Source organism: Pseudomonas sp. NFACC43 (assembly GCF_900119645.1).
Lineage (GTDB): Bacteria > Pseudomonadota > Gammaproteobacteria > Pseudomonadales > Pseudomonadaceae > Aquipseudomonas.
In genome coordinates this window covers 56,638-114,308 of sequence record NZ_FPKK01000002.1, presented here as the reverse complement: position 1 = coordinate 114,308, position 57,671 = coordinate 56,638, and the positions used below count along the sequence as shown (strand labels likewise).

Annotated in this window: 55 protein-coding genes (2 of these 55 only partly in view); 15 read left to right on the top strand and 40 right to left on the bottom strand. The window is 58.9% G+C overall.

The genetic code is table 11. The features are described 5' to 3' along the window. Together BT179_RS04470 and BT179_RS04465 are read right to left on the bottom strand one after the other, a co-directional pair. Positions 1-125: the 5' portion of a HalD/BesD family halogenase gene (locus BT179_RS04470; protein ID WP_072431327.1), read on the bottom strand. It extends 670 nt beyond the left edge of the window; only the first 125 of its 795 coding nucleotides appear in the window; its start codon is at positions 123-125; its stop codon lies beyond the left edge, outside the window. A 58-nt stretch (positions 126-183) separates the two neighbouring features. After that, entirely contained in the window at positions 184-1,410 is a 1,227-nt protein-coding gene (locus tag BT179_RS04465) for a cation:proton antiporter domain-containing protein (protein ID WP_072431326.1), read from the bottom strand. Positions 1,411-1,738: 328 nt separating this feature from the next. Here BT179_RS04465 and ftrA point away from each other — a divergent pair, with 328 nt between their 5' ends. Then, entirely contained in the window at positions 1,739-2,734 is a 996-nt protein-coding gene (ftrA, locus tag BT179_RS04460) for a transcriptional regulator FtrA (protein ID WP_072431325.1), read from the top strand. 24 nt (positions 2,735-2,758) lie between these two features. On the opposite strand, the gene nudK is transcribed toward ftrA, so the two are convergent. Continuing rightward, positions 2,759-3,355 (bottom strand): GDP-mannose pyrophosphatase NudK, encoded by a 597-nt coding sequence (gene nudK, locus BT179_RS04455; protein ID WP_072397475.1) that lies wholly within the window; start codon positions 3,353-3,355, stop codon positions 2,759-2,761. A 163-nt stretch (positions 3,356-3,518) separates the two neighbouring features. On the opposite strand from nudK, the gene BT179_RS04450 reads away from it, so the two are divergent. Beyond that, on the top strand, positions 3,519-3,944 hold the full coding sequence (locus BT179_RS04450) for a VOC family protein (protein WP_072431324.1): 426 nt from the start codon (positions 3,519-3,521) through the stop codon (positions 3,942-3,944). Between the two features lie 85 nt (positions 3,945-4,029). Here BT179_RS04450 and glmS read toward each other — a convergent pair whose 3' ends face one another. From glmS to rpmH, 21 genes are all read right to left on the bottom strand, one after another. Then, positions 4,030-5,862 carry a glutamine--fructose-6-phosphate transaminase (isomerizing) gene (glmS, locus tag BT179_RS04445; RefSeq protein WP_072431323.1) on the bottom strand — a complete coding sequence of 611 codons (1,833 nt, stop codon included), beginning with the start codon at positions 5,860-5,862 and terminating at the stop codon, positions 4,030-4,032. Between the two features lies 1 nt (position 5,863). Next, entirely contained in the window at positions 5,864-6,640 is a 777-nt protein-coding gene (locus tag BT179_RS04440) for a DeoR/GlpR family DNA-binding transcription regulator (RefSeq protein WP_072431322.1), read from the bottom strand. A 201-nt stretch (positions 6,641-6,841) separates the two neighbouring features. Further along, on the bottom strand, positions 6,842-8,209 hold the full coding sequence (glmU, locus tag BT179_RS04435) for a bifunctional UDP-N-acetylglucosamine diphosphorylase/glucosamine-1-phosphate N-acetyltransferase GlmU (RefSeq protein WP_072431321.1): 1,368 nt from the start codon (positions 8,207-8,209) through the stop codon (positions 6,842-6,844). 114 nt (positions 8,210-8,323) lie between these two features. After that, complete coding sequence (locus BT179_RS04430; RefSeq protein WP_072397485.1) at positions 8,324-8,749, bottom strand: F0F1 ATP synthase subunit epsilon; 426 nt, start codon at positions 8,747-8,749, stop codon at positions 8,324-8,326. 45 nt (positions 8,750-8,794) lie between these two features. Then, a complete protein-coding gene (atpD, locus tag BT179_RS04425; protein ID WP_053149215.1) occupies positions 8,795-10,171 on the bottom strand; it encodes a F0F1 ATP synthase subunit beta in 1,377 nt (458 codons plus the stop codon). A gap of 27 nt (positions 10,172-10,198) precedes the next feature. Continuing rightward, positions 10,199-11,059 carry a F0F1 ATP synthase subunit gamma gene (atpG, locus tag BT179_RS04420; RefSeq protein ID WP_072397487.1) on the bottom strand — a complete coding sequence of 287 codons (861 nt, stop codon included), beginning with the start codon at positions 11,057-11,059 and terminating at the stop codon, positions 10,199-10,201. A gap of 50 nt (positions 11,060-11,109) precedes the next feature. After that, positions 11,110-12,654 carry a F0F1 ATP synthase subunit alpha gene (gene atpA, locus BT179_RS04415; RefSeq protein ID WP_072397489.1) on the bottom strand — a complete coding sequence of 515 codons (1,545 nt, stop codon included), beginning with the start codon at positions 12,652-12,654 and terminating at the stop codon, positions 11,110-11,112. A 21-nt stretch (positions 12,655-12,675) separates the two neighbouring features. Beyond that, positions 12,676-13,212 carry a F0F1 ATP synthase subunit delta gene (locus BT179_RS04410; RefSeq protein ID WP_072397491.1) on the bottom strand — a complete coding sequence of 179 codons (537 nt, stop codon included), beginning with the start codon at positions 13,210-13,212 and terminating at the stop codon, positions 12,676-12,678. 12 nt (positions 13,213-13,224) lie between these two features. Then, positions 13,225-13,695, bottom strand: a complete 471-nt coding sequence (locus BT179_RS04405) for a F0F1 ATP synthase subunit B (RefSeq protein ID WP_072397493.1) — start codon at positions 13,693-13,695, stop codon at positions 13,225-13,227. A 58-nt stretch (positions 13,696-13,753) separates the two neighbouring features. Further along, the gene (gene atpE, locus BT179_RS04400; protein WP_003097235.1) at positions 13,754-14,011 is read right to left on the bottom strand and encodes a F0F1 ATP synthase subunit C; all 258 of its coding nucleotides are present in this window, start codon (positions 14,009-14,011) and stop codon (positions 13,754-13,756) included. Positions 14,012-14,145: 134 nt separating this feature from the next. Further along, a complete protein-coding gene (atpB, locus tag BT179_RS04395; RefSeq protein WP_072397495.1) occupies positions 14,146-15,015 on the bottom strand; it encodes a F0F1 ATP synthase subunit A in 870 nt (289 codons plus the stop codon). A 16-nt stretch (positions 15,016-15,031) separates the two neighbouring features. Beyond that, the gene (locus BT179_RS04390; RefSeq protein ID WP_072431320.1) at positions 15,032-15,439 is read right to left on the bottom strand and encodes a F0F1 ATP synthase subunit I; all 408 of its coding nucleotides are present in this window, start codon (positions 15,437-15,439) and stop codon (positions 15,032-15,034) included. Between the two features lie 148 nt (positions 15,440-15,587). Continuing rightward, positions 15,588-16,460 carry a ParB/RepB/Spo0J family partition protein gene (locus BT179_RS04385; protein ID WP_072397508.1) on the bottom strand — a complete coding sequence of 291 codons (873 nt, stop codon included), beginning with the start codon at positions 16,458-16,460 and terminating at the stop codon, positions 15,588-15,590. A gap of 9 nt (positions 16,461-16,469) precedes the next feature. Continuing rightward, on the bottom strand, positions 16,470-17,267 hold the full coding sequence (locus tag BT179_RS04380) for a ParA family protein (protein ID WP_072397510.1): 798 nt from the start codon (positions 17,265-17,267) through the stop codon (positions 16,470-16,472). Between the two features lie 18 nt (positions 17,268-17,285). Next, a complete protein-coding gene (gene rsmG / locus BT179_RS04375) occupies positions 17,286-17,930 on the bottom strand; it encodes a 16S rRNA (guanine(527)-N(7))-methyltransferase RsmG (RefSeq protein ID WP_072397511.1) in 645 nt (214 codons plus the stop codon). Beyond that, complete coding sequence (gene mnmG / locus BT179_RS04370; RefSeq protein ID WP_072431319.1) at positions 17,927-19,819, bottom strand: tRNA uridine-5-carboxymethylaminomethyl(34) synthesis enzyme MnmG; 1,893 nt, start codon at positions 19,817-19,819, stop codon at positions 17,927-17,929. The genes rsmG and mnmG overlap by 4 nt, the downstream gene beginning before the upstream one ends. Positions 19,820-20,498: 679 nt before the next feature. After that, positions 20,499-21,869: a tRNA uridine-5-carboxymethylaminomethyl(34) synthesis GTPase MnmE gene (gene mnmE, locus BT179_RS04365; protein WP_072397533.1), complete on the bottom strand. Its 1,371-nt coding sequence runs from the start codon at positions 21,867-21,869 to the stop codon at positions 20,499-20,501. Positions 21,870-21,947: 78 nt separating this feature from the next. After that, positions 21,948-23,630 (bottom strand): membrane protein insertase YidC, encoded by a 1,683-nt coding sequence (gene yidC / locus BT179_RS04360; protein ID WP_072397543.1) that lies wholly within the window; start codon positions 23,628-23,630, stop codon positions 21,948-21,950. Positions 23,631-23,632: 2 nt separating this feature from the next. After that, positions 23,633-23,878 (bottom strand): membrane protein insertion efficiency factor YidD, encoded by a 246-nt coding sequence (gene yidD, locus BT179_RS04355; RefSeq protein ID WP_072397545.1) that lies wholly within the window; start codon positions 23,876-23,878, stop codon positions 23,633-23,635. Continuing rightward, positions 23,871-24,272, bottom strand: a complete 402-nt coding sequence (rnpA, locus tag BT179_RS04350; RefSeq protein ID WP_197685723.1) for a ribonuclease P protein component — start codon at positions 24,270-24,272, stop codon at positions 23,871-23,873. Before rnpA ends, yidD begins: the two co-directional genes overlap by 8 nt. A gap of 16 nt (positions 24,273-24,288) precedes the next feature. Next, positions 24,289-24,423 carry a 50S ribosomal protein L34 gene (gene rpmH / locus BT179_RS04345; RefSeq protein ID WP_003213577.1) on the bottom strand — a complete coding sequence of 45 codons (135 nt, stop codon included), beginning with the start codon at positions 24,421-24,423 and terminating at the stop codon, positions 24,289-24,291. Positions 24,424-24,987: 564 nt separating this feature from the next. Here rpmH and dnaA point away from each other — a divergent pair. The 5 genes from dnaA (at position 24,988) to gabP (ending at position 32,934) form a co-directional block, all read left to right on the top strand. Beyond that, complete coding sequence (dnaA, locus tag BT179_RS04340) at positions 24,988-26,511, top strand: chromosomal replication initiator protein DnaA (RefSeq protein WP_072431317.1); 1,524 nt, start codon at positions 24,988-24,990, stop codon at positions 26,509-26,511. Positions 26,512-26,550: 39 nt separating this feature from the next. Then, positions 26,551-27,654: a DNA polymerase III subunit beta gene (dnaN, locus tag BT179_RS04335; RefSeq protein WP_072397551.1), complete on the top strand. Its 1,104-nt coding sequence runs from the start codon at positions 26,551-26,553 to the stop codon at positions 27,652-27,654. Between the two features lie 51 nt (positions 27,655-27,705). Next, positions 27,706-28,809 carry a DNA replication/repair protein RecF gene (gene recF / locus BT179_RS04330; RefSeq protein ID WP_072397553.1) on the top strand — a complete coding sequence of 368 codons (1,104 nt, stop codon included), beginning with the start codon at positions 27,706-27,708 and terminating at the stop codon, positions 28,807-28,809. A gap of 5 nt (positions 28,810-28,814) precedes the next feature. Continuing rightward, entirely contained in the window at positions 28,815-31,232 is a 2,418-nt protein-coding gene (gene gyrB, locus BT179_RS04325) for a DNA topoisomerase (ATP-hydrolyzing) subunit B (protein ID WP_072397589.1), read from the top strand. 307 nt (positions 31,233-31,539) lie between these two features. Continuing rightward, complete coding sequence (gabP, locus tag BT179_RS04320) at positions 31,540-32,934, top strand: GABA permease (RefSeq protein WP_072397554.1); 1,395 nt, start codon at positions 31,540-31,542, stop codon at positions 32,932-32,934. Positions 32,935-33,011: 77 nt separating this feature from the next. On the opposite strand, the gene BT179_RS04315 is transcribed toward gabP, so the two are convergent. After that, positions 33,012-33,746 (bottom strand): response regulator transcription factor, encoded by a 735-nt coding sequence (locus BT179_RS04315; RefSeq protein ID WP_072397591.1) that lies wholly within the window; start codon positions 33,744-33,746, stop codon positions 33,012-33,014. Between the two features lie 246 nt (positions 33,747-33,992). Between BT179_RS04315 and BT179_RS04310 the strand changes: the two genes are divergently transcribed. Continuing rightward, the gene (locus BT179_RS04310) at positions 33,993-35,534 is read left to right on the top strand and encodes a sensor histidine kinase (RefSeq protein ID WP_072431316.1); all 1,542 of its coding nucleotides are present in this window, start codon (positions 33,993-33,995) and stop codon (positions 35,532-35,534) included. A gap of 118 nt (positions 35,535-35,652) precedes the next feature. Here the strand turns inward: BT179_RS04310 and BT179_RS04305 are convergent, their stop codons facing one another. The 4 genes from BT179_RS04305 to glyQ form a co-directional block, all read right to left on the bottom strand. Next, positions 35,653-36,432 (bottom strand): lysophospholipid acyltransferase family protein, encoded by a 780-nt coding sequence (locus BT179_RS04305; RefSeq protein WP_072397558.1) that lies wholly within the window; start codon positions 36,430-36,432, stop codon positions 35,653-35,655. 81 nt (positions 36,433-36,513) lie between these two features. Next, entirely contained in the window at positions 36,514-37,047 is a 534-nt protein-coding gene (gmhB, locus tag BT179_RS04300) for a D-glycero-beta-D-manno-heptose 1,7-bisphosphate 7-phosphatase (protein ID WP_072397560.1), read from the bottom strand. Between the two features lie 10 nt (positions 37,048-37,057). Beyond that, on the bottom strand, positions 37,058-39,109 hold the full coding sequence (gene glyS / locus BT179_RS04295) for a glycine--tRNA ligase subunit beta (protein WP_072431315.1): 2,052 nt from the start codon (positions 39,107-39,109) through the stop codon (positions 37,058-37,060). Beyond that, complete coding sequence (glyQ, locus tag BT179_RS04290; RefSeq protein WP_053253611.1) at positions 39,106-40,059, bottom strand: glycine--tRNA ligase subunit alpha; 954 nt, start codon at positions 40,057-40,059, stop codon at positions 39,106-39,108. The genes glyS and glyQ overlap by 4 nt, the downstream gene beginning before the upstream one ends. A gap of 81 nt (positions 40,060-40,140) precedes the next feature. On the opposite strand from glyQ, the gene tag reads away from it, so the two are divergent. The 4 genes from tag (at position 40,141) to BT179_RS04270 (ending at position 43,733) form a co-directional block, all read left to right on the top strand. Then, positions 40,141-40,698, top strand: a complete 558-nt coding sequence (gene tag, locus BT179_RS04285) for a DNA-3-methyladenine glycosylase I (RefSeq protein WP_072397573.1) — start codon at positions 40,141-40,143, stop codon at positions 40,696-40,698. Positions 40,699-40,741: 43 nt separating this feature from the next. Beyond that, complete coding sequence (locus tag BT179_RS04280) at positions 40,742-41,629, top strand: lysophospholipid acyltransferase (protein ID WP_072397575.1); 888 nt, start codon at positions 40,742-40,744, stop codon at positions 41,627-41,629. Positions 41,630-41,970: 341 nt separating this feature from the next. Beyond that, positions 41,971-42,696, top strand: a complete 726-nt coding sequence (locus BT179_RS04275; protein WP_072431314.1) for a hypothetical protein — start codon at positions 41,971-41,973, stop codon at positions 42,694-42,696. Positions 42,697-42,944: 248 nt separating this feature from the next. Further along, positions 42,945-43,733, top strand: coding sequence for an SDR family NAD(P)-dependent oxidoreductase (locus BT179_RS04270; RefSeq protein WP_072431313.1), 789 nt, complete (start codon positions 42,945-42,947; stop codon positions 43,731-43,733). A 116-nt stretch (positions 43,734-43,849) separates the two neighbouring features. Here the strand turns inward: BT179_RS04270 and BT179_RS04265 are convergent, their stop codons facing one another. The 4 genes from BT179_RS04265 to BT179_RS04250 form a co-directional block, all read right to left on the bottom strand. After that, a complete protein-coding gene (locus BT179_RS04265; RefSeq protein WP_072449226.1) occupies positions 43,850-44,257 on the bottom strand; it encodes a hypothetical protein in 408 nt (135 codons plus the stop codon). A gap of 33 nt (positions 44,258-44,290) precedes the next feature. After that, positions 44,291-44,710, bottom strand: coding sequence for an organic hydroperoxide resistance protein (locus BT179_RS04260; RefSeq protein WP_072398308.1), 420 nt, complete (start codon positions 44,708-44,710; stop codon positions 44,291-44,293). A gap of 395 nt (positions 44,711-45,105) precedes the next feature. Beyond that, positions 45,106-46,233 carry a GGDEF domain-containing protein gene (locus tag BT179_RS04255; RefSeq protein WP_072431311.1) on the bottom strand — a complete coding sequence of 376 codons (1,128 nt, stop codon included), beginning with the start codon at positions 46,231-46,233 and terminating at the stop codon, positions 45,106-45,108. Positions 46,234-46,369: 136 nt separating this feature from the next. Continuing rightward, positions 46,370-46,933, bottom strand: coding sequence for a TetR/AcrR family transcriptional regulator (locus BT179_RS04250; RefSeq protein WP_072431310.1), 564 nt, complete (start codon positions 46,931-46,933; stop codon positions 46,370-46,372). A gap of 148 nt (positions 46,934-47,081) precedes the next feature. Here BT179_RS04250 and BT179_RS04245 point away from each other — a divergent pair, with 148 nt between their 5' ends. After that, entirely contained in the window at positions 47,082-47,792 is a 711-nt protein-coding gene (locus tag BT179_RS04245) for a glutathione S-transferase (RefSeq protein ID WP_072431309.1), read from the top strand. 154 nt (positions 47,793-47,946) lie between these two features. On the opposite strand, the gene BT179_RS04240 is transcribed toward BT179_RS04245, so the two are convergent. From BT179_RS04240 to BT179_RS04225, 4 genes are all read right to left on the bottom strand, one after another. After that, a complete protein-coding gene (locus tag BT179_RS04240) occupies positions 47,947-48,321 on the bottom strand; it encodes a lysozyme inhibitor LprI family protein (RefSeq protein WP_083526393.1) in 375 nt (124 codons plus the stop codon). Positions 48,322-48,495: 174 nt separating this feature from the next. After that, positions 48,496-49,269 carry a MetQ/NlpA family ABC transporter substrate-binding protein gene (locus BT179_RS04235; RefSeq protein ID WP_072431308.1) on the bottom strand — a complete coding sequence of 258 codons (774 nt, stop codon included), beginning with the start codon at positions 49,267-49,269 and terminating at the stop codon, positions 48,496-48,498. Between the two features lie 78 nt (positions 49,270-49,347). Then, positions 49,348-50,022 carry a methionine ABC transporter permease gene (locus tag BT179_RS04230; protein WP_072398303.1) on the bottom strand — a complete coding sequence of 225 codons (675 nt, stop codon included), beginning with the start codon at positions 50,020-50,022 and terminating at the stop codon, positions 49,348-49,350. Continuing rightward, a complete protein-coding gene (locus tag BT179_RS04225) occupies positions 50,022-51,029 on the bottom strand; it encodes a methionine ABC transporter ATP-binding protein (RefSeq protein ID WP_072398302.1) in 1,008 nt (335 codons plus the stop codon). The genes BT179_RS04230 and BT179_RS04225 overlap by 1 nt, the downstream gene beginning before the upstream one ends. 432 nt (positions 51,030-51,461) lie before the next feature. On the opposite strand from BT179_RS04225, the gene BT179_RS04220 reads away from it, so the two are divergent. Both BT179_RS04220 and katE read left to right on the top strand, forming a co-directional pair. Continuing rightward, the gene (locus BT179_RS04220; RefSeq protein WP_143148682.1) at positions 51,462-53,318 is read left to right on the top strand and encodes an RICIN domain-containing protein; all 1,857 of its coding nucleotides are present in this window, start codon (positions 51,462-51,464) and stop codon (positions 53,316-53,318) included. A 220-nt stretch (positions 53,319-53,538) separates the two neighbouring features. Further along, entirely contained in the window at positions 53,539-55,677 is a 2,139-nt protein-coding gene (gene katE / locus BT179_RS04215; protein WP_072431306.1) for a catalase HPII, read from the top strand. Positions 55,678-55,764: 87 nt separating this feature from the next. On the opposite strand, the gene BT179_RS04210 is transcribed toward katE, so the two are convergent. The 3 genes in view from BT179_RS04210 to znuC are tightly spaced (at most 37 nt apart) and all read right to left on the bottom strand, a layout consistent with a single transcriptional unit that may run on beyond the window. Beyond that, positions 55,765-56,478, bottom strand: coding sequence for a PA5502 family lipoprotein (locus BT179_RS04210; RefSeq protein WP_072431305.1), 714 nt, complete (start codon positions 56,476-56,478; stop codon positions 55,765-55,767). Between the two features lie 37 nt (positions 56,479-56,515). After that, on the bottom strand, positions 56,516-57,304 hold the full coding sequence (gene znuB, locus BT179_RS04205) for a zinc ABC transporter permease subunit ZnuB (RefSeq protein WP_072431304.1): 789 nt from the start codon (positions 57,302-57,304) through the stop codon (positions 56,516-56,518). Continuing rightward, on the bottom strand, positions 57,297-57,671 hold the 3' end of the coding sequence (znuC, locus tag BT179_RS04200; RefSeq protein ID WP_072398297.1) for a zinc ABC transporter ATP-binding protein ZnuC. The gene runs 408 nt beyond the window's last position; 375 of the gene's 783 nt are visible here — the last part of the coding sequence; the start codon falls outside the window, past its right edge; its stop codon occupies positions 57,297-57,299. Before znuC ends, znuB begins: the two co-directional genes overlap by 8 nt.

Sequence of the window (57,671 nt, the reverse complement as noted above, 5' to 3'; positions counted from 1 at the left end):
CCATCGCGGCGAAATTCATTACGAATCTGCTTCATGCGGTTTTCGTCTTGCAAGAGGGCCTGGAAGTGTTTGGAAAGTTGCTGCTCCATTACCTCGACTACCAGGCTGGATTTTTGTTCGCTCATTTATCGCTCCATTCCATTGTTATCGGTCGGTTGTACAAATCCATGTGGGCACCGTGCATCACGGTTTGCTCAGGGCCCACGAAGAAAACACTTTCCTGTTTTGCAGACTCATCAGCGGACCGGTCATCAGCGTCGTGATGATGGTCATGATCACCAGGGCCGTGAACAGCCCGTTCCCGATGATGCCCATGTCCAGTCCGATCTTGAGCACCACCAGTTCCATCAGCCCGCGGGTGTTCATCAGGGCGCCGACGGTCAACGATGTCGACCAGGAGCACCCCACCAGCCGAGCGCCCAGCCCACTGCCGGCGACCTTGCCGACCACTGCCACCAGGAGGATTACCAGCAATCCCAGGAGGCCCAGGCCGGAGAACGCCGAAGCGGTGGTGCTCAATCCCGCGAGCGTGAAGAAACAAGGCATCAGGATGATCAGCGAGACGTGCTCCAGACGTTCGATGATCATGTCCAGCAACCGCTGCTCCCGTGGCAGGCATAGCCCGAACAGGAAGGCGCCGAACACCGCGTGCACCTGAAGTGCATGGGTCAGGCTGCCGTAGATCAGCACACCGGCCAGCAACGCCACCAGCACCATGGGCTGTGCGAGACGTCCTTCGGCGGCGAGCCAGCGGGCCAGCAGTGGCTTGAGCACCAGGAAAGAGAACGCCACCAGCAGCAACAGACAGGCGCCACGGGCTGCCAGCGCCATCCAGTTACTGTCCTGGCCGTTCACCATCGCCACGGCGGCAATCAGCATCCAGGCCACCACATCGCTCATGGCGGCGGCCAACAAGGCAATCGCACCGGTTTGCGTGCCGAGCATCCCGCGCTCCTTGAGGATCCGCGCCAGCACCGGAAAGGCAGTGACCGAGAACACCGTGCCGATGAAAAGGACGAAGCTCAGCCTGGAGGCCTGGGGCGTGGCGAAATGCTCGAATAACCAGGGGGCAATCGCGGCGCCCAGGGAGAAGGGAATGACAATGCTGAAGCAACCGATGATGATCGCCTTTAAACCAGTCCGGCTCTGGGTCAATGGGAAACGGAACTCGGCACCGATGACGAACATGAACAATAGAATGCCCAGTTCACTCAGTACCTTCAGTTGGGTAATGGCCTGACTATCGAATAGTTGTTGATGGAATACCGGAAACAACTGCCCCAGTACGACGGGCCCCAATACGAAACCGGCAATCATCTCCCCAACCACTTGAGGTTGCCCCAAGCGATTGAATACCGCGCCCAGAAGCTTTGCCGACAACATCACAAACAGTATCTGGATCAGCAACATAGTCCATTCCTTCACAACGTCCAGGTTAATCCGGATACAACCGTCAAACTTCCGCAACGCCATCGCCAGCCAGACAACATCCTTGAGAAACCTCAATGGGGCGCGCGCGCATCAACCACTCGTTCAATCGATTTTTTGTATAAAGCAGGAATAATTCTGGAAGGTGACAATCCCTACCGGTGTGTTGGGGTGGACACCGGTCATGCGACTGTCACCTTTGTAAGGTGCAACCGTCTTGTTTTTTCCTGATTGCCTGTCAGCGATTGTAGGGACATGGGCCAGTCCGCTACAGTGCAGCAGACGACAATAAACGGTGATTTTACGCCAAATGCACGCTCAACCCGGAACCGTGGCCATCCTTGTTTATGAAGGCCTGTGCGTCTTCGAATTCGGTATCGCCCTGGAAATATTCGGCCTGCCTCGTCCAGAGCTGGATGTCCCCTGGTACAGCCATCGGATCGTCGCAGTCGATCCGGGGCCGATGCATGCCTTGGGCGGCCTGCAGATCTCCGTCGATGCGGGGCTGGAAGAGCTTGAAACGGCACAGACCATCGTCGTCCCCGGCTGGCGCAATCGTCGTGATCCGCCCCCAGAAGCCTTGCTGCAAGCCATCAGGAGGGCCCATGCCCGGGGCGCCCGCCTGCTGTCGATCTGCTCGGGGGTGTTCGTGCTCGCCGCTACCGGATTGCTCGACGGCGAGACGGTGACGACCCATTGGCAATTTTCCCGCGAACTGGCCGAACGCTTCCCGCTCATCAAGGTGGACCCGAACGTGCTGTATGTCGACTCCGGGCAAATCATCACCTCCGCCGGCAGCGCAGCGGGCATCGATGCCTGCCTGCACCTGATCGCCCGGGACTTCGGCACCCATATCGCCAACTCCGTGGCTCGCCGCCTGGTCATGGCCCCGCAGAGAACGGGGGGCCAGTCGCAATTCATCGTCGCGCCCGTATGCAAGTCGCCTCGCAACGAGCTGAGTCGCGTGCTGCAGTGGATCCGCGAAAACCTGGATAAGCCCCTGAGCGTGTGCGAGATGGCGGCCCGCGTTGCCATGAGCGAGCGCACCTTCCTGCGTCGCTTCATTGAAACCACGGGCCTTTCACCCAAGGCCTGGCTGCAACAGGAACGACTCAACCGGGCCAGGGAACTGCTGGAAACCACCGACCAGAGCACAGCCGGTATCGCCCAGGCCTGTGGCTATCGGTCGGTGGAAAGTTTCCGGGCGGCGTTCAGGAACGCTGTCGGTTTGCCGCCCTCGGCCTATCGGGAAAGGTTCGGCGGCGGCGAGGTCAGCGCTCAGGCGGCCTGGGTGGCCAACTATTGAAGCCATCCAGGCGCCCTGCCGGATCTAATCCAACAGCCGATGCAATTTGGCGTACTGCAGCAGCATGATGGTCTTGCCGTCGCAGATTTCTCCGGTCTCGATCATGCCGAGGGCCTGATCGAGCGGGAGTTCCAGCACTTCGATCTCTTCGCCCTCGGCCTCAAGCCCACCGCCCTCGTGTTGCTTGTCTTCGTCGAAATATTCGCCGACGAAAAAATGCACCCGTTCGGTCACCGACCCCGGGCTCATGAATGCGTCGAACACCTTGCGCACATGCTGGACGACGTAACCGGTTTCCTCCTGGGTTTCCTTGCGGATGCAGGTGTGCGGATCGTCATTGTCCAGCAGGCCGGCGCAGGTCTCGATCAACAGGCCATCGTGCCCGTTGACGAAAGCGGGGAAGCGAAACTGCCGGGTCAGCACCACGGTCTGCTTGGCCTTGCTATACAGGAGGATAGTGGCGCCATTGCCGCGGTCATACGTCTCGCGCGTCAGCTCGCGCCACTGGCCATTGCGGCCGAGGTAGTCATAGGTAGTCTTGCGCAGCACATACCAATTGTCCGAGAGGACCTCGACCTGCTTGATACGGACACGATCCCGGGTATTGCTTGCCTGTGTCATTGAGCCGCTCCATCAGGATGAAAAACCAAAGGCACGATAGCGCACCTGCCAGCCTGTCGACTTGAACAGACAACAAATCGTGCCGGACGACTTCCTGATAGTCTTGTCCATGCCTCACCGGCCCAGGCAACTGGAGAAGACCCCGCCCCCTGGAGATAGGAAAATGACTCCCTTCAAAGTCAGTCATATCGACCATGTCGTACTGCGTATTCTCGACATGGACCGCAGCCTGGAGTTCTATACGGAAAAACTCGGATGCCCCATCCAGAAGCGTCGCGATGACCTGGGCATGATTCACCTCGCCGCAGGTTCTTCGCTGATCGACCTGGTGGACCTGAACGGTCCCCTCGGCCGGGAAGGCGGCGGATTCGCCGATCATCAGCATTCGAACGTGGACCACGTCTGCCTGCGCATCGAACCGTTCGTCGAGGAAGATATCCTTCATTACCTGGCGTCGGTAGGCGTACCGGCGGAGAAAGCCGCCACGCGTTACGGGGCTGAAGGCAACGGTCCGTCCATCTATTGCCATGATCCGGATGGCAACAAGGTGGAGCTGAAAGGGCCTCCTGTTTCAGGCCCTCGGGGATGAGGTGCGCCGGATAGATCCGTTTGCGTAAGCACGTTAACGGCAGGGCGGCTTAAGCGTGTGTGTACAGCCACCCGGCGCAACCCACTCACTCCACCGTCACAGACTTCGCCAGGTTGCGCGGCTGGTCCACGTCGGTGCCCTTGAGCACCGCGACGTAGTACGACAGCAACTGCAGCGGGATGGTGTAGAGGATCGGCGACAGGATGTCGTGGATGTGCGGCATATGCACCACGTGGGTGCCTTCGCCATTGGTCATCCCGGCCTTTTCGTCGGCGAAGACGATCAACTGGCCCCCACGGGCACGCACTTCCTGCAGGTTTGACTTGAGCTTTTCCAGCAGTTCATTGTTCGGTGCCACGGTGACCACCGGCATGTCGTTGTCCACCAGCGCCAGCGGACCATGCTTGAGCTCGCCGGCCGGATAGGCCTCGGCGTGGATATAGGAAATCTCCTTGAGCTTGAGCGCTCCTTCCATCGCCACAGGAAACTGCGCACCACGCCCGAGGAACAGGGTGTGGTTCTTCTCGGCGAACAGCTCGGCGATTTTTTCCACGGTGCTGTCCATCGCCAGCGCCTCGCCCAGGCGAGCCGGAAGACGACGCAACTCTTGCACCAGCCTTGCCTCGACGCCCGCCGCCAGCGTGCCACGTACCTGGCCCAGGGACAGGGTCAGCAACAGCAAGCCCACCAGTTGGGTGGTAAACGCCTTGGTGGACGCCACGCCGATTTCCCGGCCGGCCTGGGTCAGCAGGGTCAGGTCGGACTCACGCACCAGTGAACTGATGCCGACGTTGCAGATCGCCAGGCTGGCGAGGAAGCCCAGTTCCTTGGCGTTGCGCAGCGCCGCCAGGGTATCGGCGGTTTCGCCGGACTGGGAAATGGTGACGAACAAGGTGTCCGGCTGTACCACCACCTTGCGATAGCGGAATTCGCTGGCCACTTCGACCTGGCACGCAATACCCGCCAGCTCTTCCAGCCAGTAACGGGCAACCATGCCGGCGTGATAACTGGTGCCGCAGGCGACGATCTGCACATTGCGAACCCTGGCGAACAACTCGGCCGCTTGTGGACCGAACGCCTGGACCAGCACCTGGCTCTGGCTCATGCGGCCTTCGAGTGTGCGTTGCACCACGGCCGGTTGCTCGTGGATTTCCTTGAGCATGAAATGGCGGAACTCGCCCTTGTCGGCAGCCTCGGCGCCGTCACGGTACTGGACGGTCTCGCGCTCGACGGCTTTGCCATCGAGGTCCCAGATCTGCACGCTGTCCCGGCGGATGTCGGCGATGTCACCCTCTTCCAGGTACATGAAACGGTCGGTGACCTGACGCAGCGCCAACTGATCGGACGCCAGGAAGTTTTCCCCCAGGCCCAGGCCGATCACCAGCGGGCTGCCGCTGCGGGCCGCCACCACGCGATCTGGCTGACTGGTGCTGATAACCGCCAGGCCATAGGCACCGTGCAGTTCCTTGACAGTCGCCTTGAGCGCCACGGTCAGGTCAGCCAGTTCCTTGAGCTTGTGGTTGAGCAGGTGAGCGATGACTTCGGTATCGGTGTCCGACGTGAAGACATAGCCCTGGGCCTTGAGCTGTTCGCGCAGGGCTTCGTGGTTTTCGATGATGCCGTTGTGCACCACCGCCAGATCACCGGAGAAATGCGGGTGGGCATTACGCTCGCAAGGCGCTCCGTGAGTGGCCCAGCGGGTGTGGGCGATGCCCAGGCGACCGATCAGTGGCTCGGCGTCCAGCGCTTGCTCCAGCTCGCTGACCTTGCCCGGACGACGCATGCGCATCAATTGTTCATCGTTGGTGAAAACCGCCACGCCGGCGCTGTCATAGCCGCGGTATTCCAGGCGCTTGAGGCCTTCGAGCAGGATGGCCGTGATGTTGCGTTCAGCGACGGCGCCGACGATTCCACACATGTTATTTCTCCTGGCTGACAGACGCGCAGATCACATGGATGCCGCGGGCCTGAATCTGATCGCGTGCCTCCACGGGCAGGCGATCATCGGTAATGAGGGTATGGACGCTGCTCCACGGCAGTTCCAGGTTGGGGATCTTTCGACCGATCTTGTCGGCCTCCACCATCACGATCACTTCGCGAGCGACCTCAGCCATCACGCGGCTCAGGCCCAGCAGTTCGTTGAAGGTGGTCGTACCGCGAACCAGATCGATGCCGTCGGCACCGATGAACAGCTGGTCGAAGTCATAGGAACGCAAAACTTGCTCGGCAACCTGGCCCTGGAACGATTCGGAATGAGGGTCCCAGGTGCCACCGGTCATCAGTAGCACCGGTTCGTGTTCCAGTTCGCTCAAGGCATTGGCGACGTGCAGGGAATTGGTCATCACTACCAACCCAGGCTGCAAGCCGAGTTCAGGGATCATGGCGGCGGTGGTGCTGCCACTGTCGATGATGATCCGCGCGTGTTCGCGGATCCGCTTCACGGCGGCCCGGGCAATGGCCTGTTTGTATTTGGAAACGGTTTGACCGTTTTCCGCCACCAGCTCCTGCGGCATCGGTACAGCACCACCGTAACGGCGCAGCAGCAGGCCATTGGCCTCCAGGGCGGCCAGATCCTTGCGAATCGTAACTTCCGAGGTTTCGAAACGCTTGGCCAACTCATCCACACTCACCTCGCCCTGCTCTTGAAGCAGCGCCAGAATATTGTGGCGACGTTGTGGTGTGTTGCGCTTGGACATGGCGGCCTAAGTTTCGATTCGAAAGATAACGTAACTAATCAAAACCCATTGCGGAGTTTCCGTCAAGACGGAGGAAGAAAAATTCAGAAATTCGATGCAAAAACGGGCTCGCTCGCGAAGGGGCATGTCAGGCACCGGAGCAGTGAAATGACACATCATTTCGCAGGCAAGCCCGCTTTCAAATGGGACTGTGGATAACTTTCAGGGCTTCTTGATCTTTTCCGGTCGTTTCCAGCCATCGATGTTCCGTTGACGAGCCCGTCCCACCGCCAATTGGGCGTTATCCACATTCTGGGTGATGGTGGAACCGGCCGCCGTGGTCGCACCACTGGAGATATCCACAGGCGCTACCAAGGAATTGTTCGAGCCAATGAACACATCCTCGCCCAACACGGTTTTCCATTTGTTGGCCCCGTCGTAGTTGCAGGTGATGGTACCGGCCCCAATGTTGGTGCGAGCGCCAACCTCCGCGTCTCCCAGATAGGTCAGGTGCCCGGCCTTGGCGCCTTCCCCCAGATGAGCATTCTTCAGCTCGACGAAGTTACCCACATGGGCGCGGGCTTCCAGCACGCTGCCAGGGCGCAGGCGGGCAAACGGGCCTGCGTCGCTGCCTTCTCCCATCACCGCGCCTTCAAGGTGGCTGTTGGCCTTGATCACCGCGCCTTTGCGCAAGGTACTGTCCTTGATGACACAGTTCGGGCCGATGACCACGTCGTCTTCGATGACAACCTTGCCTTCGAGGATGACATTGATGTCGATGACCACATCGCGGCCCACGCTGACCTCTCCACGTACATCGAAACGGGCGGGATCTCGCAGGGTCACGCCTTGGGCCATCAGGCGACGGGCCGCGCGCAATTGGTAGTGGCGCTCCAGCTCGGCCAACTGCCGGCGATCGTTGGCCCCCTGCACTTCCATGGCGTCCAGGGGTTGTTCGGTGGCCACCACCAGGCCGTCAGCGACAGCCATGGCAATCACATCGGTCAGGTAGTACTCACCTTGTGCGTTATTGTTCGACAGGCGACTCAGCCAGCCATCCAGGCGCTTGGCCGGTACGGCCAGGATCCCGGTGTTGCCCTCGATGATAGCCCGCTGGGCTTCATTGGCGTCTTTCTGTTCGACGATAGCCGTAACCTGGCCAGCGGCATTGCGCACGATGCGGCCATAACCGGTCGGGTCGTCCAGCTCGACGGTCAGCAGACCCAGTTGGTCCGGGGTGACATGCTCGAGCAGGCGCTGCAAGGTATCGACTTCGATCAACGGCACGTCGCCGTAGAGAATCAGTACGGTATCGGCGCTGATGAACGGCACGGCCTGGGCCACCGCGTGGCCGGTGCCCAGTTGCCTGTCCTGCAGGACAAAATTCAGGTCATCAGCCGCCAGGCGTTCGCGAACCGCATCGGCACCGTGGCCGATCACCACATGGATTCGCTGTGGATCGAGTTGGCGGGCGCTGTGGATAACGTGGCCAAGCATGGAATTACCGGCAACCGGGTGCAGGACCTTGGGCAGCGCCGAACGCATGCGAGTGCCTTGACCGGCCGCGAGGATAACGATTTCGAGAGACATGACTGGCTACCAATCCTGGGTGGTCAGCGGCTGCGACCAGATAATGAGTGTCAGAAAAGAAAAAAGGGTAGCCGAGGCTACCCTTTTTAATCAATCGCACAGAAAGCTGACGGCTTAACCGCCGAACTTCTTGCGGATCTGCTGGACGGTGCGCAGCTGGGCTGCAGCCTCGGCCAGACGTGCAGCAGCAGAACCGTAGTCGAAGTCTGCACCTTTTTCGCTCAGCGCCTTTTCGGCAGCCTTGACGGCTTCCTGAGCGGAGGCTTCGTCCAGGTCGGCAGCACGTTGCACGGTGTCGGCAAGGACCTTGACCATGTTCGGCTGAACCTCGAGGAAACCACCGGAGATGTAATACACCTCGACTTCCCCGCCCTGCTTGATCAAGCGGATCGGACCTGGTTTCAGATTCGTGATCAGCGGTGCGTGACCCAGGGCGATACCAAGATCCCCCAGCTCACCATGCGCAACCACCATCTCGACCAGACCGGAGAAAATTTCTCCTTCCGCACTGACGATATCGCAATGGACTGTCATAGCCATCTGATTGCCTCAACCTAAATTAGCGCCCGTTGCCGGGCGCCGGGATTACAGTTTCTTGGCTTTCTCGATCGCTTCTTCGATGCCGCCGACCATGTAGAACGCTTGTTCTGGCAGGTGGTCGTAGTCACCGTTGAGGATGCCTTTGAAGCCAGCAATGGTGTCTTTCAGGGAAACGTATTTACCCGAAGCACCGGTGAAGACTTCAGCCACGAAGAACGGCTGCGACAAGAAGCGCTGGATCTTACGAGCACGGGCAACCAACTGCTTGTCGGTTTCCGACAGCTCGTCCATACCCAGGATCGCAATGATGTCCTTCAGCTCTTTGTAGCGCTGCAGTACGTATTGAACGCCGCGAGCGGTTTCGTAGTGCTCGTTGCCGATCACGTTCGGGTCCAGCTGACGCGAAGTCGAGTCCAGTGGGTCTACCGCTGGGTAGATACCCAGGGAAGCGATGTCACGAGACAGTACGACGGTGGCGTCGAGGTGGGCGAAGGTGGTCGCCGGCGACGGGTCGGTCAAGTCGTCCGCAGGAACGTATACGGCCTGGATCGAAGTAATCGAACCTTGCTTGGTCGAAGTGATGCGCTCTTGCAGCACGCCCATCTCTTCAGCCAGGGTCGGCTGGTAGCCTACTGCCGAAGGCATACGGCCCAGCAGTGCGGATACTTCGGTACCGGCCAGGGTGTAACGGTAGATGTTGTCGACGAACAGCAGAACGTCGTTACCTTCGTCACGGAACTTCTCGGCCATGGTCAGGCCGGTCAGGGCTACGCGCAGACGGTTTCCCGGCGGCTCGTTCATCTGGCCGTAGACCAGTGCCACTTTGTCCAGAACGTTGGAATCCTTCATCTCGTGGTAGAAGTCGTTACCCTCACGAGTACGCTCACCCACACCGGCGAACACGGAATAACCGCTGTGCTCGATGGCGATGTTACGGATCAGTTCCATCATGTTCACGGTCTTGCCTACACCGGCACCACCGAACAGACCGACTTTACCGCCCTTGGCGAACGGGCAGACCAGGTCGATAACCTTGATGCCGGTTTCCAGGAGGTCGTTGCCGCCAGCCTGTTCAGCGAAGGACGGCGCAGGACGGTGAATGCCCCAACGCTCTTCTTCGCCGATCGGACCAGCTTCGTCGATCGGGTTGCCCAGTACGTCCATGATCCGGCCCAGGGTCGCTTTACCGACCGGTACGGAGATGGCTGCGCCAGTGTTGTTGACGTCCAGACCGCGCTTCAAGCCCTCGGTGGAGCCCATCGCAATGGTACGAACCACGCCGTCGCCCAGCTGCTGCTGAACTTCCAGGGTGGTTTCGGCGCCTTGAACCTTCAAGGCGTCGTAGATGCTCGGTACGCTGTCGCGTGGAAATTCCACGTCGATAACGGCGCCGATGATTTGAACGATACGTCCGCTACTCATAGCTGGATCCTCTGAATATTTGAACCGTTAAACCGCGGCAGCGCCGCCGACGATTTCCGAGATCTCTTGGGTGATCGCAGCCTGACGCGCCTTGTTGTAGATCAGCTGCAAATCGCTGATCAGATCACCGGCGTTGTCAGTAGCGTTCTTCATCGCGATCATCCGCGCGGCCTGTTCGGCTGCGTTGTTCTCGACCACCGCCTGGTACACCTGCGACTCCACGTAGCGGACCATCAAGCCGTCAAGCAGCTCCTTGGCATCGGGTTCGTAGAGATAGTCCCAGTGGTGCTTGAGTTCCTGTTCCGGGGTCGCCACCAGTGGAATCAACTGCTCCACGGTTGGCTGTTGCGTCATGGTGTTGATGAACTTGTTGGATACCACGGACAGGCGGTCGATCCGGCCTTCCAGATAAGCATCCAGCATCACCTTGACGCTGCCGATCAAGTCATTGATCGACGGCTCTTCACCCAGGTGGCTGATAGCGGCGACGACGTTACCGCCGAAGTTGCGGAAGAAAGCCGCACCCTTGCTACCGACCACGCACAGATCGATCTCGACGCCTTGTTCGCGGTTTACCGCCATGTCCTTGACCAGGGCCTTGAACAGGTTGGTGTTCAAGCCACCGCACAGACCACGGTCACTGCTCACCACAACGTAACCAACGCGCTTGATGGCGCGCTCGATCATGAACGGGTGGCGATATTCCGGGTTGGCGTTGGCCAGATGACCAATCACCTGGCGGATGCGCTCCGCATAAGGACGGCTAGCAGCCATGCGCATTTGTGCCTTGCGCATTTTGCTGACCGCCACTTTTTCCATGGCGCTGGTAATTTTTTGCGTGCTTTTGATGCTCGCAATCTTACTGCGAATCTCTTTTGCGCCTGCCATGTAACACCTATCAGGTTAGCAAGCGGGAGCCTTGCGGCTCCCGCTGCGGCTTACCAGGTTTGGGTGGCCTTGAACTTCTCGATACCGGCTTTGAGGCCAGCGTCGATTTCGTCATTGAAGTCACCCTTCACGTTGATCTTGGCCATCAAATCGGCGTGATCGCGGTTGAAGAAAGCAATCAGCGCTTGTTCGAAGCTGCCGATCTTGGCGATTTCAATGTCAGTCAGGAACCCACGCTCAGCGGCATACAGCGACAGCGCCATGTCAGCGATCGACATAGGTGCGTATTGCTTCTGCTTCATCAGCTCGGTAACGCGCTGACCATGCTCAAGTTGCTTACGGGTCGCTTCGTCCAGGTCAGAAGCGAACTGGGCAAATGCCGCCAGTTCACGGTACTGGGCCAGGGCGGTACGGATACCACCGGACAGCTTCTTGATGATCTTGGTCTGAGCGGCACCACCCACACGGGATACCGAAACACCGGCGTTCACAGCAGGACGGATGCCCGAGTTGAACATGGCCGATTCCAGGAAGATCTGACCGTCGGTGATGGAGATCACGTTGGTCGGAACGAACGCGGAAACGTCGCCAGCCTGGGTTTCGATGATCGGCAAGGCGGTCAGGGAGCCGGTCTTGCCGGTGACGGCGCCATTGGTGAACTTCTCTACGTACTCTTCCGAAACGCGGGATGCGCGCTCCAGCAGACGGGAGTGGAGATAGAACACGTCACCTGGGTAGGCTTCACGTCCTGGCGGACGGCGCAGCAGCAGGGAAATCTGGCGGTAGGCCACTGCTTGCTTGGACAGATCGTCATAGACGATCAGCGCGTCTTCACCGCGATCGCGGAAGAACTCGCCCATGGTGCAGCCGGAGTATGGTGCCAGGAATTGCAGTGCGGCCGATTCGGAGGCGCTGGCGGCAACGATGATGGTGTTAGCCAGTGCACCGTTCTCTTCCAGCTTGCGAACCACGTTGGCGATGGTCGATTGCTTCTGACCGATTGCCACGTATACGCAATAGATACCGCTGTTCTTCTGGTTGATGATCGCGTCGATCGCCAGAGCGGTCTTACCGATCTGACGGTCACCGATGATCAGCTCACGCTGGCCACGGCCGACAGGGATCATGGCATCGACTGCCTTGTAGCCAGTCTGTACAGGCTGGTCTACCGACTTACGCCAGATCACGCCTGGAGCAACTTTCTCGACCGCATCGGTCTCGGTGTTGTTCAGCGGACCTTTGCCGTCAACAGGGTTACCCAGCGCATCGACGACGCGACCCAGCAGTTCCTTACCTACCGGAACTTCAAGGATGCGGCCGGTGCACTTGGCGCTCATGCCTTCAGCCAGAGTCGTGTAGGCACCCAGTACAACGGCACCTACGGAGTCTTGCTCCAGGTTGAGGGCCATACCGTAGACGCCGCCCGGAAACTCGATCATCTCGCCGTACATGACGTCGGCCAGACCGTGAATCCGCACGATGCCGTCAGATACGCTGACGACAGTGCCTTCGTTACGGGCTTGGGAGGTCACATCGAGCTTTTCGATGCGGCCCTTGATAATTTCACTTATTTCGGAAGGATTGAGTTGCTGCATTGCTCTGCTGCCCCTTCAAACTCAAGATTTCAATGCTTCGGCAAGTTTCGCGAGTTTGCCGCGAATCGAGCCATCGATAACCAGGTCACCGGCGCGGATAACGACACCACCAATCAAGGCAGGGTCTTCCGTAACGTCCAGACGCACTTCCCGGTTGAGTCGTGCACTGAGAACCTTGGCGAGTTTGTCTTGCTGTTCTTGGTTCAATGCAAAAGCACTGGTCACTTCCACGTCTACCGACTTCTCCTGCTCGGCCTTGTACAGGTCGAACAGGGCGGCGATCTCCGGCAGAAGCGGGAGACGGTCGTTTTCGGCAACGACGTGAATGAAATTCTGTGCCTTGGCATCGAACTTGTCGCCGCACACGTCAATGAACGTGGCGGCCTTTTCTGCGCTCGTCAGTCGCGGGGCCTTGAGCACGCGCTGCATGGTGTCATCTTTCGACACCGCTGCCGCCAGGCCGAGCATGGCTGACCAATTGGCCAGTTGCTGGTGGGCCTGAGCGTGCTCGAAGGCCGCCTTAGCGTAAGGTCGGGCCAACGTGGTCAGTTCTGCCATGATCGCCCTCGCTTAGATTTCAGCAGCCAGTTTGTTTACCAGCTCTGCGTGCGCGTTTTGATCGATTGTGGCACCCAGGATCTTCGAAGCACCGCCAACGGCCAGGCTACCCACTTGGGCACGCAGCGCGTCTTTGACACTGTTGAGTTCCTGTTCGATCTCGGCTTGAGCCTGGGCCTTCACACGTTCAGCTTCGACGCGAGCCTGTTCACGGGCTTCGTCGACAATCTGAGTACCGCGTTTCTTGGCTTGCTCGATGATTTCAGCTGCCTGGGCTTTCGCTTCGCGCAGTTGCTGACCCACTTTCTCTTGGGCCAACTCCAGGTCGCGAGCTGCACGGCTGGCAGCGTCCAGACCATCTGCGATCTTCTTTTGACGTTCGTGCAGAGCCGCGATGACCGGAGGCCATACGAACTTCATGCAGAACAATACAAAAATCAGGAACGCAACGGACTGGCCAATCAGGGTCGCATTAATGTTCACGCCAACACCTCGCAGTTACGTTGTCCATCACACCAATCTACTCGGAGAATCCGAGTAATCAGCCAGCGATCTGACCAACGAACGGGTTCGCAAAGGTGAAGAACAGAGCGATACCAACACCGATCATGGTTACGGCGTCGAGCAGACCGGCAACGATGAACATCTTGACTTGCAGCATTGGAACCATTTCTGGCTGACGAGCAGCGCCTTCCAGGAACTTGCCGCCCAACAGGCCGAAACCAATTGCGGTACCCAGTGCGCCCAGGCCGATCAACAGTGCAACAGCGATAGCGGTTAGACCAACTACAGTTTCCATCTTTCCTCCCGACTTTTACGTCGTATGGTTTAGGTTTTTTTAATTTAAAGCGGTAAAACAAATCGTTTCATCGTGGCCTGTTCCGGCCCCCTCCCGTTTGACCGGGAAGGACATCAGACTAGTCGAGACTGGCCTTAATGGTTTTCTTCGTGCGCCATCGACAGGTAGACGATGGTCAGCATCATGAAGATGAACGCCTGCAGGGTGATGATCAGGATGTGGAACACAGCCCACGCCCACTGCAGTGCAACGCCCAGGCCGCTGAGCCAGAGCAGGCCGCTGCCGAACATCACGGCGATCAGGATGAACACCAGCTCGCCGGCATACATGTTGCCGAACAGACGCAGAGCCAGAGAGATCGGCTTGGCGATCAGGGTCACGAATTCCAGCAGGAAGTTCACCGGGATCAGCAGGGCTTGAACGAGGATGTTCTTGCTGCCGAACGGATGCAGGGTCAGTTCGCCGATGAAGCCGCCGATACCCTTGACCTTGATGCTATAGAAAATGATCAGTGCGAAGACCGAGAACGCCATGCCCAGGGTCGCGTTCGGGTCGGTGGTCGACACGGCGCGGAACGGGATATGCGAATCACCGGAAATCAGGATGGCCAGTTGAGGAATCCAGTCGACCGGGATGAGGTCGATGGCGTTCATCAGAAACACCCAGACGAAGATGGTCAATGCCAATGGCGCGATGACCGGGCTACGGCCATGGAAGCTGTCTTTCACGCTGCCATCGACGAACTCGACCAGGACTTCGACGAAGTTCTGCAACGCACCTGGCTGACCCGAAGTGGCCTTCTTCGCTGCCATGCGGAAGAGGAAGACGAAGATCAGACCCAGCGCGACCGACCAGCCGAGGGTATCGACGTGGAAAGCCCAGAAGCCCATTTCCTTGGCTTCTGCTGCGGTGTGGGCAAAGCCCCAGCCGCCGTTGGGTAGCTGACCGAAGGTCAGGTTCTGCAAGTGGTGCTGGATATAGCCCGAAGCGGTTGTCTCTGCCATGTGTGCCTCAAACGCCCTAAGGTCTCGAAAGTCTTGTTCTCATCAGCAGGGGAGCGAACCAGCTGACCAGTTGGGTCAGCACGAAGACGCCGAATACAGCCAGCGGCGCCAATGGCTTCACACCTGCGAACGTCAATGCAAACAGCATTGCCGTCAAAATCAGTTTCCCCGCCTCGCCGGCATAAAAAGACCGGACGATAGCCTGGGCTGCTCGGGCGCCGGAAAACCGAAATGCCTTGTGAGCGAAGTAAATATTGGGAAGCAAGGCTATCAGGCCTCCGCAAAGACCCGAGTATCCGGCGACGACTCCTTTCCATTGCCAGAGCGCCAACGTGGCGATCAGTACAACGGCGAACTGTGTCATCAAGACCGGAAAAACTGCCAGACGATGGAACGGCAAGCGGTTTGGCGTGCGGGTTTCCATCGCTTTTGCTCTCCAGTGGTCGGCTGCCTGAAATCAATAACTTGGCATAATTTGTGCCGACAAAATGCGCGCAGAGTATAGGGGCGGTTCTGCCCCTATTCAACTGCCGGGTAGTGATTTCCGACTGGGCGCTACAAGAGCAATTGTTTCAGCGGATGTGCGCAAGAACGCCTTGCAACTCGTCGAGGGAGTTATAGCCAATCACCAATTGGCCTTTTCCCTTCTTGCCGTGGCGAATCTGCACCGCAGAGCCCAGGCGCTCGGCCAGGCGCTGTTCCAGGCGAGCGATATCCGGGTCGGGTTTGGGGGCTTCGACAGGGGCCGGTTTACCACTGAGCCACTGGCGAACCAGTGCCTCGGTTTGGCGCACGGTGAGGCCTCGTGCGACAACATGTCGCGCCCCTTCAACCTGTTGATTTTCCGGCAAACCGAGCAGAGCCCGTGCATGACCCATTTCCAGGTCGCCATGGGACAGCATGGTCTTGATAACTTCCGGCAAGGCGATCAGCCGCAACAGGTTGGCCACGGTCACGCGGGACTTGCCCACCGCTTCGGCGACCTGTTGCTGGGTCAGCTGGAATTCCTGTTGCAAACGTTGCAGGGCAACTGCCTCTTCGATCGGATTGAGGTCTTCACGCTGGATGTTTTCGATCAACGCCATGGCAATGGCGGTTTCATCCGGCACGTCGCGTACCATCGCCGGAATGGTTTCCTGACCAGCCTGCTGGCTCGCACGCCAGCGGCGTTCGCCTGCGATGATCTCATAGCGGCCGCCGTCTATCGGGCGCACTACGATGGGTTGCATCACGCCCTGGCTCTTGATCGATTGAGCCAGTTCCTCCAGCGCCTGCGGGTCCATGTCCCGGCGCGGCTGGTATTTGCCACGCTGGATCAGGTCCAGCGGCAGGTGCTGCAATTCGCGCTGGTCGGCCTGCACGGCCTGTTCTTCCAGCGTACTGACGGTGGGACCGCTGAGCAGCGCATCCAGTCCACGTCCGAGCCCACGTTTCTTGATGGCCATGGGGTTTCCTTAAGTTGGCTGGGCGGCGGCGGTGCGTGGATTACGGCGCTGACGGCGAACCATTTCGCCCGCCAGGGCCAGGTAAGCCAGCGCACCACGGGATTGTTTGTCATAGGCCAGGGCCGGCATCCCGTAGCTCGGCGCTTCGGCCAGGCGGATGTTACGCGGAATGACCGTATCGTAGAGCTGCTCGCCGAAATGTTCCTTGAGCTGGACAGAAACATCGTTCATCAGGCTCAGGCGCGGGTCGTACATGGTCCGCAGCAAGCCTTCGACTTTCAGCTCCGGGTTCAGCAATTCGGAGATGCGCTTGATGTTATCCACAAGGTCGCTCAACCCTTCCAATGCAAAATATTCGCACTGCATCGGGATAATGACCCCATCGGCGGCCACCAGGGCGTTCAGTGTCAGCATCGACAACGATGGTGGGCAGTCGATCAGGATGTAGTCGTAGTTTTCCCGGATGGGCGCCAGGGCGCTGCGCAGGCGGCTTTCCTTCATCTGCATTTCCAGCAGCACCACCTCGGCCGCCGTCAGGTCACGGTTCGCCGGGAGCAGTTGATAACCGCCGTGTTCGGAGAAATGCATGGCCTGGCCCAGATCGCATTCACCGATCAGAACGTCGTAGATGGAATTTTCCAGGCCATGTTTATCCACACCGCTGCCCATGGTGGCGTTGCCCTGTGGATCGAGATCGATCAGCAACACCCGGCGCTTGGTCGCGACCAGGGATGCTGCGAGGTTGATGCAGGTGGTGGTCTTGCCCACACCACCTTTCTGGTTCGCTATCGCGAATACCTTAGCCATTCTTGCTTGTGTTCCCAATCATGCCGTGCGGCGCAGTATCAGCAGATGGCGTTGGCCTTGGCAACCAGGTACGGCCAAGGCGTGTTCGCTATCGAGGTGGAAGTCTGCCGGCAATGCTACCAGCTCATCGGCCGGATGAACGCCCTTCATTGCCAGCCAGCGCGTATTCCCACCGCCGAGGTGGCGAGTCCAGTTGGTGAAGTTTTCCATGCTGCTGAATGCCCGGGAAATGATCCCGTCGAACGGCAGAGCAGGCTGGAACGCTTCCACGCGACTGTGGATAACTTGGAGGTTATCCAACTTGAGCTCGAGTTTGACCTGCGTGAGGAAACGGGTTTTCTTGCCGTTACTGTCCAGGCACGTCACTTGCGCCTCTGGAAACAGGATCGCCAAGGGGATCCCGGGCATGCCTCCACCGCTGCCGACATCAAGCCACCGGCCATTTTCGATGAAAGACATCACACTGAGACTGTCGAGCAGATGCCGAGACACCATTTCATCCGGATCGCGCACGGCAGTCAGGTTGTAAGCCTTGTTCCATTTGATCAACAGCGCCAGATAATCCAGTAGTTGCGCATGCTGAGTTTCGCTCAGGCATACCCCAAGTTGGCGAGCACCTGTGGATAACTCTTCGGCGTGTTGCGAGGTGACCAACGAACTCAAGCGCTTTGCTCCAACTGACGGCCCGCGCCGCGTTTTTTCAAATGAATCATCAACAGGGAAATCGCTGCCGGAGTCACCCCAGGGATACGCGAAGCCTGGCCCAACGTCTCCGGACGAGTCGCACCGAGCTTGCTCTGGATTTCCTTCGACAGCCCGGATATGACTGTGTAATCGATATCCACAGGCAATTTCGTGTTCTCACTGGCGCGCAGACGAGCAATCTCGTCCTGCTGGCGGTCAATGTAGCCGGCGTATTTGGTCTTGATCTCGACCTGCTCGGCAACCTGTGGGTCCTGGGCGCCCTCGCCCGTGACCTCCACCAACCCGGCGTAATCGATTTCCGGGCGGCTCAAGAGGTTGAGCAAGTTGTATTCATGGGTCAGCGGCGTACCGAACCTGGCCGCGATGGCATCACCCTGTTCGGTACCGGGACGAACCCAGGTACTTTTCAGGCGCTGCTCTTCCAGCGCGATACTTTCGCGTTTCTTGCAGAACGCCGCCCAACGTACATCGTCTACCAACCCCAATTCGCGTCCCTTCTCGGTCAGGCGCAAGTCGGCGTTGTCTTCACGCAGGATCAGGCGATATTCCGCACGGGAAGTGAACATCCGATACGGTTCCTGGGTACCCAGGGTAATCAGGTCGTCCACCAATACACCGATGTACGCTTCATCGCGTCGTGGGCACCAGCTGTCCTGGCCGCGGGCCCGCAGTGCGGCGTTGGTCCCCGCCAGCAGGCCTTGGGCCCCGGCTTCTTCGTAGCCGGTGGTGCCGTTGATCTGCCCAGCGAAGAACAGACCACCAATGACCTTGGTTTCCAGGCTGTACTTCAGGTCACGTGGATCGAAATAGTCATACTCGATGGCATAACCTGGGCGAACGATGTGGGCGTTTTCCATGCCCCGGATCGATTGCACGATCTGCAGCTGCACATCGAACGGCAGGGAAGTGGAAATCCCGTTCGGGTAAAGCTCATGGGTAGTCAGGCCTTCCGGCTCGATGAAGACCTGATGGCTTTCCTTGTCTGCAAAACGATGGATCTTGTCTTCGATGGACGGGCAGTAACGGGGGCCCACCCCCTCGATCACACCGGAATACATCGGCGAGCGATCCAGGTTGGCAGCAATGATTTCATGGGTACGGGCATTGGTATGGGTGATCCAGCAGCTCACCTGTTTCGGGTGCTGCTCCTTCGAACCCATGAACGACATGACCGGTATTGGGGTATCGCCCGGCTGTTCGGTCATGACCGAGAAATCCACAGACCGCCCATCGATACGCGGCGGGGTGCCTGTCTTCAGGCGTCCGACACGCAATGGCAACTCCCGCAGACGCTGGGCCAGTGCGATGGACGGCGGATCACCCGCGCGACCACCAGAATAATTCTGCAAGCCAATGTGGATAAGTCCGCCAAGGAAAGTCCCTGTGGTCAATACCACGGATTCGGCGAAGAAACGCAGACCCATCTGGGTCACGACACCTCGGACCTGATCCTGTTCAACGATCAGGTCGTCTGCCGCTTGTTGAAATATCCACAGGTTCGGCTGGTTTTCCAGGATTTCACGGACAGCCGCCTTGTACAGGACCCGATCGGCCTGGGCGCGAGTCGCCCGTACCGCCGGGCCCTTGCGGCTGTTCAATACGCGGAACTGAATGCCGCCTTTATCGGTGGCCATGGCCATCGCGCCGCCAAGGGCATCGATTTCCTTGACCAGATGGCTCTTGCCTATACCACCAATGGCCGGGTTGCAGCTCATGGCCCCAAGGGTTTCCACGTTATGCGTCAACAGCAGGGTTTTGACGCCCATGCGTGCTGAGGCGAGTGCTGCCTCGGTACCGGCATGACCGCCGCCGATGACGATCACTTCAAAACGGGAAGGGAAATCCACCACGCACCTCGTGCCTGCTTAATTCAGGTAATTCGGAAAAGGTTATGAGTCTGGCCTGGGTGTTTTCTGAACCAGGTCGGCAAGTATAGGGACTTCGCCCTTCCTAAAGAACCCTTTGCACAAAATTTAACCAGCTGTGGAGAACTCGCGGTTAAAAAATTAAAAAAGAGAGAAATTTATAAAACCTTTGTTTTTATGTTTATTCTTATGCAGCCACCAGCCTGTGGATAAATCTCTGTAGGCTACGATTTTCAAGGTGTACAGAGTTTCAAAAGTCTGTGGTCATGTAGCTGGGAGGGGGTTGGATAACTGCCGTAAGCCTGTGGATTAATAGATAGATTATCCACAGAGGCGATTATCCTCGGCTTTTCAGGGGGGTTATCAACGGATCTCAGGCGCGGTTATTCACAGGGCTTGATCCTGTCATCGAATAGGCCTGGAGAGGGAATGCAGACTATTTGGCGGGTAACAGCATCGAAGGATCGAAGGATCGATGTGCTGCGTAACCACACCCGCCAAGAAAGATGGGCGAGGGCGTGCCGCCCGGGTTGCCAGGACCGGCTAGAGAAGATTGGGATAACGATCCAGGGCGTTATGACGGCCAGCGAGCTGGCCGGTGGGATTCCTACGGGCAATTATTCAAACCAGGACTGTGGATAGACTGCCCACAGCCCTGGTGCTATTTGCCGATGCAGAAGCTGGAAAAGATCCTTCCCAGGAGGTCATCGGAGCTGAAGGCGCCCGTGATCTCACCCAATGAGTGCTGGGCCTGACGAAGATCCTCGGCCAACAGCTCACCGGCGCCAGCCAATGTAAGCTGAGCACGACCGTGTTCCAACGCCGCGCTGGCATGGCGCAACGCCTCGAGGTGCCGGCGTCGGGCGCTGAAGCTGCTCTCCGAGGTTTGCTCATAGCCCATGCAAGCCTTGAGGTGTTCACGCAGCAACTCCAGGCCCTCTCCTGCGGCTTTCGCGCTCAGGCTGATGGTCACGTGGCCGTCGTCGCTGACCTCGAGTGCTATCGCTTCTCCCGTAAGGTCGGCTTTATTGCGGATCAGCGTAACCTTCGCGGGATCCGGGCGCACTTCGAGAAATTCAGGCCACAAGGCAAAAGGATCGTCTGCTTCCGGGGCGGTCGCGTCGACTACCAGCAGTACTCGATCAGCTTCACCGATGGCTTTCAACGCCCGTTCGACGCCAATTTTCTCCACCTGGTCGTCGGTATCGCGCAAACCTGCGGTGTCCACAACGTGCAGAGGCATGCCGTCGATGTGGATATGTTCGCGCAGGATATCCCGGGTAGTACCGGCGATCTCGGTGACAATCGCCGCCTCACGACCGGCCAGGGCATTGAGCAAGCTCGATTTGCCGGCATTGGGCCGTCCGGCGATCACCACGGTCATGCCGTCTCGCAATAAGGCACCTTGTCCGGCTTCCCGCAGGACTGTGGATAATTCATCGCGTACTTTGTCGAGCATGCTCAGCACATGGCCATCGGCAAGGAAGTCGATTTCTTCCTCGGGAAAATCGATCGCCGCTTCGACATAGATCCTCAGGCCAATCAACTGTTCGGTGAGGTTATGCACACGCTGGGAAAAAGCGCCCTGCAGGGAACGCAGTGCGTTGCGCGCAGCCTGCGCTGAACTGGCTTCGATCAGGTCGGCGATCGCCTCAGCCTGGGCCAGGTCGAGTTTGTCGTTGAGGAAAGCTCGCTCGCTGAATTCACCCGGCCGCGCCAGGCGGCAGCCCAACTCAAGGCATCTGTGGAGCAACATATCCAGCACTACTGGGCCGCCATGGCCCTGCAGTTCCAGCACGTCTTCCCCAGTGAAAGAGTTTGGCCCTGGAAAATAGAGCGCGAGTCCTTCATCGAGCACTTGCCGGTCATCGCTGAAAAAAGGGCCATAGTGAGCGAACCGTGGCTTGAGCTCGCGCCCACTGATGGCCTTGGCCACGACGCTGGCCAGGGGACCGGAAATTCGGACGATGCCGACGCCGCCTCGCCCCTGGGCAGTGGCAACGGCGGCGATGGTTTCACGAGGTGCGCTCATAACCGATATCCAGACAAAAGTGGCAGATAGCAGAACGCCCCACTAGGGGGCGTTTTGTGTGGTTATCCACAGTGCAAGTTACGCCTCGGCTTTTTTCGTAGCCGCTTCGATCTTACGCGTGATGTACCACTGCTGAGTAATGGACAGCACGTTGTTCACAACCCAGTACAGCACCAGACCGGCCGGGAACCACAAGAAGAAGAAGGTGAAGATGATCGGCATCATTTTCATGACCTTCGCCTGCATTGGATCCGGAGGCGTCGGGTTCAACTGCTGCTGGATGAACATGGTCGCGCCCATGATGATCGGCAGGATGAAGAACGGATCCTTGATCGACAGGTCGGTTATCCACAGCATGAACGGTGCCTGACGCATCTCCACGCTTTCCAGCAGAACCCAGTAGAGCGCCAGGAATACGGGCATTTGTACGAGAATCGGCAAGCAACCACCCAGGGGGTTGATCTTCTCTTTCTTGTACAACTCCATCATGGCCTGGGACATTTTCTGCCGGTCATCGCCATGTTGTTCTTTCAAGGCAGCGAGCTTCGGTGCCACGGCGCGCATGCGGGCCATGGATTTATAGCTGGCTGCCGACAATGGGAAGAAGATGCCCTTGATCAGCATGGTCAGGAAAATGATCGACCAACCCCAGTTACCAACAATGCTGTGGATATGTTGCAGCAGCCAGAAGATCGGTTGCGCAATGAACCACAGGAAACCGTAGTCGACAGTGAGTTCCAGACCTGGGGACAACTCTTTCAACACAGCCTGGCTTTTCGGGCCGGCATACAGAATGGCGCTGGTCTCGGCCTTGGCGCCTGGGGCCACGGTCAACGCCGGGCCGGTGTAGCCGACGATGTAGTTGCCTTTGCTGTCCTTACGAGTCTGGACGACATTGGTTTCGCCCTTCTGCGGAATCCAGGCCGTCACGAAGTAGTGCTGCAGCCAGGCCACCCAGCCACCTTGAACGGTTTCCTTGAGCTGAGCCTTGTCCATGTCTTTCATGGACACTTTCTTGTAGGGCTCGGAACTTGTCCACAGGGCGGCGCCCAGATAAGTCGCGGTGCCGGTGGCCGTGCTGGAGGAAGGATCGTCACTGGCGTCGCGTTTCAGCTGGGCGAACATAGCGCCGGACCAGGGCTGCGCGCTCTGGTTATCGATCACATAGGACACGACCACGTCATACAGGCCACGTTTGAGTGTGAAGCGCTTGATGTAGTTGACGCCGTCCTTGCTGAACTTCAGGTCGACGACCAGTTGATCCTGCCCATCGGCCAGTTGGTAAGTCTTCTTCTCGGCCGAGTAGACCGGGCGACCCGCCGGGTTGGCATCGGGGCCATTGCTACCAATCAGCCCGCTCTGGGCCAGGTAGGTCCGCTCGTTGCCGTTGTCGAACAGCTGGAACGGGATATCCGGATGATCCTGGCGGCGTGGATAGAGCGGCAGCTTCAATTGGGCAACGTCACCGCCCTGTGGATCGATTGCCAGTTCCAGCACGTCGGTCTTGATCTGGATGAGATCCTTGCTCGCAGCCACAGGGGCTTCAGCAGGAGCACTGGTATCGTTTGTCGCGCGCGGAATGTCATCACTGCTGGCAGCGTTGTTGCCAGAAACGGTGTCTGGCAGGCTCGGTGCGGTATTGCTGGCTGCAACATTCTGAGTCGGCAGGGCAGCCTGGCCATAGTCCTGGTTCCATTTAAGAACCATGACGTAAGACACGATTGCCAGGGCGACGATCAGGATCGTGCGTTTGATATCCATGATTACTCGGCCATCGAAGAAGAACGGGAGGTAGGGATAGGCGGAACCGGGTCATAGCCACCGGGATTCCACGGATGACAGCGACCTAAACGACGAAAGGTCAGCCAGCCACCGCGCAAAAGGCCATGTTTTTCTATGGCTTCGTACGCGTAGCAGGAACAACTGGGGTAGAAACGACAGTGACTGGCCATCAGGGGACTAATGGCGTAGCGATAAAACTGGATCGGAACGAGTGCCAGTTTACGCATCGGGACTGTCTACCCCTACAGTTTCGGTGTTGACCGCCGGAGCTGGCTTGTTGCGCGCCAGGCGTTTCCAGAGCTTGCCGAAATGCTGAATCAATTCGGGGTTTTCTACGTCACCCAAACCTTTGCGCGCGACGATAACGATGTCCCAGCCGACCAGAGAATCCTGGTTCAGGCGAAACGATTCGCGCATCAGACGTTTGAGGCGATTGCGCTGCACGGAGAGCTTTACGCTCTTTTTCCCGATAACCAGCCCTAAACGGGGGTGATCGAGATCGTTGCTGCGCGCAAGGAGCAGGAGATTTTTCCCCGGAACCTTGCCGGTAGGGGAGTCAAAGACTGCCTTGAAATGCCGGGGTGTAAGCAGACGCTTTTCCCGACTGAAGTCCTGACTCACCTCCAGTGCCGGATTATCAAACTGCCAGACGTGCACGACCTTTGGCGCGACGACGCGACAGGACGGCACGACCGTTCTTGGTAGCCATGCGAGCACGGAAACCGTGGGTACGAGCGCGTTTGATAGTGCTTGGTTGGAAAGTACGTTTCATGTCGTGTTACCTGGTTCGTCCACAACGGGCCGGAATGGCCCCTGTTTTAAGAGACCGGGGATTCTAGAGAAAGCAAGACCCTAGGTCAATTTCCAACCAGCGTTTCCTTTAAATAGATACGCGTCGACGAATCGGTTCGCAAAGCGCCCGCTCATAGATATAAAAAGAAGGGAATTATTTAAAGCTTTTCTGTAGAGCTTATAAAAGCAACGCTGGCAGCCATCTGTGGATAACTGCCCTGAGCCCTTATGAATCAATATGTACAGAGAAGGACAACTAGGCGGGAAAGCGGTGGTAAGGCTGTGCTGCGCTATCGGATAAGCTGTGCGCGGAATGGCGGGTTATCCACAGGCAGGTTATCCACTGGGTTTCGGTAGCACTTGTCCCATGCTCTCAACGGTGGTTATCCACAGAGCTTATCCACCGACCGCCTGTCACCTTTTTTGTGCTTAAGGCTTTGATAAATCATGGTCGATGATCAACCTGCGTGTGGATAAGTGAACGTCTGCTCGCTACAATGGCCGCTTGTTTTTGCCTCACCGGCTTTCAACTTAGGGGATATCCGTGTCAGTGGAACTTTGGCAGCAGTGCGTGGAGCTTTTGCGCGATGAGCTGCCTGCCCAACAATTCAACACTTGGATCCGTCCACTACAGGTCGAAGCCGAAGGCGACGAGTTGCGTGTCTATGCACCGAATCGTTTCGTCCTCGACTGGGTCAACGAAAAGTACCTGGGCCGGGTCCTGGAACTGCTCGACGAGCATGGCAATGGCATGGCACCAGCGCTGTCCTTATTAATAGGTAGCAAACGCAGTTCTGCACCCCGCGCCGCGCCGAACGCCCCGTTGGCGGCTGCCGCGGCTTCCCAGGTCCAGGCTGCTCCGACGCCGGTCCACGCTGCCCCTGCGGCTTCAACGCCGGCTCCGAGCAAGCGAAGCGCACAGAAAGTCGCCGAAACCAGCGAAGAGCCTTCCCGAGACAGCTTCGATCCAATGGCCGGCGCCAGCTCACAACAGGCACCGGTACGCGCAGAGCAGCGCACCGTCCAGGTCGAAGGCGCGCTCAAGCACACCAGCTACCTGAACCGCACCTTCACCTTCGAGAACTTCGTCGAGGGTAAGTCCAACCAACTGGCTCGTGCCGCGGCCTGGCAGGTTGCCGACAATCCCAAGCATGGCTACAACCCCCTGTTCCTTTATGGTGGCGTGGGCCTGGGTAAAACCCACTTGATGCATGCGGTGGGCAACCATCTGTTGAAGAAGAATCCGAATGCAAAGGTCGTGTACCTGCATTCCGAGCGTTTCGTGGCGGACATGGTCAAGGCCCTGCAACTGAATGCGATCAACGAGTTCAAGCGCTTCTACCGTTCGGTGGACGCCTTGCTGATCGACGACATTCAGTTCTTCGCACGCAAGGAACGCTCCCAAGAGGAGTTTTTCCACACCTTCAATGCCCTGCTCGAAGGCGGGCAACAGGTAATTCTCACCAGCGACCGATATCCGAAGGAAATCGAAGGCCTGGAAGAACGCCTGAAGTCGCGTTTCGGCTGGGGCCTGACGGTGGCTGTCGAGCCGCCTGAGCTGGAAACCCGGGTTGCGATCCTGATGAAAAAGGCCGATCAGGCCAAGGTCGAGCTGCCTCACGATGCGGCGTTCTTCATCGCCCAGCGTATTCGCTCAAACGTGCGTGAGCTCGAGGGTGCGCTCAAGCGTGTTATCGCTCACTCTCACTTCATGGGGCGCGATATCACCATCGAATTGATTCGCGAGTCCTTGAAGGATCTGTTGGCACTCCAGGACAAGCTGGTCTCTGTGGATAACATTCAGCGAACCGTTGCTGAGTATTACAAGATCAAGATTTCCGACCTGCTCTCCAAACGCCGTTCGCGTTCGGTAGCCCGGCCACGGCAAGTGGCCATGGCCTTGTCCAAGGAACTGACCAACCACAGCCTGCCGGAAATCGGCGATGTGTTTGGCGGGCGCGACCACACGACCGTGTTGCACGCCTGCCGCAAGATCAACGAACTGAAGGAATCCGACGCGGACATCCGCGAGGACTACAAGAACCTGCTGCGTACATTGACCACTTGATGACCACCAGCGCAGCTTATTAAGGCAAGGGACTAGACCATGCATTTCACCATTCAACGCGAAGCCCTGTTGAAACCCCTGCAACTGGTCGCAGGCGTCGTCGAACGCCGCCAGACCTTGCCGGTACTTTCCAACGTGCTGCTGGTTGTCGAAGGCCAGCAACTGTCGCTGACCGGTACCGACCTGGAAGTCGAGCTGGTGGGTCGTGTGCAACTTGAAGAGCCGGCCGATCCGGGCTCCATCACGGTGCCGGCGCGCAAGCTGATGGATATCTGCAAGAGCCTGCCCAACGATGCGCTGATCGACATCAAGGTCGACGACCAGAAACTCGTGGTCAAGGCAGGTCGCAGCCGTTTCACTCTCTCGACCCTTCCGGCCAACGACTTCCCAACCGTGGAAGAAGGCCCAGGCTCGCTGACCTGCAGTCTCGAGCAGAGCCGTCTGCGCCGTTTGATCGAGCGCACCAGCTTCGCGATGGCTCAGCAGGACGTGCGTTATTACCTCAACGGCATGCTGCTCGAAGTCTCTGCCGGCATTATCCGCGCCGTTGCCACCGACGGGCATCGCCTGGCCATGTGTTCGATGCAGGCCGATATCGGTCAGCCGGATCGCCACCAGGTGATCGTGCCGCGCAAGGGTATCCTGGAACTGGCGCGTCTGCTGACCGAGCCGGATGGCAACGTCAGCATCGTCCTGGGCCAGCACCACATCCGTGCCACTACCGGCGAGTTCACCTTCACGTCGAAACTGGTAGACGGCAAATTCCCAGACTATGAGCGCGTACTGCCCAAGGGGGGCGACAAGCTGGTCCTGGGCGACCGTCAGGCGCTGCGTGAAGCGTTCAGCCGTACTGCCATTCTCTCCAACGAAAAGTACCGTGGTATCCGTCTGCAACTGGCCAACGGTCAACTGAAGATCCAGGCGAACAACCCGGAACAGGAAGAGGCGGAAGAAGAAGTCGGCGTTGAATACAACGGCGGTTCCCTGGAAATCGGCTTCAACGTCAGCTATCTGCTCGACGTGCTGGGTGTAATGACCACCGAACAGGTTCGCCTGATCCTGTCTGACTCCAACAGCAGTGCCTTGCTGCAGGAGTCCGACAACGACGATTCGGCCTACGTTGTCATGCCGATGCGTCTGTAATTAGTGGCCTGTGGCTAATTCGAGTACTCAATTAACCGTACAGGCCACTGGATGTCCTTAAGTCGCGTCTCGGTCACCGCGGTGCGCAATCTGCACCCGGTGACCTTCGCCCCCTCCCCCCGTATCAATATCCTTTACGGCGCCAACGGCAGCGGCAAGACCAGTGTCCTGGAGGCTGTCCACCTGCTGGGGCTTGCCCGGTCGTTTCGCAGCACCCGCCTGTCACCCGTTATCCAATACGATCAGTTGGCTTGCACCGTGTTCGGGCAGGTGGAGCTGGCGGAAGGGGGGCATAGCGCGCTGGGCATTTCAAGGGACCGTCAAGGCGAGTTCCAGATTCGCATCGACGGACAGAACGCCCGCAGTGCCGCGCAACTGGCTGAAATCCTGCCGTTGCAATTGATCAACCCCGACAGCTTCCGTCTGCTGGAAGGGGCACCCAAGATTCGCCGGCAATTCCTCGACTGGGGGGTGTTCCATGTCGAGCCTCGTTTCATGGCAACCTGGCAGCGCTTGCAGAAGGCGCTGCGCCAGCGAAACTCTTGGCTGCGACATGGTACACTTGACGCCGTTTCGCAAGCGGTTTGGGACAGGGAACTGTGCCAGGCCAGCGCTGAAATCGATGAATACCGCCGCGCTTACATCAAAGCCCTGAAACCGGTCTTCGAGCAGACCTTGAGCGAACTGGTTGAGCTTGAGGGCCTGACGCTCAGCTATTACCGAGGCTGGGACAAGGACCGGGAACTGAGCGCCGTACTGGCCGGCTCGCTGCAACGGGACCAGCAAATGGGACACACCCAGGCTGGCCCTCAACGCGCTGACTTGCGCCTTCGCTTGGGCGCGCATAACGCCGCGGATATCTTGTCCCGGGGGCAGCAGAAGTTGGTGGTGTGTGCCTTGCGTATCGCCCAGGGGCACCTGGTAAGCCAGGCCCGTCGCGGTCAGTGTATTTATCTGGTGGATGACTTGCCGTCCGAACTGGACGAGGCCCACCGTCGAGCGCTTTGCCGTTTGCTGGAAGACTTACGCTGCCAGGTTTTCATCACCTGTGTAGACCACGAATTATTGAGGGAAGGCTGGCAGACGGAAACGCCAGTCGCCCTGTTCCACGTGGAACAGGGCCGTATCACCCAGACCCACGACCATCGGGAGTGAAGGCATTGAGCGAAGAAAATACGTACGACTCAACGAGCATTAAAGTGCTGAAAGGCCTGGATGCCGTACGCAAACGTCCCGGTATGTACATTGGTGACACCGACGATGGCAGCGGTCTGCACCATATGGTGTTCGAGGTGGTCGACAACTCCATCGACGAAGCGCTGGCCGGCCATTGTGACGACATCAGCGTCATCATCCATCCGGACGAGTCCATCACCGTACGCGACAACGGCCGTGGCATCCCGGTCGATGTGCACAAGGAAGAAGGCGTTTCCGCTGCCGAAGTCATCATGACCGTGCTGCACGCCGGCGGTAAGTTCGACGACAACTCCTACAAGGTCTCCGGCGGTCTGCACGGGGTAGGTGTTTCGGTCGTGAACGCGCTGTCCGAAGAGCTGGTACTGACCGTTCGCCGTAGCGGCAAGATCTGGGAACAGACCTATGTCCACGGCGTTCCGCAGGAGCCGATGAAAATCGTTGGCGACAGCGAAACCACCGGTACCCAGATCCATTTCAAGCCGTCGGCCGAAACCTTCAAGAACATCCATTTCAGCTGGGACATCCTGGCCAAGCGGATTCGTGAACTGTCTTTCCTCAACTCCGGTGTCGGCATCGTCCTCAAGGACGAGCGCAGCGGCAAGGAAGAGCTGTTCAAGTACGAAGGTGGCCTGCGTGCGTTCGTTGAATACCTGAACACCAACAAGACCGCGGTCAACCAGGTGTTCCACTTCAATGTCCAGCGTGAAGATGGCATCGGCGTGGAAATCGCCCTGCAGTGGAACGACAGCTTCAACGAGAACCTGTTGTGCTTCACCAACAACATTCCGCAACGCGACGGCGGTACTCACCTGGTGGGCTTCCGTTCGGCGCTGACCCGTAACCTGAACAACTACATCGAGCAGGAAGGCCTGGCTAAGAAGCACAAGGTCGCCACCACGGGTGACGATGCCCGCGAAGGCCTTACGGCGATCATTTCGGTGAAGGTGCCGGATCCGAAGTTCAGCTCCCAGACCAAAGACAAGCTGGTGTCTTCCGAAGTGAAGACCGCTGTCGAACAGGAGATGGGCAAGTATTTTTCCGACTTCCTGTTGGAGAACCCGAACGAAGCCAAGCTGGTGGTCGGCAAGATGATCGACGCCGCCCGTGCCCGTGAGGCCGCGCGCAAGGCCCGCGAGATGACCCGCCGCAAAGGCGCGCTGGACATCGCTGGCCTGCCAGGCAAGCTGGCTGACTGCCAGGAAAAGGACCCTGCCCTGTCCGAGCTGTACCTCGTGGAAGGTGACTCCGCCGGTGGTTCTGCCAAGCAAGGCCGTAACCGCCGGACCCAGGCCATCCTGCCGCTCAAGGGCAAGATCCTGAACGTCGAGAAGGCACGTTTCGACAAGATGATCTCGTCCCAGGAAGTCGGCACCCTCATCACCGCCCTGGGCTGCGGCATCGGTCGTGAAGAGTACAACATCGACAAGCTGCGGTATCACAACATCATCATCATGACCGATGCTGACGTCGACGGTTCGCACATCCGTACACTGCTGCTGACGTTCTTCTTCCGTCAGTTGCCCGAGCTGATCGAGCGCGGCTACATCTACATCGCCCAGCCGCCGCTGTACAAGGTCAAGAAAGGCAAGCAGGAGCAGTACATCAAGGACGACGACGCCATGGAAGAATACATGACGCAGTCGGCCCTGGAAGATGCCAGCCTGCACCTGAACGAAGACGCCCCAGGCATTTCCGGGGAAGCTCTCGAGCGCCTGGTCAACGACTTCCGCCTGGTGATGAAGACGCTCAAGCGCCTGTCGCGACTTTACCCACAGGAGTTGACCGAGCACTTCATCTACCTGCCGGCCGTCAGCATGGAGCAACTGTCCGACCACGCAGCGATGCAGGATTGGCTGGCCCAGTATGAAGTCCGCCTGCGCACTGTCGAGAAGTCTGGCCTGGTCTACAAGGCCAGCCTGCGCGAAGACCGTGAACGTAACGTCTGGCTGCCGGAAGTCGAGTTGATTTCCCATGGCCTGTCGAACTACGTCACCTTCAACCGCGACTTCTTCAGCAGCAACGACTACAAGACTGTGGTCTCTCTCGGTGCACAGTTGAGCACGCTACTGGATGAAGGTGCCTATATCCAGCGCGGCGAGCGCAAGAAGTCCGTGACCGAGTTCAAGGAAGCCCTTGAGTGGTTGATGGCAGAAAGCACCAAACGCCACACCATCCAGCGATACAAGGGGCTGGGGGAAATGAACCCGGATCAGCTGTGGGAAACCACCATGGACCCGGGCTCGCGTCGGATGCTGAAGGTCACCATCGAAGACGCCATTGGTGCGGACCAGATCTTCAACACCCTGATGGGTGATGCGGTTGAACCTCGTCGTGACTTCATCGAGAGCAACGCCCTGGCGGTGTCCAACCTGGACTTCTGATACCAAGCAGAACACCCCTCCAAAAAAAAGGCCAACGCGCAAGCGTTGGCCTTTTTTTACACCCCCAGTTCAGCCTGTTTCCTACCAGACCTATGGGTCAGAAAGCGTGTAACCCAGTAACACCTCAGGCAAAAGCTTTTAATCTCAAGGACTTGGAATATCTGCTTGGCCCCCGGAATACGGGGACCACAGGAAGCCTGGCGCAGATCTTGCGTGTTAAATAAATTACATGTCGTTTTTTTATTTTTACAAAAGAAGCGACAGTCCGAGATGGAATGAATAAATCTAAATACCAAGGGTAGTCTCAATGAGCGGTACGCAAACTTCCAACAACCTGGAACAAGGGCTCAAGCCACGACATGTGACGATGCTCTCTATCGCTGGTGTGATCGGCGCCGGCCTTTTCGTTGGCTCCGGCCACGCTATCGCAGCGGCAGGCCCGGCCGTGCTGTTGGCCTACGCCGCCGCCGGCGCGCTGGTGGTGTTGGTGATGCGTATGCTAGGCGAAATGGCGGTCGCGTCTCCGGACACCGGTTCCTTTTCCACCTACGCTGATCGGGCGATCGGGCGCTGGGCTGGCTTCACGATCGGTTGGCTCTACTGGTGGTTCTGGGTGCTGGTGATCCCGTTGGAGGCCAACGCTGCAGCGACCATATTGCACGCCTGGTTCCCGGACGTGGCGATCTGGGCCTTCACCCTGGTCATCACCCTGCTGCTGACGGCCACCAATCTGTTCAGTGTCAAGAACTATGGTGAATTCGAGTTCTGGTTTGCCCTGGTCAAGGTGGTGGCGATCATCGGTTTCATCGTCCTTGGGATCCTGGCAATTTCCGGTTGGCTGCCCAGCAGCCAGGTCAGCGGTGTTTCCCATCTATTCGACACTCAGGGTTTTTTGCCCAACGGCATGGGCGCGGTACTGGGAGCGATCCTGACCACCATGTTTTCGTTCATGGGCACCGAGATCGTGACCATCGCGGCCGCTGAGTCGAAGAACCCAGGCCAACAGATCTCAAAGGCGACCAACTCGGTGATCTGGCGGATCGGCCTGTTCTACCTGGTTTCCATCTTTATCGTCGTGGCCCTGGTGCCATGGAACGATCCGCTGCTGGCCAGCGTGGGTTCCTACCAGACCGTGCTGGAGCGCATGGGTATCCCCAATGCCAAGCTGATTGTCGATATCGTCGTGCTGGTCGCGGTGACAAGCTGCCTCAACTCCGCGCTCTACACCGCTTCGCGCATGATGTTCTCATTGGGCAAGCGTGGCGATGCGCCGGCGGTTTCCCAGCGTACCAACAAGAGCGGCACCCCTTACTGGGCTGTGATGCTGTCCACCGCAGCCGCTTTCCTGGCGGTGTTCGCCAACTACGTGGCCCCGGCTGCCGTGTTCGAATTCCTGCTCGCCAGCTCCGGCGCCATCGCACTGCTTGTTTACCTGGTGATCGCATTCTCGCAGCTGCGCATGCGTAAGCAGCGCATGGCTCGTGGGGAAAAGATTGCCTTCAGCATGTGGCTGTTCCCGGGCCTGACGTACCTGGTAATCGTATTCATCATCGGTGCCCTGACGATCATGCTGTTCCAGGAAGCCCACCGGGTGGAGATCCTCGCCACGGGGCTGCTCAGCCTGCTGGTGGTCGCGTCCGGGTTGCTGGTGCAGCGTCGTCGGGTCGGGAAGGCTGGCAAAGCACTGCAGATGGCCAACTAGTCATGCTTCCCACGCCACGCGTGGGACGCTTCAACACAAGCTCCGCGTTCGCTTTCGGGACGCGGAGCTTGCCTGGCTCAACTCGCTACCGACGTTTCGCTGTCCGCCGATACGCTTTCCAGGCGATACCCATACCCATAGATAGTCAATAACTGCCAACCTCGATCAGCCGTCAGGCCAAGCTTGTTGCGCAGGCGATAGATGTGGGTGTCGAGGGGGCGGGACGAGGTCATTTCCTCGTGGGTCCAGAAACGTTCGTAGAAATATTCCCGGGACAATGGACGCCCCAGATTGGCGAACAGGCAGCGGGCCAGTCGGTATTCCCGCTCGGTCAGGTTGATGGGCACGCCGGCGCGGGTGACCGTCAGTTCGGCATCGTCGAACGCCAGGTCATTGAAGACTCGTACATCGCTGGCCGGAGCACGTTGCAGGTTGTGCCGGCGTAGCACGGCGCTGACCCTGGCCTTGAGCTCGTTGGGTCGGAAGGGTTTGCTCACGTAATCGTCGGCGCCGGCATTGAGGGCCTGGACGATATCCTGCTCGCCGTCGCGGCTGGTGAGCATGATGGCGGCCGGAGGCGAGTCCATGTGTTCGCGTGTCCAGCGCAGCAGCGACAGGCCACTGATACCGGGCAACTGCCAGTCGAGTATCAACAGGTCGAAGGTTTCCCGACGCAGTTGCCGCAGCAGGTCTTCGCCGCGCTCGAAACTGTGCAGGGTCCAGGCTTGCTCACCCCGGCCGGGGATCTGTTGCAATGTCTGCTCCACCCGGCGCAGCTCGGCCGGTTCGTCATCCAGTATGGCGACACGCATGGGACGCGATTCCTTGATCTCGAAAGTAACGAACATCATCAGCAGGCCACCCAAACGGTCCAGCCTTGGCTGGCTAGCGGCGAGGCTTGCTGTCGCAGGCTGCGACAATACCGGCTCAAGCCGTGGAGGGAAAGGCAGCAGCACGCCGCCTATCGAGTCCGCTATAGTCTCGAGCTGCCCAGCTCGTGGGTTCGTCGCCTATCAAATGAACAATCCCTTCTGCCCTTTTGCTCGTACAAGGACCTTATGAGTCATCAGCGCCGCCGTGAAAGCCGTGAACCGACCCAAGCCCAACGCCTGTTTCGACAATTGGTGCGCGAATGGTTGTGGATAAGTCTGTTGTTGCTGCCCCTGACGGCTCTGTTGTCGTTCAGCGCCCAACCGACACGCAACGGGCCTGCTGCACTGTTGTCGGTGTGTCTGGTGGCCTGTGTGCTGGGGTTGCTGCTCCTGCGTCCGCGTCTGGCGTTATGGACGACAGTGGGTGGAATGGGCCTGGCACTGACCCTCAGCGCCGTGCTGGGCGCGCAGGGCTGGTGGTGGTCTCCCCTGGCCAGTGTGCTGGGCATGTTGTTTGGCTACCTGATCTGGAACTGGCGACGGCTGAGCGTCGTGCTGGCGTATTTCGGTTGGGAGCTGGCCCGCCTGGACGCGGAACCGAAGGTGTTCCCGGAGCGTCGTCGCGCGCCCTACACCGGCAGCGATCGCTTGCAAGGCCAGGTCATGGCCCTTGAGCAGGCCATGAGTCGCACGCGGGATACCCGGCGGTTCATAGCCGATGGCCTGGAATACCTGCCGGTGGCGACCATGATCAGCGACCCCCATGGCAAGGTCTTGCTCGGTAACCGTAAGGCGCGGGAGCTCTTCGGTCGTGGCCTGGCCGGTGAAGATGTGGTGGAACACCTCGCACAGCTGGGTTATCCGGGGTTGGTACCCGGCTGCCCGCACCGGTTATCCACATTGCCGCTGCTGGAGTTTCGCGATGTCCAGGACCGCAGCCTGCGCCTGGAACGGGCCTCCCTGTTGCCGGCCGATGGTGATGTGCCCGTGGGTTGGTTGCTGAGCCTGACTGACCTGAGCGCGGAGCGGGAGGCTGAAGAGCAGCGCAATATCATGCTGCGTTTCCTGTCCCACGACCTGCGCGCCCCACATTCTGCGATCCTGGCGCTGCTCGACGTGCAGCGGCACCAGGCAGGTACGACCGATCCTGTATTCGACCAGATCGAACGTCAGGTGCGGCGTGCCCTGGCGTTGACAGACGGCTTCGTGCAACTGGCGCGGGCCGAATCGGAGGTCTATCAGTTCCGACCGACACTGTTCGCCATGCTGGTCCTGGACGTGCTCGACCAAGCCCTGCCTCTGGCCCAGGCCAAGCATATCCAGATCGCCCAGGACATCGACGACGAAGAAGCGATGGTGAGTGCCGACCAGGCCTTGTTGACCCGCGCCTTGTTCAATCTACTGGAGAACGCCATCAAGTACAGCCCGCCCGCCACCCGCATCGTGGTGCGGGTTCGTTGCGCCGAGGGGCGTTTGACCTGCGATCTCGTGGACCAGGGCAAAGGCATCGAGGCTGGGGAACTGCCGGATCTGTTCAGTCAGTATCGACGGTTCTCATCGGCTCATGGTGTAGACGGCGTAGGCCTGGGGTTGTCCATGGTCAAGGCGGTTGTGGACCGTCACGGCGGACAGATCGAATGCCGTAGTGTGGTCGGTGAAGGCACGACGTTCAGTTTTGGTTTGGCCTTGCTAGACACTGAAAAGGCACAACCTTCGGTGGTGCTATAAAAAACTTATGCACCTTTCCCGAGGTTTTATGTGTTTATGAAATATGTATAAAAAACAAATAGTTATATGAAACTGGAAAGGCTTTCAGGAAAATCGGTACACAGCTTATCCACAGAAATCAGACAGCGATCTGGTCCGAAGCAATGGGGGCTGCCGGTGCCGGAGGAAGTGAACCCATTTCCCGTTGTGCCTGTTCATTCCAGGCTTGGACACGGTCGTTGAGGTCGGCGATAGCCCGAGGCCCGCTACCTTCGGCGTACAGGGGGGGGCCAATCACTACGGTGATCAAGCCTGGCTTCCTGACCCAGCCCGCCTTGGGCCAGAATTTGCCGGCATTGTGTGCAATCGGCAATACAGGAAGGTTGGCATTGACCGCCAATGCGGTACCGCCGCGGGAGAACTTGCCGATGGTTCCATAGGGAACACGGGTGCCTTCAGGGAAGATCAATACCCAGACATTGTCCTTGAGCAACTCGTCGCCCTTCTTTGCCACGTGCTTGAGCGCGGCCTTGGGATTGTCGCGGTCGATGGCGATCGGACGGAGCATCGCCATGGCCCAGCCAAAAAACGGCACGAACAGCAATTCGCGCTTGAGTACCTGGCTCAACGGCTCGAAATAAGCCGACAGGAAGAAGGTTTCCCAAGTGCTCTGGTGGTTGGACTGGATCACACAGGGCCTGTCAGGCACGTTCTCGGCACCCTTAACTTCGTAGCGGATGCCCAGGAATACCTTGCTCAGCCACAGCGCGCAGCGGCACCAGTACACATTGATGAAACGGTAGCGCGCCCGGAACGACATGAACGGCGCGATAAAGAAACTCAGGGTGCACCACAGCAGGGAGCTGGTGCCCAGTAGCAGGTAAAAGAGAAAGGTTCTGATGGCCTGCAATATCGACATGGCGGCATTTACCGTTGCGGGGCGGTGCCCGCCTGTTCAAGCGCTTCCCGAACAATCCTTGATCAGGATGTCTTGGGAGCCCTAGTTGTGGATAAGTTCAGCGGCAATCGCCGCCAAATCGTCAAAAATCAAAGTGCCCACCGGTAGGGTCTTGCCCAGAGTCTTTTCGCCTTTCCCGGTCTTTACCAAAACTGGCTGACAATCGACGGCCTTGGCCGCCTCCAGGTCACCGAGGCTGTCGCCAACAAACCACACGCCCGCAAGCGGCACGTCGTAATGCGCCGCTATGGCCTTGAGCATGCCTGGCTTGGGCTTGCGGCAATCGCAACCGTCATCCGGCCCGTGGGGGCAGTAGACGATCAGGCCGACTTCGCCGCCCTGCCCGGCCACCAGGTCGCGCAAGCGCTCATGCATGGCATGCAGTACCGCGAGGTCATAATAACCGCGGGCAATGCCCGACTGGTTGGTGGCGACCGCCACCGTCCAGCCGGCCTTGCTCAACTGCGCGATGGCTTCGATCGAGCCGGGGATCGGCAACCACTCCTCCACCGATTTGATGTAAGCGTCGGAGTCGTGATTGATCACCCCATCCCGATCGAGAATCAGCAGTTTCAACAGCGGCTCCTCAACCCAGCACTGAAATATCGGCGATGTTGAGGAACAGCCCGCGCAGGCGGGCCAGCAATGCATAGCGGTTCCTGCGCACGTCTTCGTTGTCCGCATTCACCATCACGGCGTCAAAGAACGCATCGACAGGCTCGCGCAATGCCGCCAGGCGCGCCAGCGCTTCGGCGTATTCGCGTTTTTCCATCAGCGGTTGCACCGACGCATAGGCCTGCTGAATCGCCGAGTTGAGCGAAAATTCCACGGCGTTATCGAAGTAGCGGGCTTCAGGCGCATTGACCGTCGGCTCGGCCTTGGACAGCAGGTTCGACACGCGCTTGTTCACAGCGGCCAGCGCAGCGGCTTCCGGCAGTTTGCGGAAGGCCTGTACGGCTTGTACGCGCTGGTCGAAGTCCAGTGCGGAACCTGGCTTGAGGGCTCGCACCGACAGGTAGGTCGCCACATCGACGCCTTCGTCCTCATAACGCGCACGCAGGCGGTCGAAGATGAATTCCAGCACCGCATCGGCCAGGCCGGCAGACTTGACCTTGCTGCCGAACGCGTTGACGGCGAAGGCCACGGCGTCGTTCAGGTTCAGGTCCAGTTGCTTCTCGATCAGGATACGCAACACCCCCAGTGCCGCACGACGCAGGGCATACGGGTCCTTGCTGCCGGTGGGCAGCATGCCGATGCCGAAGATGCCGACCAGGGTGTCGAGCTTGTCGGCGATGGCCACGGCCGCGCCGGTCAGGGTAGTCGGCAGTTCAGCACCGGCACCGCGAGGCATGTATTGCTCGTTCAGGGCCAGGGCAACGTCTTGTGGCTCGCCGTCGTTGAGGGCGTAGTAGTAGCCGGCGACGCCTTGCATCTCCGGGAACTCACCGACCATCTCGGTGGACAGGTCGCACTTGGACAGGATGCCGGCGCGGGCTGCGCGCTGGGCATCGCCGCCGATACGCGGAGCGATGAACGCGGCCAGCTTCGAAACCCGCTCGGCCTTGTCGTAGACGCTGCCGAGTTTTTCCTGGAACACCACGTTCTGCAGGCGCTCGTTGAAACTTTCCAGCGGCTGCTTCTTGTCTTGCTTGAAGAAGAACTCGGCATCGGTCAGGCGCGGGCGAACGACTTTTTCGTTACCTGCGACGATCTGCTGCGGGTCCTTGCTCTCGATGTTGGCGACCGTGATGAAGCGCGGCAGCAACTTGCCTTCGGCGTCCAGCAGGCAGAAGTACTTCTGGTTGTCCTGCATGGTGGTGATCAGCGCTTCCTGCGGCACTTCCAGGAAACGTTCCTCGAACGAGCACACCAGCGGCACTGGCCATTCCACCAGGGCAGTCACTTCGTCCAGCAGGTCCGGCGGCACGATGGCGGTGCCTTCCTGGCGGGTCGCCAGCTCTTCGGTGCGCTTGCTGATCAGCTCGCGACGCTCGTGGGCATCGGCCAGCACATAGGCGGCACGCAGGTCGGCCAGGTAGTTGGCCGGCGAAGTGATGCGCACGCTCTGTGGATGGTGGAAACGATGGCCGCGGGAATCGCGACCGGCCTTCTGGGCCAGGATGGTGCAGTCGATGACCTGGTCACCGAGCAGCATCACCAGCCATTGGGTCGGACGCACGAACTCTTCCTTGCGCGCGGCCCAGCGCATGCGCTTGGGGATCGGCAAGTCATTGAGTGAGTCTTCGACGATGGTCGGCAGCAGGCTGGCGGTCGGCTTGCCCTTGATGCTCTGGCTGTAGCGCAGCTTCGGACCGCTCTGGTCGATTTCGCTCAGGTCCACGCCGCACTTCTTGGCGAAGCCCAGGGCAGCCTGGGTCGGGTTGCCGTCTGCATCGAATGCGGCCTGGCGTGGCGGGCCGTCGAGGTTGATGCTGCGATCCGGCTGCTGGGTCGCCAGGCCGGTGATCAGCACGGCCAGACGACGCGGCGCGGCGTAGACGTGCTTGGTCTCGAAGTTCAGTCCGGCGGCTTGCAGGCCTTTGTCGATACCGGCCAGGAACGCATCGGCCAGGGTGTTCAGGGCTTTGGGTGGCAGTTCTTCGGTGCCCAGTTCAACCAGAAAATCTTGAGCACTCATTGTGCAGCCTCCAGCTTAGCCAACACTTCATCACGCAGGTCCGGGGTCGCCATCGGGAAGCCCAGCTTGGCACGGGCCATCAGGTAGGCTTGCGCGACGGAACGCGCCAGGGTGCGCACACGCAGGATGTATTGCTGACGCGCGGTCACCGAAATCGCCCGGCGTGCGTCCAGCAGGTTGAAGGTATGGGAGGCCTTCAACACCATTTCATAGCTCGGCAACGGCAGCGGCTGGTCCAGCTCGATCAGGCGCTTGGCCTCGCTTTCATAGAAATCGAACAGTTCGAACAGCTTCTCGACATTGGCGTGTTCGAAGTTGTAGGTCGACTGCTCCACTTCGTTCTGGTGGAACACGTCGCCGTAGGTCACCTTGCCGAACGGACCGTCGGCCCACACCAGGTCGTAGACCGAATCCACGCCTTGCAGGTACATGGCCAGGCGTTCCAGGCCGTAAGTGATTTCGCCGGTCACCGGGTAGCACTCGATGCCGCCCGCCTGCTGGAAGTAGGTGAATTGAGTCACTTCCATGCCGTTGAGCCAGACCTCCCAGCCCAGGCCCCAGGCGCCCAGGGTCGGCGACTCCCAGTTGTCTTCGACGAAACGGATGTCATGCACCAACGGGTCGAGGCCCACGTGCTTGAGCGATCCCAGGTACAGCTCCTGGAAATTGTCCGGGTTGGGCTTCAGGACCACCTGGAACTGGTAGTAATGCTGCAGGCGGTTCGGGTTCTCGCCGTAGCGGCCGTCAGTCGGGCGGCGGCTGGGCTGTACGTAGGCGGCGTTCCAGGTTTCCGGGCCGATGGCACGCAGGAACGTGGCAGTGTGGAAAGTGCCGGCGCCTACTTCCATATCGTAGGGCTGAAGTACCACGCAACCTTGCTCGGCCCAGTATTGCTGGAGGGCGAGGATCAAGTCTTGGAAGGTACGCACGGCTGGCGTAGGCTGGCTCACGAAATTCACCTGTTTCTTGGGCTGCGATTTAAAGAGCGGGAGTATACCCGATTCGTTCGTGCGCACGCCCCCTGGAGCCTTATGCCACGCTGCTTTTGGTGTTCTGACGATCCGTTGTACATGGCTTATCACGATCAGGAGTGGGGGACGCCGCTGCGCGATGCGCAGGGTTTGTTCGAGTTGCTTTTGCTCGAAGGGTTCCAGGCCGGGTTGTCCTGGATCACCGTGCTGCGCAAGCGTGAACATTACCGCAAGGTGCTCTATGGCTTCGATGTGCAGCGGGTGGCGCAGATGAGCGATGCCGAAATCGATGATCTGATGCTCGACCCTGGCATCATCCGCAACCGGCTCAAGCTCAAGGCCGCCCGTCGCAATGCCCAGGCCTGGTTGGCGCTGGAAGACCCGGTGGCGTTCCTGTGGTCGTTCGTGGGTGATAAACCCGTCATCAACCACTTCAGGGACCGCACCGAAGTACCGGCCATCACCCCCCAGGCCATCGAAATGAGCAAGGGTCTGAAAAAAGCCGGCTTCACGTTCGTCGGCCCCACCATTTGCTACGCCTTCATGCAGGCCTCGGGCATGGTGATGGACCACACAAGGGATTGCGACCGCTACGCTGAGCTGGCAAACGGTGGTTAGAATAGCCGGCTCGCAACACGACCGAAGAATTCAGGAGTGACCTGTGGATAAGTTGAAAGGCGCCTTGCTGGTCGGCGCTCTGCGGTTGTTTGCGCTGCTGCCTTGGCGGGCGGTGCAGGCGGTGGGCTCTGCCATTGGCTGGCTCATGTGGAAATTTCCCAATCGCTCCCGCGACGTGGTGCGGATCAACCTCGCCAAGTGCTTTCCCGAGATGGACCCGGCCGAGCGCGAACGCCTGGTGGGCCAGAGCCTCAAGGACATCGGCAAATCCTTGACCGAAAGTGCCTGCGCCTGGATCTGGCCGGCCCAGCGTTCCATCGAACTGGTGCGCGAAGTCGAGGGCCTGGAGGTGTTGAAGGAGGCGCTGGCCTCGGGCAAGGGCGTGGTGGGCATCACCAGCCACCTGGGCAACTGGGAGGTGCTCAACCACTTCTATTGCAGCCAGTGCAAACCGATCATTTTCTATCGGCCGCCCAAGCTCAAGGCGGTGGATGAACTGCTGCAGAAGCAGCGGGTGCAGTTGGGCAACAAAGTCGCGGCGTCCACCAAGGAAGGCATCCTCAGTGTCATCAAGGAAGTGCGCAAGGGCGGCCAGGTGGGCATCCCCGCCGACCCGGAACCGGCCGAATCCGCTGGCATCTTCGTGCCCTTCTTCGCCACTCAGGCCCTGACCAGCAAGTTCGTACCGAACATGCTCGCCGGCGGCAAGGCGGTCGGCGTCTTCCTCCACGCCCTGCGCCTGCCGGACGGCTCCGGCTACAAGGTTATCCTCGAAGCCGCGCCCGAAGCTATGTACAGCACCGACACCGAAACCGCCTGCGCGGCCATGAGCCAGGTGGTGGAACGCTACGTACGGGCCTATCCCAGCCAGTACATGTGGAGCATGAAACGCTTCAAGAAGCGCCCGCCGGGTGAGGCGCGGTGGTATTGAAGATCTGTTGCTTCATATAAGCGGGGATCTGGTGGTGAATGCAGGATCTGTGAACACCCAAGTCCCTATGTGGGAGCCCTTGCTCGCGACGACGGCGGCACACTCAACATCGATGCAAGCAGGCCCAACGCTATCGCGAGCAAGCTCGCTTCCACAGTTTTTTCCGGGCTGTTTACAGACATTGCGCCCATCATGAATTCCTGTGGGAGCGAGCTTGCTCGCGATAGCGCCCTAACAGCCGCCACATGACTAATTGACCTCACCCCATGTCCTCTCACTTCCTAAAGCTCGGTCCGCGGCTGTCGATAACCCGATGTATCCGCCAATCATGGACCGATGAAATGGAACTCTCTCTTAGCGCTGCCCCTATTGCACCCCCCAACAACCACCTCACCCGCTCCGATCAGAAGTTGGTCACTCATCCTCCAACAGGCTCTGTAAAGGAACTGGCAAGCGCTGGCCCAGCAGCCATCTACCACCCCAGTGAAGAAACCCAGACCGTGGAGCAACCACTGGTGGCCATTACCACCTGGGTCGGTCGATCCCAATCGCCAGATTTTCCTCGCTATGTCGCGATCACCGAGAGCGCGAAAAACACCTTGAAAACCTCCTTCGAGGCATTCCAGTCAACGCTGTCGGCAACCGACCCGGATCTGGCCAGCAAGAAATACGGCTTCACCGTCGAGGCCGATGGCAAGTTGAAAGTGCTCAACACCGCCGGGCAGCTCAGCACCTCGCAGACCCAGCGCCTCACCGATCTGCTCAATGAATCCACTGATTTGAAAGCCGCAGCCAGCGCCTTGCGCGACGCCTCCATCGACATGATGGATGCCGACTCGCCTTGGTCTGGCAGCTACCTGGGCCGCTACAATCTGACCAAGGAAAACTTCGCCAGCACCATCGACCTGGCACCGCTGCTCAAGCGCGCCGGCTCGGTGCCGCCCCAGGAATTTTCGGACGGGCTGTTTTTCAACCAACTGGCGCACAAAGGCGAACTGGCGACCCAAGAAACGGAAGCCGCGATGCTTGAACGGCGTGCTGCGCAGCGATTCAGCGCGCAGGCCTGAAAGCCGGGTCTACCGAGTCTCGTGGCGAGGACGCTTGCTCCCCCAGGACCGACTATGAACTGGCGGTGCGGCCGGCTTCCTGATGGTTGATTGACCACGAGGAGGCGCAAAGCCTCAATCGTGTCCATGATTAAGGACCTGCGATATCGGCGACGTTGGAATGGCAAAGCCATCTGCAAATCCGTCGGACTACCGTCCAGTCAGAAATATCGCACTTCCTCTGGTTCATTAATCAAGGAGTCCCCCTCATGAACATCGATTTCACCGGACGTCAGGTCCTGGTCACCGGATCCACCAGCGGTATCGGTTTCGCTACCGCCAAAGGCTTTCTCGAAGCCGGTGCTCACGTGGTCATCAACGGTCGAAGCGAGAGCAGCGTGGCGGACGCGCTGCAGCGCTTGGGCGCGCTTGCCTCAAGGGCGACCGGCTTTGTGGGCGATCTCAGCAACTCGACGGGCTGCCAGGCACTGATAGCCAAGCACCCCAGCTTCGATATCGTCATCAACAACCTGGGCATCTTCAAACAGGAAGATTTTTTCGAAACGCCGGACAGCGAATGGCAACGCTTCTTCGAAACCAACGTCATGTCGGGTGTGCGTGTTTCCAGGGCCTACGCGCAGGGCATGGCCGAGCGTGGCTGGGGACGGATCGTGTTTGTCTCGTCGGAATCGGGCGTGAACATTCCTGCCGACATGATCCACTACGGCTTCACCAAGACCGCCCAACTGTCCATCGCTCGCGGCCTGGCCAAGCGCCTCGCTGGTACGGGCGTGACGGTAAACTCGGTATTGCCCGGGCCGACGCTTTCCGAAGGGGTTGCTCAGATGCTCAAGGCAGACGTCGAGCGCACTGGGGAAAGCCTGGAAAAGGTCGCGGCAGACTTCGTCAACCAGCACCGCAGCACCTCGATCATCCAGCGCGCGGCACGCGTCGAGGAGGTTGCCAACATGATTATCTATGCCAGTTCGGAGCAGGCCTCGGCCACCACTGGAGCGGCGCTGCGTGTCGATGGTGGTGTGGTGGATAGCATCGTTTAGGATGCCTATGACACGTTGCAAAAAAACGCCGCTTCCTCGTGAGAGATAAGCGGCGTCTTTTGTTTTGGAAGCAACATGGGTTGATTCGACCGGCTTTGAAGTGGTGAAGGGTTTTTTCAGCCCACTCTGTTTTCCATCAGTCGATCCGAGCCACCTTCGGCCACACGGTTTTCGATGAGTCGATCCGAGCCGCCTTCGGCCACGCGGCTTTCGATGAGTCGATCCGAGCCGCCTTCGGCCACCCGGTTTTCGATGAGTCGATCCGAGCCGCCTTCGGCCACGCGGTTTTCGATGAGTCGTTCCGAGCCGCCTTCTGCCACCCGGTTTTCGATCAGTCGATCCGAGCCACCTTCGGCTACCCGGTTTTCGATGAGTCGATCCGAGCCGCCTTCGGCTACCCGGTTTTCGATCAGGCGATCCGAACCACCCTCAGCGAACGTAGGTTGAACAAAAGAAGTTGCGAACGCGTTGCCGAGGGACAGTGCCAGAAGCGAGCCAACGAGCGTTTTGCGGAAAGTGTTCATGTCCTGATCCTTTTTATTCGTAGATGAAGTGCGTTAGACGGTGACGTGCAAGCGGACGTCGACGTTGCCGCGAGTCGCGTTGGAGTACGGGCAAACCTGGTGAGCCGCGTCGACCAGCGCTTGGGCATCGGCTTGATCCAGACCTGGCAGGTTGATGTGCAGGTCGATGTCCAGACCGAAACCACCAGGGATCTGGCCGATGCCGACGTGTGCGGTGATCGAGGCATCGGCAGGAATGCTGCGTTTGCTCTGGCTGGCGACAAACTTCAGTGCGCCGATGAAGCAAGCCGAGTAGCCGGCTGCGAACAGTTGCTCAGGGTTGGTGGCTTCACCACCGGTACCGCCCAGGGCTTTTGGGGTGGCCAGTTTCACGTCGAGAATCTTGTCGCTGGAAACAGCACGGCCATCACGGCCACCGGTGGAGGTTGCGACTGCGGTATAGAGAACGTTCATGATGTTTCCTCTTGCTGAATGGGCTGATCGAGTCTTAGTTTGGTATGCGCCAAATGTTTGTGCGCTAACCAGTTGAGATAAAGTTAACGCTCAAATACTTTGCGCGCAAGATAAATTTTTAAAAATTTTCTGCTTTATTGCTAAGAGATTGATAGAGAAGGAAATTTATTTCCTAACCTGCGAGATATCTCCCCGCCTCAGCCGGGGACGCGCAAGGCGTGAGGGGATCAGCCAAGCAACACAGGCTTTCGCAGAGAGGGAAAGTCAAAGGCGGGCGATGGCTACAGGGCGAAGCGAGCTGCGTCGACAAATCTGGAAACCGCATCGAATCCAGCTGGATATCTGCTTGTCGCAAAGACGGCCACCAAGGAGGATATGTTCAACCAGAAGCCGCGCTATCGGGCAACCGCGACTTGATTGCGCCCCAACGCCTTGGCCCGATACAGCGCCTGGTCAGCGTTATTCATCAGGCTATGCAGATCCTTGTGTCCCGCCTGCGTGGACGCCACGCCAAGGCTGGCCGTCACGCAGTTGACGGGCTCGATCATCAATCCGCCGATGGTCTGGATAAGCTCTTCGGCAATCTCGGTTGCGACCTCGATCGAGGTGTTGGGAAGCAGAATGGCAAATTCTTCTCCGCCTAACCGGCCGTGGATATCCGTGGCGCGAAAGGATGAATTGATGACCATGCCCATCTGCCGCAGAACCTGGTCGCCCACTTGATGGCCGTAGGTGTCGTTGATGTGCTTGAAATGATCCATGTCCAACATGACGGCACACAGTTCCAACCGATTGGTTCTGCACTCGTTATAGAGCTGCTGGGCATGTTCGAAGAAAGCGCGCCGGCTTTTGAGGCCGGTCAGTTCATCGGTTTGCGCGGCACGGGTTGAAATGCTGTTAGCCTGCTCCATTTCACGGGTGAGCCTGAAGGCGGTTTCCAGTGCCTGGGACATTTTGTGTGTTGCGCGGGCTACGAACGCCGCGAACACCAGGATGCAGAGCGCCATGCCGACTTGAAGCTGCGATGGTTGCAACAGCAGCCAGGCGGTGCAGGGCAACAGGACCAGGCCAATGGAGACGAGCGTCATATCGCGGTAGGCCGAGTAGCAGGACACCGCGCTGACGGACATCCCCACAGTAAAAAGCATGACCAATGCCTGGGACAGAAGATCGTCCGCCGGCATGACCGCCAGGGCACCTCCCCCCCAGATGCTGGCGGACAACACCAACGTGATCCAGTACTTGCGCTCCCAGCGTTGAGGTGTGCGCTTGCTTTCATCGCTGCGGACATAGGCAACGAACAACGCGATGCGTAAAAGCGTCGATCCCGTCAGTAAGGCTAGCCACACAAGGACGACGCTGTGTTCAAAGCGGTCCCAGCACAGCCAACACAACATGACGGCCGCGAGATAGCTACCAAATACCGCCGTGATCGATTGGCGAAACAGTTGCTGCAGTCGGTCGGTTCGCACCTGCTCGGCTATGAAAAAATCCTGATCATTCCGAGATCCTTGGCCATGCATGTGATCCACCTGATCGTGATGCAACTAAAGGAACGATTGTGGCACCCTGCCAGCAACGCTCACAACCCAGATTAAGCTTGGCCTTCGTGAAGCTTTGGAGAACGGCCCGGTTTGAGAAGAAAAGCGGCGTACACAGTCAGGCTGGAATCAATCCCGCCTCTTGATAGCTCTCTATCAAATCGTCGAACAGGTTGATGTCCATCCGGGTTCGCGCAATCAACTGGGCGCCCGCTACTGCGGTGTAGATGGCGAGGGCCCGACGTTCACATTTCTCGGTGCTGCCTGTGCTGGCATTCGCCAGCATCTGGGCGAGCCACATCACGTTGAGGTCCGCAAACGCCTTGACCTCACGCATGACTTCCTCGGGAAGGTCTTCGTACTCGGCCGCCATGAAGCTGGACAGACAGAGTCTGTTGCCATCCTGGAGAGACTTTCGAAAAATCGATGGATAAAGCTGCAGACACCGATTCGGGTCAGGGTTGGCCTCACGTATCGCTTCAAGCGCCCGCTGCGCTTCTTGCCAATAACGTTCGGCGACCGCAGCGCCCAGGGCCGCCTTGCTCGGAAAGTGGTAGTAGATGCTCGCATTCTTGATGCCCACTTCTTCAGCAATGCTTCGGAAATTGATACCGCTGTAACCATGCAGTTGGGCTGCGGATCTGGCCGCTGCCAAAATGGCTTCTCGAGCATTTTCGTTCACGTTGCCACCCTCGCTTCGAGACCAAATGGATCAGGGGCATGGATTCTACGCGTACGACTGGCTACCTGCCAATTGTCAGGTAGGGAGTTGACGATGAGAAAAAACCGATTCAGTCTTTACCTACCAACTGACAGGCAGGTATCGGCTCATGACCTTTCCACAGGAACGCAGCGACGCTGTTCCAACGACTTCCACACTGAAAATCTACGATTGGTTCAACGGACCCTACCCTGCCCGGGTGCGCATCGCGCTGGCGGAAAAGGGTTTGCTGTCGAACGTTGAATTCGTATCGGTCAATCTCTGGGCCGGTGAGCACAAGCAACCTGAATTCCTGGCCATCAATTACTCCGGCACGCTCCCCGTGCTTGAGCTTAGAGACGGGACTCGGATCGCTGAGTGCACGGCGATTACCCAATACCTGGATAGCCTGGACGGACACCCGACGCTGACGGGGCAAACGCCTGTTGAAAAAGGCATCATCCATATGATGACCAAGCGTGCCGAAATCGAGTTTCTCGATGCCGTCAGTGTGTACTTCCACCATGCCACGCCAGGACTCGGCCCAGATGTCGAGCTGTACCAGAACGTCGAGTGGGGCGCCCGGATGCGCGGTAAGGCGATCAGAGGCATGCGTTATTTCGACAGACTTCTCAACGACCAGCCCTTTGTGGCGGGCGAGAAGTTTTCGATGGCTGACATTGCGGTACTGGGCGGCATGATCTTCGCCTCACTGGTGCAGCTTCCGGTACCTGAAGAGTGCGTGGCGCTTCGAGCCTGGCATGCCAGGATGCAGGAGCGCCCCAGCGTCCAGGCATGGCGTGCCATGGTCGAGCGTGGCGCTGCGCAGCACCGATCATGACTTACTTGCGCCAGGCTGAAAGAAGGGGCAAGGGTGTGTTGGGGTCGTTGCTGGTGAATCGGATTGGGTAACGGATGAACCCACCAAAGAAAAACCCGGCGCTTTACGTCGGGTTTTCGTGGGATACGCCTGCAAGCCCGACGTTGTTTACGGGTTACTCGACTTGCGACAGCTTGGCATCGTCGCAACCGGCAGCACGGCATTCGCGCTCGATCGCTTTGAGTATGACGATGCGTGCCTCGGTCTTCTCGTTGGCACAGTCCAGGTAGAGCAGGCCATCGTTGGAACAGGCGTTGTCACGAATTTTGATCCACTGGATTTGAGCCGCTTTCACTGTCTTCTTTTGATCCGGGTTCAGGGCACTCATGGTCTTTTTGTATTGATCATTGATTTCCTGATCCGACTGAACCATTTTCAGCGATGCGCAATATGTTCTGTCATAGGCGTTTCTAGGGTTATCGCAACTCATCGCAGATGCCGATGCTGATGCCATTGCCAGCAATGCCCCAACCAACAAAGACTTGATCACACACTTCTCTCCCTGAATGCCCTCTACTCATTAGAGGTTGCGGCGAAGAATTTAGCATGGGGCTCGTAGAACTATGAAGCAGATCCTGTGACGAGGAGACAGGTCATTTATGGCGAGCAAAAAAAAACGGGCCTGCACTTCGATGCAGCCCCGTTTTTTCACCACCTGGTCAAATCAAAACGCCGGCAGAACCGCCCCTTTGTACTTCTCCAAGATGAAAGCCTTCACTTCCGGAGTGTGCAAGGCCGCCGCCAGCTTCTTCATCGCGTCGCTGTCCTTGTCTTCCTCGCGGGCCACCAGGATGTTCACATACGGCGAATCATTGCCTTCGATCACCAGGGCATCCTTGGAGGGATCGAGCTTGGCTTCCAGTGCATAGTTGGTGTTGATCAAGGCCAGGTCCACCTGGGTCAGCACACGAGGAATGGTCGCGGCTTCCAGTTCACGGAACTTCAGATCCTTGGTGTTCTCGGTGATGTCTTTGGTTGTCGACAGGATATTGGCAGGATCGCTCAGCTTGATCACCCCAGCCTTAGCCAGCAGCAACAACGCACGGCCGCCGTTGGTGGCGTCGTTCGGGATCACCACGTTGGCGCCGCCTGGCAGTTCTGTAAGTGCCTTGTACTTGCTGGAGTACGCGCCCAGAGGCTCCAGGTGCACACCGGCCACGCTCACCAGGTGGGTGCCCTTGGCTTTGTTGAATTCATCCAGGTACGGCTGGTGCTGGAAGAAGTTGGCGTCCAGGCGCTTTTCCGCAACCTGCACGTTCGGCTGGATGTAGTCGGTGAAGACCTTGACCTTGAGGTCTACGCCTTCCTTGGCCAATGCCGGTTTGACGAATTCGAGGATTTCCGCGTGCGGGACCGGTGTGGCCGCGACGGTCAGGGTGTCGGCGGCATGGGCGGAAAAAGCTGCAGCGGCAGCAAAGGCAACCAGTAGTTTCTTCATTCAGCTAACTCCTTGTGAGGCGCCCGCTCTCGGCGCCTGCCAGCGAATGGCTGGCTCATGGTTTATTGGCGCGAGGCCTTATTTTCTAGAGAAATGCACAACCAGCTTGTCACCCACGGTTTGCAGCACCTGGACCAGCACCAGCAGCAACACCACCGTGACCACCATCACATCGGTCTGGAAACGCTGGTAACCGAAACGGATCGCCAGGTCGCCCAGACCACCGGCTCCCACCACACCGGCCATGGCCGTGTAGGAAACCAGCGTAATCGCTGTCACCGTAATTGCCGCAAAAATGCCCGGACGGGCTTCCGGCAGCAAGGCGTTGACGATGATCTGCCGGGTCGTCGCGCCCATGGCCTGGGTCGCTTCGATGATGCCGCGATCGACTTCGCGCAGGGCGGTTTCCACCAACCGTGCGAAGAACGGCGTTGCCCCTACTACCAGTGGCGGGATCGCCCCGGCCACGCCCAGGGAGGTGCCGGTGATCAATACGGTGAACGGAATCATCACGATCAGCAGGATGATGAACGGCAGCGAGCGCAGGATGTTCACGATCAACGACAGCAGCGCATACACACCGCGGGCCTCGAGCAGTTGCCGGGGGCTGCACAGGAACAGCAGCACGCCCAGTGGCAGGCCGAGCAATACGGTGAACAGCAACGAGCCGAACAGCATCAACAGGGTGTCGCCGGTCGCCAGCCAGATTTCCAGCCAGTCGATATTTGCAAAAAAAGCAGTCAACAGTTCCATCAGCGCAGCACCTCCATGTGGACATCGGCCGCAGTGAAGCGGGCAAATGCCGCCTCCAGGTCACCGCCGGTGATGGCGAGGGTCAATTGTCCATAGGGGGTGTCTTTGATGCGGTCGATGCGGCCGGCCAGAATGCTGTAGTCCACGCCGGTTTCGCGGGCGACGGTGCCTAGCAATGGCGCGTAGGTCGCTTCGCCCTGGAACGTCAGACGCACGATGCGCCCCGGTACATGGGCGAAGTCGTCGCGCTGCTCGCTCTCGTCGATCTGCTCGTCTTCCTGGACGAAGCGCTTGGTAGTCGGATGCTTGGGGTGCAGGAAAACTTCGGCCACCGGCCCCTGCTCGACGATGACACCGGCGTCCATCACCGCGACTTCGTCGCAGACCCGGCGGATCACGTCCATTTCATGGGTGATCAGCACGATGGTCAGCTTCAGCTCGCGGTTGATTTCCGCCAGCAACTGCAGCACCGATGCCGTGGTTTGCGGATCCAACGCACTGGTCGCTTCGTCACACAGCAGGATCTTGGGCTTGGTGGCCAGGGCGCGGGCGATGCCGACGCGCTGCTTCTGGCCTCCAGACAACTGCGCCGGGTATTTCCTGGCGTGGTCGGACAGGCCCACCCGCGCCAGCAATTCGGCGACACGCTGGTCGATTTCGCTGCGGGACAATTCCCCGGCCAATGTCAGCGGCAAAGCCACATTGTCGGCCACGGTCTTGGATGCCAGCAGGTTGAAGTGCTGGAAAATCATCCCGACCTGTTGGCGGAACCGCCGCAGGCCGCTGGCGTCCAGGGCGGTGACTTCCTCGCCATCGACGATGATCTTGCCGCCGCTGGAGTCTTCCAGGCGATTGATCAGACGTAGCAGGGTACTTTTTCCCGCACCGGAGTGGCCGATCAGACCAAAGACCTGACCGTTCTCTATCGTCAGACTGGTCGGGTGCAGCGCGGGGATGTCCCTACCGGCGACGCGGTAGGTTTTATGGACGTTTTGAAACTCGATCACGTAGCGAACCTTGTGGGGCGCGTTGGAAAAGAATCAGCGGTTAGCCGGCCGCGCATTTTAGCCTGTCTGTATAGAGGGCATTAGCATTAATTTCACGGCGACGCTGCCTTTTGGCAATAAGGCGATGGAAGGTGGCCAGGTCGTGAGGGACCGTTGGCGCCGCATCCAGCCAGCGAATGATCCGAACTGACGGCCAAGAATATTTGGCAGGCTCCCGTCCCCCTGCGCTTTTCCAAATAATGAAAGTGTGTTGTTGAATATAACCACATAACCGGTTTCATTTTTGAGGCGCGCTTCCAATTGCACGGTAAATGCAATCTGGTAGTTTACGGACCGTCGCTGACAACGGCAGTAAAGTGCAACTAACAGGTTGCTGATGGATAACTATTAAAGGGAATTAAATGTGAAAGGCATAACGCTGTTTTTGCAGGATTGTTTGCGCTGAGCCTAACGGCCAGTGCAATGGCTGAAGGTTCTGTATTTTCTAACACGTTGATGACGTTCGGCCAACTTCCTGGCAAACATCCTGAGTCTTCTCAGTTCAAGGAAATGTCGATATCCAATCTGTCCAGGGAAGCGTTCAATGAACTGCTGGCCAATGACACTTTTTCGTCCATGGCTTATCTGGACATTGCTGCGACAGGGCAAGACGAATCAGCGATCGAGAAAGCCACGGACATCTTTCGCTCGGGCAGGCCGATATTGTTGAAAATGGGCAGGCAAACCCCTGAAGCCATGGAAAAAGTCGGCAGTATCTTTGGGATTTCCGGTGCGTTCGACTATGCCTTGTTCCATCGGGCGAACGGTTCCCAGATCAACGTCTACCGCCTGGAGGGCTATGAGGACGAGGCCATCCTGGATGCCGTGCGGCAGTTGATTACCCAGTTGCAGGTGCAGAGCAGGTCGTTGAAGGATGAAAGCGAGTTCATCGGGCTGCCAAAGTTGACTTACAACATCAACCTTCAGAGCCCGAGCCAGGAAATGACGTCCGTGGTGAATATCGATGTCATTCGCAGTGCGGAGCGTAGTCAGGACAAGAAATTCGTTTCCATAAAGACTTCACCGACCACTGTTCGCTCCATGAAAAACGGAATCACCATTGGCGGATTCGGGCCCGGTGGCACCGGAGAGAATCTATGGGGCGCCTACCTGCCCCATGCCTATCGGTTTACTCATCAGCTGAGCGCGCAACAGATTGTTCCGGTATTGGTCAACTCGGCACCCGCCAGTGATTCAAGAACCGAGTTCAAGTTCAGCGAAACTAAAACCAACGGGCTGGCCATCGGCGGAACATTGGGCAGCGAGTTTGGTGCGACGAAAGCGGAAAACATCACCTATGCCGCCAAGTCACCGTTCAATGTCAACTTCGGCCTCAACTATTCGCATTCCAAGTCGCTGAGTTATGACTTCAAGGATTACTCTCTGATCACTTCCCAGAATGGTTCGAAGCTGACCTGGAACGCGCCAATCGATCCCAAGCTCAAGGGCATCCTGGTGGATCGGTTTACCGCTGGCATGCCCATTCTGTCCGAAGAGCGCATGACGCCGATGATGCGCTCGGCGCCGTTGGAGTCCTACACATTGTGGGAATTGCCTGGCAACTACACAGGCCAGGCAACCGTCAGTATCGGCGGCGGTTACGACCTGAACCGTCGGGAATGGTGGTGGGACAGGACTCAGGTGCGATCTCGCCAGGTGACCGATCTCTACGAAGCCGCTGAACAGTACACGCTGGACTTGAACAGCCCGTTCCTGACTCGGGAGATGACCGTGCTGATTCGTTCTGCCGAGGGCGTTGGCAAGTGCATGGCCGAAGGGGCCGATGCTCATGTTTCCCTCCAATCATGCGCGGCCTCGAATGGCAGTCAGCTATGGGGCCTGGATTCCGAGAACCGTTACGTCAACAGGGCGTCGCGGCGATGCCTGAGTGTGCGCGAAACGGACGGCGCCCTGGTCACCCAGACCTGTGCCCTGGATAACCGCCAGCAATGGGAATGGCAGGCAGACCGTCTCCATTCGCTGTACAACCGTGACTGGCGCCTGTATTCCGAAAACAGCCGCCTGAAAGTCATTCCGGATGATTCCATGCACTTTCAGGACACGCCCAAGAACGTGTTCAACCCGTTGAACATTCCCTGGGCCAGCTATCCGCGAGCGCCGTCCTTGCACGATGTGATGCCTAACCACCTGGGCAATTCGCCGCAGATCAGCCCGGAATGGGTCGAGAGGTACCAAGGCGTGGACACCCGTCAGAGGTGGCGCATCGAAATCCTGCGGGATGGCATCTGATCCCTCCGCCCTCGCCCTGCCGCCCCATGCCCGGTATCGATCATGGGGCGGTTGGCGCCGTCCTTGAAAATCCGTGAGCGTTGCGATGGAACGGCTCGGACCCTCATCAGTCACTACATAAGCCATTGCAAAAGCCACTCCCAATGCCTGGATGCCACCGCCTGGCGCTAGCCCGTCTGGAGGCCTCTGTCTGGAAAGGACCGAAACGAGGAGTTATCTGATGAGTACCAACAAGCCACCGGTCAACAAGAGCCAACTGGCCGGGACCGACACCCTGGACCGCGGCAACACCAACGACAAGCTTGAAAGCCTGGAGCCGTTTCGTTCCGACGCTACCGAGCAGGCGCTGCGCACCAACCAGGGCGTGAAGATCGCCGACAACCAGAACACCCTCCGCGTCGGGGCCCGCGGGCCTTCGCTGCTGGAAGATTTCATCATGCGTGAAAAAATCACGCACTTTGACCATGAGCGTATCCCCGAGCGTATCGTCCACGCCCGCGGTACCGGTGCTCATGGCTATTTTCAGGCCTATGAGGCGCATTCAGCGCTGACCAAAGCGGGTTTCCTACAGGACCCGAGCAAGAAAACGCCGGTATTCGTGCGTTTTTCCACCGTCCAAGGGCCACGCGGCTCTGGCGACACGGTGCGGGACGTACGGGGCTTCGCGGTGAAGTTTTTCACCGAAGAAGGCAATTTCGACCTGGTGGGCAATAACATGCCGGTGTTCTTCATTCAGGATGCGGTGAAGTTTCCTGACTTCGTCCACGCGGTGAAGCCCGAGCCCCACAACGAGATCCCCACCGGCGGTTCGGCCCACGATACCTTCTGGGACTTCGTCTCCCTGGTGCCCGAATCGGCCCACATGGTGATCTGGGCGATGTCCGATCGGGCCATCCCCAAAAGCCTGCGCACCATGCAGGGTTTCGGCGTGCATACCTTCCGCATGATCAACGCCGAGGGCAGGAGCAGTTTCGTCAAGTTCCACTGGCACCCAACGGCCGGCACCTGTTCGCTGGTCTGGGACGAAGCGCAGAAACTGGCCGGGAAAGATACGGACTATCACCGTCGCGATCTCTGGGAGTCGATCGAGATGGGGGACTACCCAGAATGGGAACTTGGCGTACAGATTGTCGCCGAGGAAGACGAACACAAGTTCGACTTCGACCTGCTCGACCCAACCAAGATCATCCCGGAAGAACTGGTACCCGTTACGCCGCTGGGCAAGATGGTGCTCAATCGCAACCCGGACAATTTCTTTGCCGAGGTCGAGCAAGTCGCGTTTTGCCCGGGGCACATCGTGCCGGGTATCGATTTCAGCAACGATCCGCTGCTGCAAGGCCGACTCTTTTCCTACACCGATACGCAAATCAGCCGACTCGGCGGACCGAATTTTCATGAGTTGCCCATCAACCGCGCCATCACGCCGGTGCACAACGGCCAGCGTGATGGCATGCACCGCACCACCATCGACAAGGGGCGTACGTCCTACGAGCCCAATTCCATCGATGGCGGGTGGCCCAAGGAAACCCCTTCCGGCCCGCAGGACGGCGGTTTCGAGAGCTACCCGGAACGCATCGATGCCTGCAAGATCCGCCAGCGCAGCGATTCGTTCGGCGATCACTTCTCCCAGGCACGGCTGTTCTATCGCAGCATGAGCGCCCACGAGCAGGAGCACATCATTGCGGCCTACAGCTTCGAGCTGGGCAAGGTGGAGCGTGAGTTCATCAGGGCGCGGCAGGTCAACGAGATCCTTGCCAATATCGATCTGGAACTGGCCGCCCGGGTGGCGAAAAACCTCGGTCTGCCAGCACCGACCTGCGGCACCGTCGATGTACCTACCCCATCCCTGGAGAAATCCCCGGCCTTGAGCCAGGCGAACCTGCTCTCCGGCGACATCAAGACTCGCAAGGTTGCGGTATTGGTGGCCGACGGTGTCGATGGGGCAATCATCGATGCGCTCAAACAGGAGCTTGAGGCCAACGGCGCCCATGCGAAGATTCTTGGACCGACCAGCGCGCCGGTCACCACCCTCGATGGGAAAACCCTGGCGGTGGATGCTTCCATGGAGGGGATGCCATCGATCGCCTTCGACGCGGTGTTCGTCCCGGGCGGAGCGCAATCGATCAAGGCCCTGAGCAGCGACGGCGTGGCCTTGCATTACATACTGGAAGCCTACAAGCACCTGAAGGCCATCGCCCTTAACGGCGAAGCCCGGCAATTGCTGGTGTTGTTGAAGCTGGAGGCGGATGCGGGGTTGATCGCGGATGTGGATGCCGGCAAGTTCCAGGCGTTCTTCGATGCGATTGCCCAGCATCGGGTGTGGGCGCGGGAGCCCAAGGCCAAGGCGATTCCGGCCTAAGCGCAAGCCTGGAGGACGCTATCGCGAGCCGGTTCGATCCCACAGTAATGCCATTTTTCTGTGGAGGCGAGCTGGCTTGCGATGCTGCTAGGGGTTACGCGGAGTCAGCACCACCTGCGCCGGCACACTGCGCAGGATCTGCTTCTGCACCTTCAAATCGAAGTCCGGATCGAGTTTCCTGACCCGCTTGGTCAGCAATGTCGCCAACCACGGGTAATCGTCGGTGCGCGGTGCCTGGATGCTGACCTCGCAATTGAAATTAACAGTATCGGCGGCAATGGCATCCAATTGCCGACGCATCTGCTGCATATCCCCGAGGTTAAGCGTCACCGTCGTGTTTGCGGCGCTGAGATCCAGCACCTTGGCCACCGGTTTGGCTTCGGCGGCCTTGAGGTCGGCCTCGGCTTTTTCCAGCTCGGCCTTGCGGGCCTCGGCGATCGCGCTGTTGACCTCACCGGTCAGGGCTGGCGCCTTGGGCATCAGCGCACGGGCACGGCTCAGGGCAGTGGCGGCGGCGTTTACGTCACCTTTTTGCAGATCGATCTGGCTGCGGCGCAGGTAGGCCTCGGCCAGTTGCCGTTGATAGGGTTCCAGCGCCGGATCCGCGGGGGTACCGGCCTGCAAGGCAGCCAATTGGTCTTCAGCGGTGGCCAGTTCGTTACTGGCCAGGCTTTGTTCCAGCTGCGCGATGGCCGGACCCGGTGTATCGGGGGCCTGGGTCACCGGCGGCGAACTCTTGCATGCGCCCAGCAACAATGAAAATGCGACAAGGAGCAGATAACGGGAGGCGAACGGCTTCATTCCTGCGACTCTCTATTTGCGCAAAAAGCGAGCAAGTCTACACCCCTCGGCGGGGCAGGACAAAACTCAGCAGAAACAACGCGGCGGCGCTGACCACGATCGACGGGCCGGCCGGGGTGTCCTTGAACCACGACAGCGCCAGCCCGCCACACACCGCGAGCATGCCCAGCAGGCTGGCGCCCAGGGCCATTTGCTCCGGAGAGCGGGCGTGACGTTGGGCCGCGGCTGCCGGGATGATCAGTAGCGAGGTGATCAGCAGCACACCGACGATCTTCATCGCCACGGCGATCACCACCGCGATCAGCAGCATCAACGCCAGCCGCAGGCCCACCACGGGCAGGCCTTCGACCCGCGCCAGTTCCTCGTGCACAGTGACGGCCAGCAATGGACGCCAAAGTGCAACCAGCAACAACAGGACCGCGGCGCTGCCGCCCAGGATCCACGACAGGTCCATCGGGCTGATCGCCAGCAGGTCGCCGAACAGGTAGGCCATCAGGTCGACTCGCACGTCGTGCATGAAGCTCAGCACCACCAGTCCGAGGGACAGGGTACTGGGTGCGAGGATCCCCAGCAGCGTATCGGACGCCAGTGGCTGGCGCTGTTGCAAGGTCACCAGCACCACCGCCAGCAGCAGGCAGCCGACGGTCACCGCCACCGTGGGGCTGATATCCAGCAGAAACCCCAGGGCCACGCCGAGCAACGCCGCGTGGGACAGGGTATCACCAAAATAGGCCATGCGGCGCCAGACCACGAACGAGCCCAGGGGACCGGCCACCAGCGCGAGGGCCAGGCCTGCGAGCAGGGCATACAACAGAAAATCAGCCATGCTTGCAGCCGTCTCCATGCACATGGGTAGAAGCGGAAGGATCCACGACCACCGAACCGTGCAGGTCGTGGGCGTGATCGTGATGGTGGTGGTAGATCGCCAGGCTGGGGGCGTTCTTGCCGAACAATTCGACGAACGCCGGGTCGCCGCTGACTTGCTCCGGATGCCCGGAACAGCAGACGTGACGATTGAGGCAGACCACCTGATCGGTGGTGCTCATGACCAGGTGAAGGTCATGGGACACCATCAGTACGCCGCAGCCATGACGGTTGCGCAGACGAGTGATCAGGCTGTACAGCTCGGCCTGGCCGGCCACATCGACGCCCTGCACCGGCTCGTCGAGTACGAGAAGCTCCGGTTCGCGCAG

Bases quoted from the DNA above. Each gene is read 5' to 3' on its own strand.
- BT179_RS04430 (WP_072397485.1), bottom strand. From the start codon at position 8,749: ATGGCTATGACAGTCCATTGCGATATCGTCAGTGCGGAAGGAGAAATT.
- atpG (WP_072397487.1), bottom strand. From the start codon at position 11,059: ATGGCAGGCGCAAAAGAGATTCGCAGTAAGATTGCGAGCATCAAAAGC.
- BT179_RS04255 (WP_072431311.1), bottom strand. From the start codon at position 46,233: ATGCATGGCCAAGGATCTCGGAATGATCAGGATTTTTTCATAGCCGAG.
- BT179_RS04315 (WP_072397591.1), bottom strand. From the start codon at position 33,746: ATGCGTGTCGCCATACTGGATGACGAACCGGCCGAGCTGCGCCGGGTG.
- rpmH (WP_003213577.1), bottom strand. From the start codon at position 24,423: ATGAAACGTACTTTCCAACCAAGCACTATCAAACGCGCTCGTACCCAC.
- glyS (WP_072431315.1), bottom strand. From the start codon at position 39,109: ATGAGTGCTCAAGATTTTCTGGTTGAACTGGGCACCGAAGAACTGCCA.
- BT179_RS04260 (WP_072398308.1), bottom strand. From the start codon at position 44,710: ATGAACGTTCTCTATACCGCAGTCGCAACCTCCACCGGTGGCCGTGAT.
- BT179_RS04410 (WP_072397491.1), bottom strand. From the start codon at position 13,212: ATGGCAGAACTGACCACGTTGGCCCGACCTTACGCTAAGGCGGCCTTC.
- tag (WP_072397573.1), top strand. From the start codon at position 40,141: ATGCCACGCTGCTTTTGGTGTTCTGACGATCCGTTGTACATGGCTTAT.
- atpE (WP_003097235.1), bottom strand. From the start codon at position 14,011: ATGGAAACTGTAGTTGGTCTAACCGCTATCGCTGTTGCACTGTTGATC.
- BT179_RS04275 (WP_072431314.1), top strand. From the start codon at position 41,971: ATGGAACTCTCTCTTAGCGCTGCCCCTATTGCACCCCCCAACAACCAC.
- glmU (WP_072431321.1), bottom strand. From the start codon at position 8,209: ATGTCTCTCGAAATCGTTATCCTCGCGGCCGGTCAAGGCACTCGCATG.
- BT179_RS04390 (WP_072431320.1), bottom strand. From the start codon at position 15,439: ATGGAAACCCGCACGCCAAACCGCTTGCCGTTCCATCGTCTGGCAGTT.
- znuB (WP_072431304.1), bottom strand. From the start codon at position 57,304: ATGGCTGATTTTCTGTTGTATGCCCTGCTCGCAGGCCTGGCCCTCGCG.
- gabP (WP_072397554.1), top strand. From the start codon at position 31,540: ATGAGCGGTACGCAAACTTCCAACAACCTGGAACAAGGGCTCAAGCCA.
- BT179_RS04210 (WP_072431305.1), bottom strand. From the start codon at position 56,478: ATGAAGCCGTTCGCCTCCCGTTATCTGCTCCTTGTCGCATTTTCATTG.
- BT179_RS04305 (WP_072397558.1), bottom strand. From the start codon at position 36,432: ATGTCGATATTGCAGGCCATCAGAACCTTTCTCTTTTACCTGCTACTG.
- BT179_RS04245 (WP_072431309.1), top strand. From the start codon at position 47,082: ATGACCTTTCCACAGGAACGCAGCGACGCTGTTCCAACGACTTCCACA.
- atpA (WP_072397489.1), bottom strand. From the start codon at position 12,654: ATGCAGCAACTCAATCCTTCCGAAATAAGTGAAATTATCAAGGGCCGC.
- ftrA (WP_072431325.1), top strand. From the start codon at position 1,739: ATGCACGCTCAACCCGGAACCGTGGCCATCCTTGTTTATGAAGGCCTG.
- BT179_RS04440 (WP_072431322.1), bottom strand. From the start codon at position 6,640: ATGTCCAAGCGCAACACACCACAACGTCGCCACAATATTCTGGCGCTG.
- atpD (WP_053149215.1), bottom strand. From the start codon at position 10,171: ATGAGTAGCGGACGTATCGTTCAAATCATCGGCGCCGTTATCGACGTG.
- BT179_RS04310 (WP_072431316.1), top strand. From the start codon at position 33,993: ATGAGTCATCAGCGCCGCCGTGAAAGCCGTGAACCGACCCAAGCCCAA.
- BT179_RS04380 (WP_072397510.1), bottom strand. From the start codon at position 17,267: ATGGCTAAGGTATTCGCGATAGCGAACCAGAAAGGTGGTGTGGGCAAG.
- BT179_RS04230 (WP_072398303.1), bottom strand. From the start codon at position 50,022: ATGGAACTGTTGACTGCTTTTTTTGCAAATATCGACTGGCTGGAAATC.
- recF (WP_072397553.1), top strand. From the start codon at position 27,706: ATGTCCTTAAGTCGCGTCTCGGTCACCGCGGTGCGCAATCTGCACCCG.
- mnmE (WP_072397533.1), bottom strand. From the start codon at position 21,869: ATGAGCGCACCTCGTGAAACCATCGCCGCCGTTGCCACTGCCCAGGGG.
- dnaN (WP_072397551.1), top strand. From the start codon at position 26,551: ATGCATTTCACCATTCAACGCGAAGCCCTGTTGAAACCCCTGCAACTG.
- katE (WP_072431306.1), top strand. From the start codon at position 53,539: ATGAGTACCAACAAGCCACCGGTCAACAAGAGCCAACTGGCCGGGACC.
- BT179_RS04270 (WP_072431313.1), top strand. From the start codon at position 42,945: ATGAACATCGATTTCACCGGACGTCAGGTCCTGGTCACCGGATCCACC.
- glmS (WP_072431323.1), bottom strand. From the start codon at position 5,862: ATGTGTGGAATCGTCGGCGCCGTCGCTGAACGCAACATCACGGCCATC.
- nudK (WP_072397475.1), bottom strand. From the start codon at position 3,355: ATGACACAGGCAAGCAATACCCGGGATCGTGTCCGTATCAAGCAGGTC.
- yidD (WP_072397545.1), bottom strand. From the start codon at position 23,878: ATGCGTAAACTGGCACTCGTTCCGATCCAGTTTTATCGCTACGCCATT.
- BT179_RS04450 (WP_072431324.1), top strand. From the start codon at position 3,519: ATGACTCCCTTCAAAGTCAGTCATATCGACCATGTCGTACTGCGTATT.
- yidC (WP_072397543.1), bottom strand. From the start codon at position 23,630: ATGGATATCAAACGCACGATCCTGATCGTCGCCCTGGCAATCGTGTCT.
- BT179_RS04265 (WP_072449226.1), bottom strand. From the start codon at position 44,257: ATGAACACTTTCCGCAAAACGCTCGTTGGCTCGCTTCTGGCACTGTCC.
- BT179_RS04385 (WP_072397508.1), bottom strand. From the start codon at position 16,460: ATGGCCATCAAGAAACGTGGGCTCGGACGTGGACTGGATGCGCTGCTC.
- atpB (WP_072397495.1), bottom strand. From the start codon at position 15,015: ATGGCAGAGACAACCGCTTCGGGCTATATCCAGCACCACTTGCAGAAC.
- BT179_RS04235 (WP_072431308.1), bottom strand. From the start codon at position 49,269: ATGAAGAAACTACTGGTTGCCTTTGCTGCCGCTGCAGCTTTTTCCGCC.
- BT179_RS04465 (WP_072431326.1), bottom strand. From the start codon at position 1,410: ATGTTGCTGATCCAGATACTGTTTGTGATGTTGTCGGCAAAGCTTCTG.